Source organism: Enterobacter sp. ku-bf2 (assembly GCF_001742765.1).
GTDB lineage: Bacteria > Pseudomonadota > Gammaproteobacteria > Enterobacterales > Enterobacteriaceae > Enterobacter > Enterobacter quasiroggenkampii.
The window spans coordinates 57672-110383 of sequence record NZ_MDVW01000005.1 but is presented as its reverse complement, the minus strand read 5'-3'; the positions used below and the strand labels follow the sequence as shown (position 1 = coordinate 110383).

General features: G+C 58.7%; 45 protein-coding genes and 1 other annotated feature (1 of these 46 only partly in view). Of the genes, 15 read left to right on the top strand and 30 right to left on the bottom strand.

All coding sequences use genetic code 11. The features are described 5' to 3' along the window. The 8 genes from cdiA to BFG58_RS11065 all read right to left on the bottom strand — a co-directional run. Window positions 1–11086: contact-dependent inhibition toxin CdiA (gene cdiA, locus BFG58_RS11100; RefSeq protein WP_069719817.1), on the bottom strand; the 11086-nt coding region annotated here is incomplete at its 3' end. Window positions 11087–11100: 14 nt separating this feature from the next. Beyond that, window positions 11101–12798 (bottom strand): ShlB/FhaC/HecB family hemolysin secretion/activation protein, encoded by a 1698-nt coding sequence (locus BFG58_RS11095; RefSeq protein WP_254665198.1) that lies wholly within the window; start codon window positions 12796–12798, stop codon window positions 11101–11103. A gap of 182 nt (window positions 12799–12980) precedes the next feature. Next, window positions 12981–13934 (bottom strand): GlxA family transcriptional regulator, encoded by a 954-nt coding sequence (locus BFG58_RS11090; RefSeq protein WP_069719816.1) that lies wholly within the window; start codon window positions 13932–13934, stop codon window positions 12981–12983. A gap of 26 nt (window positions 13935–13960) precedes the next feature. Next, on the bottom strand, window positions 13961–14740 hold the full coding sequence (locus BFG58_RS11085; RefSeq protein ID WP_045907939.1) for an MBL fold metallo-hydrolase: 780 nt from the start codon (window positions 14738–14740) through the stop codon (window positions 13961–13963). Window positions 14741–14863: 123 nt separating this feature from the next. Then, a complete protein-coding gene (nlpA, locus tag BFG58_RS11080; RefSeq protein ID WP_008500128.1) occupies window positions 14864–15664 on the bottom strand; it encodes a lipoprotein NlpA in 801 nt (266 codons plus the stop codon). 139 nt (window positions 15665–15803) lie between these two features. Next, window positions 15804–16202, bottom strand: coding sequence for a type II toxin-antitoxin system VapC family toxin (locus BFG58_RS11075; protein WP_023293716.1), 399 nt, complete (start codon window positions 16200–16202; stop codon window positions 15804–15806). Next, window positions 16199–16465 carry an antitoxin gene (locus BFG58_RS11070; RefSeq protein WP_069719815.1) on the bottom strand — a complete coding sequence of 89 codons (267 nt, stop codon included), beginning with the start codon at window positions 16463–16465 and terminating at the stop codon, window positions 16199–16201. The genes BFG58_RS11075 and BFG58_RS11070 overlap by 4 nt, the downstream gene beginning before the upstream one ends. A 129-nt stretch (window positions 16466–16594) precedes the next feature. Continuing rightward, window positions 16595–17014, bottom strand: coding sequence for a GNAT family N-acetyltransferase (locus tag BFG58_RS11065; RefSeq protein WP_045907941.1), 420 nt, complete (start codon window positions 17012–17014; stop codon window positions 16595–16597). A gap of 141 nt (window positions 17015–17155) precedes the next feature. On the opposite strand from BFG58_RS11065, the gene BFG58_RS11060 reads away from it, so the two are divergent. Continuing rightward, the gene (locus BFG58_RS11060; RefSeq protein ID WP_044597403.1) at window positions 17156–17452 is read left to right on the top strand and encodes a YicS family protein; all 297 of its coding nucleotides are present in this window, start codon (window positions 17156–17158) and stop codon (window positions 17450–17452) included. A gap of 50 nt (window positions 17453–17502) precedes the next feature. Here BFG58_RS11060 and BFG58_RS11055 read toward each other — a convergent pair whose 3' ends face one another. Further along, window positions 17503–18453: a LacI family DNA-binding transcriptional regulator gene (locus BFG58_RS11055; protein ID WP_008500131.1), complete on the bottom strand. Its 951-nt coding sequence runs from the start codon at window positions 18451–18453 to the stop codon at window positions 17503–17505. A gap of 293 nt (window positions 18454–18746) precedes the next feature. On the opposite strand from BFG58_RS11055, the gene BFG58_RS11050 reads away from it, so the two are divergent. The 6 genes from BFG58_RS11050 (at window position 18747) to BFG58_RS11025 (ending at window position 24661) form a co-directional block, all read left to right on the top strand. Beyond that, window positions 18747–19061: a PTS sugar transporter subunit IIB gene (locus BFG58_RS11050; protein ID WP_008500132.1), complete on the top strand. Its 315-nt coding sequence runs from the start codon at window positions 18747–18749 to the stop codon at window positions 19059–19061. An 11-nt stretch (window positions 19062–19072) separates the two neighbouring features. After that, complete coding sequence (locus BFG58_RS11045) at window positions 19073–20401, top strand: PTS sugar transporter subunit IIC (RefSeq protein ID WP_069719814.1); 1329 nt, start codon at window positions 19073–19075, stop codon at window positions 20399–20401. Window positions 20402–20418: 17 nt separating this feature from the next. Beyond that, window positions 20419–21795 carry a glycoside hydrolase family 1 protein gene (locus tag BFG58_RS11040; RefSeq protein WP_069719813.1) on the top strand — a complete coding sequence of 459 codons (1377 nt, stop codon included), beginning with the start codon at window positions 20419–20421 and terminating at the stop codon, window positions 21793–21795. Window positions 21796–21800: 5 nt separating this feature from the next. Continuing rightward, a complete protein-coding gene (locus BFG58_RS11035) occupies window positions 21801–22103 on the top strand; it encodes a PTS lactose/cellobiose transporter subunit IIA (protein ID WP_139125305.1) in 303 nt (100 codons plus the stop codon). Window positions 22104–22241: 138 nt separating this feature from the next. Continuing rightward, on the top strand, window positions 22242–23621 hold the full coding sequence (locus BFG58_RS11030; protein WP_008500137.1) for a carbohydrate porin: 1380 nt from the start codon (window positions 22242–22244) through the stop codon (window positions 23619–23621). Between the two features lie 134 nt (window positions 23622–23755). Then, window positions 23756–24661: an EamA family transporter gene (locus tag BFG58_RS11025; RefSeq protein WP_008500138.1), complete on the top strand. Its 906-nt coding sequence runs from the start codon at window positions 23756–23758 to the stop codon at window positions 24659–24661. Between the two features lie 113 nt (window positions 24662–24774). Here BFG58_RS11025 and nepI read toward each other — a convergent pair whose 3' ends face one another. From nepI to BFG58_RS10970, 11 genes are all read right to left on the bottom strand, one after another. Beyond that, on the bottom strand, window positions 24775–25965 hold the full coding sequence (gene nepI, locus BFG58_RS11020) for a purine ribonucleoside efflux pump NepI (RefSeq protein WP_069719812.1): 1191 nt from the start codon (window positions 25963–25965) through the stop codon (window positions 24775–24777). Between the two features lie 102 nt (window positions 25966–26067). Further along, on the bottom strand, window positions 26068–26520 hold the full coding sequence (locus tag BFG58_RS11015; RefSeq protein WP_008500140.1) for a DUF1198 domain-containing protein: 453 nt from the start codon (window positions 26518–26520) through the stop codon (window positions 26068–26070). A 175-nt stretch (window positions 26521–26695) separates the two neighbouring features. Beyond that, the gene (uhpT, locus tag BFG58_RS11010) at window positions 26696–28087 is read right to left on the bottom strand and encodes a hexose-6-phosphate:phosphate antiporter (RefSeq protein WP_039024528.1); all 1392 of its coding nucleotides are present in this window, start codon (window positions 28085–28087) and stop codon (window positions 26696–26698) included. 132 nt (window positions 28088–28219) lie between these two features. Beyond that, window positions 28220–29539, bottom strand: a complete 1320-nt coding sequence (locus BFG58_RS11005) for an MFS transporter (protein ID WP_069719811.1) — start codon at window positions 29537–29539, stop codon at window positions 28220–28222. Further along, entirely contained in the window at window positions 29532–31037 is a 1506-nt protein-coding gene (uhpB, locus tag BFG58_RS11000; protein ID WP_069719810.1) for a signal transduction histidine-protein kinase/phosphatase UhpB, read from the bottom strand. Before uhpB ends, BFG58_RS11005 begins: the two co-directional genes overlap by 8 nt. Beyond that, on the bottom strand, window positions 31034–31627 hold the full coding sequence (gene uhpA / locus BFG58_RS10995; protein WP_022646555.1) for a transcriptional regulator UhpA: 594 nt from the start codon (window positions 31625–31627) through the stop codon (window positions 31034–31036). Before uhpA ends, uhpB begins: the two co-directional genes overlap by 4 nt. 81 nt (window positions 31628–31708) lie before the next feature. After that, complete coding sequence (ilvN, locus tag BFG58_RS10990; RefSeq protein ID WP_008500144.1) at window positions 31709–31996, bottom strand: acetolactate synthase small subunit; 288 nt, start codon at window positions 31994–31996, stop codon at window positions 31709–31711. Between the two features lie 3 nt (window positions 31997–31999). Continuing rightward, window positions 32000–33688, bottom strand: a complete 1689-nt coding sequence (ilvB, locus tag BFG58_RS10985) for an acetolactate synthase large subunit (protein WP_063622947.1) — start codon at window positions 33686–33688, stop codon at window positions 32000–32002. A gap of 106 nt (window positions 33689–33794) precedes the next feature. Next, complete coding sequence (gene ivbL / locus BFG58_RS23835; protein WP_057979964.1) at window positions 33795–33893, bottom strand: ilvB operon leader peptide IvbL; 99 nt, start codon at window positions 33891–33893, stop codon at window positions 33795–33797. A 107-nt stretch (window positions 33894–34000) separates the two neighbouring features. Continuing rightward, window positions 34001–34480 carry a type VI secretion system tube protein TssD gene (locus tag BFG58_RS10980; RefSeq protein ID WP_069719809.1) on the bottom strand — a complete coding sequence of 160 codons (480 nt, stop codon included), beginning with the start codon at window positions 34478–34480 and terminating at the stop codon, window positions 34001–34003. A 205-nt stretch (window positions 34481–34685) separates the two neighbouring features. Continuing rightward, window positions 34686–35390, bottom strand: a complete 705-nt coding sequence (locus tag BFG58_RS10970) for a hypothetical protein (protein ID WP_069719808.1) — start codon at window positions 35388–35390, stop codon at window positions 34686–34688. A gap of 693 nt (window positions 35391–36083) precedes the next feature. On the opposite strand from BFG58_RS10970, the gene tisB reads away from it, so the two are divergent. The 4 genes from tisB (at window position 36084) to emrD (ending at window position 38940) form a co-directional block, all read left to right on the top strand. Continuing rightward, window positions 36084–36173, top strand: a complete 90-nt coding sequence (tisB, locus tag BFG58_RS24435) for a type I toxin-antitoxin system toxin TisB (protein ID WP_008500146.1) — start codon at window positions 36084–36086, stop codon at window positions 36171–36173. Window positions 36174–36237: 64 nt separating this feature from the next. After that, complete coding sequence (locus BFG58_RS10960; protein ID WP_025910712.1) at window positions 36238–36684, top strand: GNAT family N-acetyltransferase; 447 nt, start codon at window positions 36238–36240, stop codon at window positions 36682–36684. A gap of 62 nt (window positions 36685–36746) precedes the next feature. Then, window positions 36747–37580, top strand: a complete 834-nt coding sequence (locus BFG58_RS10955; protein ID WP_069719807.1) for an EamA family transporter — start codon at window positions 36747–36749, stop codon at window positions 37578–37580. 175 nt (window positions 37581–37755) lie between these two features. Continuing rightward, window positions 37756–38940, top strand: a complete 1185-nt coding sequence (emrD, locus tag BFG58_RS10950) for a multidrug efflux MFS transporter EmrD (protein ID WP_032676063.1) — start codon at window positions 37756–37758, stop codon at window positions 38938–38940. Here the strand turns inward: emrD and BFG58_RS10945 are convergent. Together BFG58_RS10945 and dsdC are read right to left on the bottom strand one after the other, a co-directional pair. Next, entirely contained in the window at window positions 38843–39931 is a 1089-nt protein-coding gene (locus BFG58_RS10945) for a cellulase family glycosylhydrolase (RefSeq protein ID WP_045909372.1), read from the bottom strand. The genes emrD and BFG58_RS10945 overlap by 98 nt on opposite strands. A gap of 84 nt (window positions 39932–40015) precedes the next feature. Next, on the bottom strand, window positions 40016–40942 hold the full coding sequence (gene dsdC / locus BFG58_RS10940) for a DNA-binding transcriptional regulator DsdC (protein WP_048030332.1): 927 nt from the start codon (window positions 40940–40942) through the stop codon (window positions 40016–40018). 204 nt (window positions 40943–41146) lie between these two features. Between dsdC and dsdX the strand changes: the two genes are divergently transcribed. Next, window positions 41147–42484 (top strand): D-serine transporter DsdX, encoded by a 1338-nt coding sequence (gene dsdX / locus BFG58_RS10935; RefSeq protein WP_069719806.1) that lies wholly within the window; start codon window positions 41147–41149, stop codon window positions 42482–42484. A 17-nt stretch (window positions 42485–42501) separates the two neighbouring features. Continuing rightward, entirely contained in the window at window positions 42502–43788 is a 1287-nt protein-coding gene (gene dsdA, locus BFG58_RS10930; RefSeq protein WP_069719805.1) for a D-serine ammonia-lyase, read from the top strand. An 83-nt stretch (window positions 43789–43871) separates the two neighbouring features. Here dsdA and BFG58_RS10925 read toward each other — a convergent pair whose 3' ends face one another. The 4 genes from BFG58_RS10925 to BFG58_RS10910 all read right to left on the bottom strand — a co-directional run bounded on the left by BFG58_RS10925 (window position 43872) and on the right by BFG58_RS10910 (window position 47590). After that, window positions 43872–44219 carry a DUF202 domain-containing protein gene (locus tag BFG58_RS10925; RefSeq protein WP_045909368.1) on the bottom strand — a complete coding sequence of 116 codons (348 nt, stop codon included), beginning with the start codon at window positions 44217–44219 and terminating at the stop codon, window positions 43872–43874. Next, window positions 44209–44556 carry a YidH family protein gene (locus BFG58_RS10920; RefSeq protein ID WP_024907384.1) on the bottom strand — a complete coding sequence of 116 codons (348 nt, stop codon included), beginning with the start codon at window positions 44554–44556 and terminating at the stop codon, window positions 44209–44211. Before BFG58_RS10920 ends, BFG58_RS10925 begins: the two co-directional genes overlap by 11 nt. 92 nt (window positions 44557–44648) lie before the next feature. Beyond that, window positions 44649–45971, bottom strand: coding sequence for a 6-phospho-alpha-glucosidase (locus BFG58_RS10915; protein ID WP_063622957.1), 1323 nt, complete (start codon window positions 45969–45971; stop codon window positions 44649–44651). Then, window positions 45968–47590, bottom strand: a complete 1623-nt coding sequence (locus BFG58_RS10910; RefSeq protein WP_008500158.1) for an alpha-glucoside-specific PTS transporter subunit IIBC — start codon at window positions 47588–47590, stop codon at window positions 45968–45970. Before BFG58_RS10910 ends, BFG58_RS10915 begins: the two co-directional genes overlap by 4 nt. A gap of 221 nt (window positions 47591–47811) precedes the next feature. Between BFG58_RS10910 and BFG58_RS10905 the strand changes: the two genes are divergently transcribed. After that, on the top strand, window positions 47812–48558 hold the full coding sequence (locus tag BFG58_RS10905; RefSeq protein ID WP_023618235.1) for a GntR family transcriptional regulator: 747 nt from the start codon (window positions 47812–47814) through the stop codon (window positions 48556–48558). Here the strand turns inward: BFG58_RS10905 and BFG58_RS10900 are convergent. The 3 genes from BFG58_RS10900 to ibpA all read right to left on the bottom strand — a co-directional run bounded on the left by BFG58_RS10900 (window position 48526) and on the right by ibpA (window position 51335). Next, window positions 48526–50187 carry a putative transporter gene (locus BFG58_RS10900; protein ID WP_023618234.1) on the bottom strand — a complete coding sequence of 554 codons (1662 nt, stop codon included), beginning with the start codon at window positions 50185–50187 and terminating at the stop codon, window positions 48526–48528. The genes BFG58_RS10905 and BFG58_RS10900 overlap by 33 nt on opposite strands. A gap of 172 nt (window positions 50188–50359) precedes the next feature. After that, on the bottom strand, window positions 50360–50788 hold the full coding sequence (ibpB, locus tag BFG58_RS10895) for a small heat shock chaperone IbpB (RefSeq protein WP_008500161.1): 429 nt from the start codon (window positions 50786–50788) through the stop codon (window positions 50360–50362). Between the two features lie 136 nt (window positions 50789–50924). Further along, entirely contained in the window at window positions 50925–51335 is a 411-nt protein-coding gene (ibpA, locus tag BFG58_RS10890; protein WP_008500162.1) for a small heat shock chaperone IbpA, read from the bottom strand. After that, window positions 51329–51400: a sequence feature (ROSE (Repression Of Heat Shock gene Expression) occurs in the 5'-region of heat shock genes and acts as an RNA thermometer to modulate expression.), on the bottom strand. It overlaps the preceding gene by 7 nt. Before the next feature lie 249 nt (window positions 51401–51649). Between ibpA and BFG58_RS10885 the strand changes: the two genes are divergently transcribed. Further along, window positions 51650–51982 carry a YceK/YidQ family lipoprotein gene (locus BFG58_RS10885; RefSeq protein ID WP_032662055.1) on the top strand — a complete coding sequence of 111 codons (333 nt, stop codon included), beginning with the start codon at window positions 51650–51652 and terminating at the stop codon, window positions 51980–51982. Here the strand turns inward: BFG58_RS10885 and BFG58_RS10880 are convergent. Further along, window positions 51979–52712 carry the 3' portion of a DUF3748 domain-containing protein gene (locus BFG58_RS10880; RefSeq protein ID WP_069719804.1) on the bottom strand. 496 nt of this gene lie beyond the right edge of the window, so the window shows 734 of its 1230 coding nt (coding positions 497–1230); its start codon lies beyond the right edge, outside the window; it ends in the stop codon at window positions 51979–51981. The two genes, BFG58_RS10885 and BFG58_RS10880, sit on opposite strands and share 4 nt — an antisense overlap.

Here is a 52712-nt window from a genome sequence, read left to right as displayed (position 1 = left end):
CCGCATGGGCCAGCACGCGTCCCTTAAGATCCGTCTCCGGGATGGCATTCGCGATGGCATTGGCGATATACGGCGCGGCACCACCCGCAATCGCAGCTTTAATATCGCCACCTGCCAGCGCCTGAATGGCCGCCGTTGCTGCCGTGATGGCGCGCTGGGTGCTCTGCCCCGTCCCCATGCCAGACTGGTTAAACGCTTCGTTATAGAAGGTCTGGTACATCTGGTCATGAATCGCCTGATCGGTAACCTCTTTACCGTCTTTTTTCAGCTGGCTGATGGCGGCGTTACGCGCATCGCTGCCAGCGGTTTTCATCTTCTCGTTGGCCGCTTCCGTGGCCGCAATCTTGCCGTTGGTGCGCGCAATATCCGCAACCTGATTGCCGATCTCGCCAATCATTTGCGCGGTTTGCAGGCGTTTCTGCTCTTTCTCTTTGTTAAAGATCGGGTCGATACTGCCGTTGGCATGGTCAGTGTCACGGCTGAGCGTGCTGACGTCCTGCTTCTGGTTAGCCTGGTCGCGAACAATGATAGCACCGTCGGCTACCGCTGATTGCGTGGTCCCTTCAGCATGGCCGCTGCCGCCCATTCCTGCCAGCATTGTGCTGGCCATGTTGCTAACCAGATTACCCGCAACCCCGGCGCCGCTGCTGAAGCCGACACCCTGATGTTCAACCTTATACTCCGCCTTATTGTTGATGTCCGTAAAGCCCAGCGTACCGGTCTCAAGGCGGTTTTTGTCTGCATCAGCACGGCTGGCAATCACCGCACCGTCCAGCTGCGTATGGTTGCCAACGTTAATATCAAAGCCGCCTTTGCCAGCGAAGATCCCGGTCTGCTCCTGGACCGAGTCGTAGTTGCTCTTCATCTTATCGCGGCTGATGCTAAAGCTGCCGCTACCGCTGCCCGCTCCCCAGGTGTAGCTTGCACCCGCATTCATACTCTGCTGTTTGCTGTTGTATTTGTCGCTATCCTGCAGGCTGCTGAGGGTCAGGTCGCGCCCGACATCCGCCGTGATCTTATCGCCGTTGACCTGCGCGCCTTTAAGTACCGTATCGCGGCCGCTGTTCAGGCTGACGTTCTGTCCGGCATCCAGCGTCGTTTCGTTCCAGGAGGTTCCATTGCCTTTTTCGCTGCCTCTGGCGGCGTTTACGCTGGCAGAGACGGTGATGCCCGCGCCATTCGGACCGGCGGTAATACCGATCCCGATTGAGCCACCCTTGCTGGAGTTACTGCCCGTCAGTTTGTTGGTGTCGGCTGCACTCGTCAGGTTGATATCCTGAGCCGCATTGAGCGTCAGATCCTTGCCAGCCTTCAGCTGACTGCCCGCCACGGTAATATCACCGCTGTTGGCAGCGTTGCCCTGACCTGTCGCCGTGATGGCGAGGTTACCCCCGGCATTCAGCGTGCTGCCGGTCGTTTTGTCCTGCTCCGAGTGTGAGGTGGATTTAGAGGACTGTCCGCCAATGGAGGCCATCACGCCGAACGCGCCATTGTTGGTGGGATCGCTGCCGTTAGCCGCTTCAGCGAGACGGTTGGCCTGCACGGCCTGAACACCCGACAGTGCCGCTTTGGTCGCCTGAAGTGCGGCGAGACGGCCATCGCTCTGGTCTTTCACCGCCATTGCCGTGCTGGCCGCAGTGTTCACCGCGTCACCCACTGCGCCGGAGAGGGCAATCGTCAGGCCACTGCTTTTCTGCTTGAAGGTTTGATCACTGGTGAGCCTGTCGTGGCCCGGCTCGATCGTCACGCTGTCTCCGGTGAGCGCCATATTTTTGCCAGCCACCAGATCCGCGCCGCCGACATGCAGCTGATTACCGGCGGCAATATCAACGCTCCCCCCCGTCGAGCCCACCGTACTGAAACTCTGGCTCTGGGTGGTGCCCTTCTCACGGAGATCCTGGGTACTTTTGCTGCTGCCGATGGTGAAACCAATCCCGCCCGAGCCCATCAGGCCGGATTTTTTCTCTTCCTTAAAGCGCCAGGAGGTATCGCTATTCGTCGCTGCCACAATATCGACGTTGTTGCCCGCCTTAAGCTTCACGTCGCCGTCGCCCGCCACGGCGGATCCGTTCACCAGCAGGTTATTGCCCGCAACGACCTGCACGTTATCGCCGCTCAGCAATGAGCCGGATTCACGCGTCGCGCTGTTCTCCTCGATGGTGTGGGTGGTTTTCTTGCTCAGGAACCCTTTTTTGGTTTTGGTCTGCTCTTTGTAGTGATAATCGCTTTCGGTTGCGGTATTGAGATTGACGTCACGGCCTGCCGCCACGCCGATATCGCCCTTCGCCGTCACCTGCGCGGCTTCGGTGGTGACATCGCGCCCGGCGAGGATTTGGGTATTCGCCCCGCTGGCGATCTCGGTTCCCTGCTGGCGTACCGATTCGTTGATGACGGTTTTCTTGCCTGACTTATAGCTATCGCCCTGCGTGGTCTCTTCCGCCGCCAGATTCACGTCGCGACCCGCCTGCAGCCCGACGCTTTTCTCCGCCGCCAGCGCGGCGGCCTGAGCGTTGATATCCTGCCCGGCCTTCAGCACCAGGTTATCGCCTGCGGAAATCGTGGTGCGAGCGAGTCTGGTGCTGTGGGATTCGCTTTTCCCTTTACGGCTGCTTTCGCTGGTCTGTACCGCGTTCATATTGAGATCGTTGCCCGCGTTCAGCAGCATATCGCCGCCGGAGGTCAGGTTTGCCCCGGTAACGGTGATGTTTTTCCACGCCTCAAGCGACAGGCTATCCTGTGCGGTAATGGACGCCATGTTGCCCAGCAGGGTGTCTTTCAGGCCGATCTTGCCGTACTTCCCTCCGGCGTTGATATCAATCTGTTCAACCTGGGTCAGGTTGTTGATGCTGCCGTCCAGGCTCTCCAGCGCGACCGTTTTGCCGCTGATGGTAGAGCTGATGTTATTGATATCGCCGATGGCGCTCAGGTTCAGGTCGCCGCCAGCTTTCATCAGGCCGTTGTTGAGGTTGCTGATGCTGTTCTGGCTGTCGAGCGTCAGGCTGTTTTTCGCCAGCAGCGAGCTGCCGCTGTTGGTGATGTCGCCGCCCTTCAGGGTGACGTTGTTGCCCGCGATTACGCTGCCGTTATTGACGGTGACGTCCTTCGGCGACAGGTAGAGTTTCGGCACCATCACGGTTTCGCCGTTGACGGTGGCTTTCTCCCACCACAGCAGGCTGTGGTCGAGCGCGGCAATCTGATCGGCGGTCAGCGAGACGCCAAACTGCAGGCCGAGCGACTGCTGCGCCGCCGCGGCGTTGTCCATCAGATAGCGCATCTGATCCAGATCGGAACCGATGCCGTTCAGGTAGCGGTTACCGGTCTGGTTGAGCATCACGTTGGAGACATAACGGGTATCGAACGCCGCATCACCGAGGAAGCGGTAATCGTAATCCGGGTTCAGGTTGAGACGGCCGAGCATGTAAGACGAGCCGAGGAACTGCTTCTCGTCGGTAAACGCCAGCCGCGTCTCCTGCGGCGCCGTGGACGACGGTTTGACCCCGAGCATTGCGTTCAGATCGGCAAACAGGGCGGGATCAAGCTGTCCGAGACCGTTCAGTTTCGGGTTGATGCTGATCAGGTACGGGCTTTTCGGGTTATCGGAGAAGACGAAATAGCCGTTGTTGCCAGACGGCAGCGGGTAAGCGCTGGTATCGACGCGCTGGCCCTGATAATGCCCGACGGCGCCGCCCTGAGCGGTTCGGAGATCGGCCGTGGTGACCCCGGCGTTCGCCAGCGCGCCCAGCTGGCCGAGGTTCGCGTTGCCTTTCTGCCTGGTGCCAATGTTGCTGAGAGGCGTGCCGGACGCGCCGCCGTTTTCCAGCGCGCCGCCGCCGTTAAGCTGCTGCAGCGCACCCTGCAGCTGATCGTTCCACTGCGGCGAGTTCACCGCCACGGTGCCGGTCGTGTTCAGCCCCTGTTTTTGCACGCCGCTACCGACGCTCTGGTTGCTGAGGGTGTTCAGCGACGGCGTGGAGATAACGTTGCTGACGCCACCTGCATTGGCGGTGGTATTAGTGTTGCTGATGTTGCTGGTGAAGTTTGCGGTAACGTTGCCGCCCGCCTGGATCACTGCGCGGAATGGTGTTCCCTGTGATACGTCTTCGCGAACCCCCGTTGCCTTATAATGCAGTTCAACAGAGTTATAGCTGTCGTCGTATTCGTAGGTCTGGTAGCGGGTGGTCGACTGTGGAAACCATGAACGGTTGTTCAGCGTCGATCCGCTCATCACCAGTTGTCCGGAAGCCAGAAGCAGACTGGCATCGTTATCCAGCCCGTCTGCTGTGATATAACCTGAGCCCCCGGCACTGATGCGCGCTGCAGGACCGTTCGCGGTAACCGACAGCGAGGTGCGTGAAATCGCAAACTCCAGGGTCCTGAATGCATCTTTTGGGTACGGCACCATGATTGCACCATCCAGGACCTTATAATTTGGGTTACACCAGACCCCCAGACTGTTTGACGGGCAGGGAGAAAACTTGATACGCGCTTTATTTCCCATCCACTCAAGCGGAATATCAGCATCACGCGGTGTCAGCCAGGCGTACTGGGCGGGAAGATCTTCCTGAGCCCCCTGAGTCACCGCCAGCCCGTCCCGTGTGTTAAGCAGATGCTCGGTTTTAATGAATATATCCCCATTCTGCGTCTCAATATTCCCCGACGTGTTCACCACCTGGCTGTTCGCATTTCCCGCCGCATCCCGCTGCATCCACAGGTTGTTCCCCGCCATGATGTCGCCGCGCTGGTTGGTGATGCTGTCGGCAAATAGCGCCAGGTTATTCGCCGCGTACAACAGCGCGGTGTTGACGATGGCACCCGGCGCGCTCAGGGTCAGCGAGCCGCGTGTGCCGGTGAAGCCGTCCACGGTAATATTGCTCCGGCTGGCCACGGTGATGTCACCTCCGCCCTGCACCGAGCCCGCGCCTTTCAGCGCCACGCTGCTGCCGGAGAGCGTGCTCGAGCCGCCGCCAGTGGTGATTTGTCCGTTGTTGCTGAGCTGCCCGCCCGCATTCAGGTTGACCGCCTGCCCCTGCAGCACGCTGCGGTTATCGATGTCGCCGCCGCTGTTGATGGTGAGGGTTCTGCCTGCCGCCACAGCGGTTCTGCTGGTAAACGCGTTCGTCAGCTGCAGCGTTAAGTCCCCCAGGGACACCAGCTGGCCGGTAAGGTCCAGCCCACGGCTTTGCAGCCACAGGTTGCCGCCGCTCAGCAGCTTGCCGCCCGCGCTCTGGGTTACCTGGTCCGCGCCAATATTCAGCTGCGTGTTGCCGAGCAGCGTGCCGCTGTTGTTCAGCTGGCTGTAGTTAACCGTCAGCTGTCCCGCCTGGGTGGTGCCCTGGCTGGAGAAATTGGTGCCGGTCAGGGTGGCGCGATCGGCCACCCACGTGCCGCCGTTGGTGGCGTTTGCCGCATTCAGGATCAGGTCGGTGGCCTGCAGCCAGCCGGTGCCGGTGAACTGCGGCGTGCCGAGCGTCAGGCGCGCGCCGGAGAGGAGTTTGCCGTCGTTACGCGCCTGCGAGGAGGCGGTCACGCGCGTCTCGCCGCCGCCCTGGATCAGGCCGTAGTTAAACAGCGCGGGCGTGGTCAGCGTCAGCGCATCGCGGCTGACGATTTCGCCTCCGCTGTTGTTGGTCAGCGTCCCGCTGAGGGCCAGCGTCGCGCCGTTATCGCCCTGCAGACGTCCGTTGTTGGTGAGCGCCCCGGTGGTGATGCCGAGCGTGCCCCCCTGCATTTTGCCGTCGCTGGTGACGGAGGCCGCCGTGATGTTCAGCGCCCCGCCGGACAGCAGGGTGCCGCCAGACTGCTGGCTGACCGTGCCGGTCTGGCTGAGTGTCAGGCCATTCACGCCGCTGATGGCGCCGCTGTTGCTGAGCGTGCCGCCTGTCAGCGTCAGGTTTTTCGCCGCCCACTGGCCCTGGTTCGCCAGCGTCGCGGCCTGCAGCGTCGCCGCACCCAGCGCGGTGATCCTGCTGCCTGCGGTTCCGGTGAGCGTATCGGCCAGCGTCATCTGCAGCGCGTCGGCGCTCTGCACCGCGCCGCTGTTATTGAGCGACCGGGCGTTAAGCAGAATATTCTGTGCCTGCCAGCTGCCGGCGTTGGTCACCGCGCCGGACGCAATCGTCAGAGTACCCTGGGTGAGAAGCTTACCGCCTGCGCCGTTGATCAGCTCCTGCTGAGGCGCGGCCATCGCCATGCGCGCCATCAGCCGCTGCTGTCCCTGAACGGTCAGGCTCTGCAGACCGGTTAAGGTGCCTTGGTTGTTAATGCTGTTCTGATGCAGCGCGAGGGTGTTCCCCTGCACGGTGCCGCTGTTTTTAAGCGTGCTGCCGCCGAGCGTCACATCGCCCTCGCTGAGGAGCTGCCCGCGGTTATCCAGCGTCTGTGCGGTGATATCCGTCCTACCCTGGCTCATCAGCGAGCCGGTTGAGGTCAGCGTGCCGCCGGTCGTGGCCGTCAGCGTTCCCTGGCTGAGCAGAGACCCGCCGTGCGCCCAGTCGCTGGCGCGGATGTCCGCGCCGTTCCCCTGCAGCGTGCCCTGCGTGGTCAGCTGGCCTGCATCCAGCGTCAACATGCCGCCGGAGAGGGTGCGCGAGGTCGCGCCCGTGGTCAACGTGGTCCCGGTGAGCGCCAGGCCATTCGTTCCCTGCATCAGCCCGCCGTTGTTCATATCGCGGGCAGTGAGGGACAGCGTACCGCCGGTGATGCGCCCCGGGTTCGCCAGGGTATCCGCGGTGAAGGCGGTCGTGCCGCCACTCTGCAGCAGCCCGGTATTCGTTAACGCCCCGCTGAGCGTGCCGCTGAGTCCCGTCTGCCCGTTCACCGTGCCGCTGTTGGTGAGGGTGGTGCCGGTCATGCCCAGTGTGGCGCCCTGCAGCGAACCGGCGTTGGTCAGCTGTCCGCCCGTCAGCGTGAAGCCGCCGCCGGAGAGCCATTTACCGTTCAGCTCGTTGATAAAGCGGTCGGCGGTGGCGTTAACCGCGTTGCTGCCCTGCATCAGGCCGCTGTTGCGCAGCTCAGTACCGCCTGCTGTCAGCGTTTTGCCCGCCACCGTGCCGCTGCTGGTCAGCGTCGTCGCGTTAAGCACGGCATCGTCGGTGGCAACGATGTTCCCCGTGTTGGTCAGGGCATTGCTCAGGCCCAAATCCAGGCTCTGCGCCTGAATATCGCCCCGGTTCGTCAGGTCGCTGCCCCGCAGGGTGAACCCGCCCTTCACCAGCAACAGGCCAGCGTTATCGAGCGTGTCGAGGGATAAGTTCAGAGGACTGCCGCTCACCAGCTGCCCGGTGGCGCCGTTGCTCAGCGCGCGGGTGGTCAGCGTCAGCGTGTCGTTGCCCTGAAGAATCCCGGTGTTGTTCAGCTGCGCAGCCTTCACCGCGAGGGCTTTCCCGGCCAGCTGGCCGTCGTTGAACAGCTGCGCCGCCGTCAGCGTGAACAGATTCTGGCTGAGCAGGGCACCCGTGTTATCCAGCCTGCCGGTTGCGGAAAGCGTCAGGGCGTCCAGCGTCTGAACGCTGCCCTGGTTATTCAGGCTCCCGGCGTCAAGCGTCGCACTGCGCCCCTGAAGGCTGCCCGCGTTGCTGAGGGTTTGTCCGCTCAGCGTCAGGGTCTCGCCGCCCGTCACCTGGCCCTGAGGCTGGTTCGTGAAGGTGTTCCCGGACCAGGCCAGCGTGCTGCTGCCCTGAAGCAGGCCGCTGTTCTGCAGGTCGCCCCGCAGGGTCAGCACTTTCGCCAGCAACTGGCCACGGTTATCGGTCCTGTCGGCCTGGACATCCAGCACCTGCTGGCTGAGCACCTTACCGCTGTTGGTCAGCGTGCCGGTTACCGCCGCCGTCACGCCCGTTTCCCCCAGCGCGTTACCGGTGTTCATCCACTCACCGGTGGCGAGATTCAGGGTGTTGCCCTGCAGCAGCCCGGCGTTGTTCAGGGTGGTGTGGTGCAGGGCGAGCGCGCCGCCGGAGAGCAGCATGCCCGCCTGCTGGTTGCTGAGCTGTGCCCCGGTCGCCGTGAGGGAGTGTGTCCCCTGCAGCGTGCCGCCGTTGGTCACCGACGCGCTGTTAAACTGCGCGTCGGTACCGGCCATCAGCCCGCTGTTCGTCAGGCTGGCGGTGGTCAGCGTCAGGCCGTTCCGGGCAATCACCCGCCCACCGGCATCGTTGCTGGCCTGTCGGGTCAGGTTCAGCAGCAGCGCGGTAGCGCTGAGCTCGCCGCTGTTGGCCAGCGTGTCGCCGCCGAGCGTCAGCGTTCCGCTGCTGCGCAGCGCGCCACGGTTAGTGAGGTCTGCCACGCCGAGCGTCAGCGCCGAGTCCCCCTCGACGGTGCCCTGGTTTTGCAGGCTGTCCGCCGTGATGTGCAGGTCGCTGGCCGCAATATTGCCCGCGTTAGCAAACGCAGTGCCGTTCAGGGTGAGCCGGTCGTCCGCCAGCAGGCGTCCGGTATCGGTGTTGGTCAGGCTGAGGTAGTCGCTGCTCAGGCTGACGCCGTTGATTTCCCCCTGGTTTGTCAGCGTGTCGCCCCGGAGGCGCAGCGTGCCGTCGGTGGTGATAAGCCCGCTGTTAGACAGCACCGGAACGTTCAGCGTTAAATCCTGCGTGCTGTAGACCGATCCGCCCGCGAGGTTTGTGAGTGACCCTGTCTTCAGGTCGAGCAGGGTGGTCCCCTGCAGCAACCCGCTGTTCTCCACCGAGGCAGCGTCCAGCGCCAGCGTACCGGCAACCAGCGTACCGCTGCTGGTGATGCGGTCAGGAGCCGTCAGGGTCATGCGATCCGCTTTTGCGACGCCGGACTGGAGGATGTTCTGTCCGCTGAGCGCGATGGCGCTGGCGGTAAGCTCTCCGCCGCTGGTCAGGTCGCCGGTCGCGTTAAAACTCAGCGCGTTACCGGTGGATTTCCCGGCGTGCGCAATCGTGCCCGCCGTCACCGACAGAGCACCCTTCGCCGCCTGCGTGCCGTTCAGCGCGGCATTCTGCGCCTGCAGAGTGAGCCCCTGCCCGCTCTGCAGATGCGCATCCTGGCCGGTGGTCAGGTCGCCGGTACTGACGGTTAATGCCCCCGCCGCATCCGTCTGTCCGTTCAGGCTGGCGCTGCGGGTCGCGGTAATCTGTACATTGCCCTGACTGGTGGTACGGGACGCCTGACCGCTGGTCAGGGTGCCGGTCTGCGCCGTCAGCGCCGTCGCGCCGGACAGGGTGCCATTCTGTTCAAGCGCGTCTGCCGTCACGCTCATCGCCCCGTCAGCCAGCAGGCTGCCGCTGTTACGCAGAGTCTGCTGCGCTGTGACGTTTGCATTGCCCTTCGCGCTCAGCGTGCCCCGCTGCTCCAGGGTACCGGCGCTTAGCGCCAGGTTGCCGGCGCTCTGCAGGGTACCGCTGTTAGTGACCGTCTGCCCCTTCAGGGTGACGTCGTTACCCTGCACCGTGCCGCCGTTTGTCAGCTCTCCTGCATTCACGTCAAGGTGGCCTTTCGCTGCCAGCTGGCCGCTGTTGGACACCCTGTTGCCGGAGAGGGCAATGTCGCGCCCCGCATTCACCTGCCCCTGATTACTGACGGCGCTGCCCGTCAGGCGGACATCGCCCGTGGCATCGGCCCGGCTCTGGCCGTCCATCACCAGCTGTCCGCCGCTCAGGGCCAGATTATCTCCTGCCGAGACCGCACTGGCCGTGGATGACAGCGTGCCGCCGCTGCTGAGGGTCGCGCGGGTATCGCTACCGCTGCGGGTATTCGTCAGCGTGATATCTTTCCCGGCCGCCACGCTGAGCGCGCCTTTGCTGGTGACGCTGCCGCCGCGCTGCGTCAGGCTGCCGTCGGTGGACAGCGTGGTGTCGGCCTGGCCTGTCAGCGTCGCATCCGCAAGCGCTGTGCCCTGTTTGCTCGTGACGGTTAGCGCCCCGCCCTGTGCCGACACGCCGCCGCCGTTTACGGTCAGGGTATCTTTACTGTCCAGCGTCGCCGCGCCGCGGGAGACCAGGGAGGTATTGCTGAGCGTCATCCCCTGCCCGCTGCTCACCGACAGCGCGCCCGCGCTGTTTGTCCCGCCGCCCGTCGTCTGCACTTTCCCCGCAGCGGAAAGGCGCATATCGCCCTGGCTGGCGAGCGTGCTGTTATTGAGTTCCACATCCTGCGAGCTGGTCACATTCAGCGCGCCCCCGGCCTGATGGCTGCCGTTGAGGACCACTCCCGCGCCATTCGCGGTAATCGAGCCGCTGGCCAGGCTGTTCGTGACCGTCAGTTTCCCGCCCGCATCCAGCTGAATATCGCCCTGGCGCGCGGTGAGGTTGCCGAGGTTCACCCCCACGCCCGTCTCGCTGGAGACCAGGCGGATACGGTTGGCATACATCCCGCCGAGCGCGCCGGTATCCACGGCCACCACGGGCGCGGCGCCCTCACCGGCAATCGGTTTGACGCTGCCGTCTGCGCCCACGCGGTTCGCCCCTGCCGTTACCGTCAGGTCGTTCGCATGTATCGCGGCGTTCACTTCCGTCGCGCGCGCAATGATCGACAGCGCGTCGCTCTTGCTGGCATCCAGCCCCTGGCCTTCAACCGTGATGGCGCCTTTCGTCACCTCCAGCGCCTGCAGGTTACCGCTGGCGTCGAACTGCGGTTTCCCCGTGGTCAGGGTGACGTTCGGGGTGTTGATAAATCCGCACCCGTTACAGGTAATGCCGTACGGGTTGGCCACCATGACGTTTGCTGCTTTACCGGCGACTTCCGTGTAGCCCTGCAGCTGCGAGCGGCTGGCGCCCGTGACTTCGTTGATAATGCCTTTCGCTTCCCGCCCGGCCTGCAGGTTGGGGTTGTTCTGGATAAGCCCGCCCAGCTGGGTCTGGGTTAAACGGTCCGTGCCGTTATTGAGGATAAGCCCCTCTTTGCCGACGTTATACTCACCGAACTGGTTATGCGAGATACCCGCCCCGTTGGGCGTGGCGATGTTGACGACCGGCACCCCGTTCCCCGCCCGATCGACCGTGGTCTGCCCGGTCGGCGTAAGCGCCGCCGCGACGGCAGGAGCCATCGGCTGCCAGACCATTAAGCCGCAGACAATCCAGCTGATCAGACGCTGCGAGAAACGAACGGGTGGGTGACGGGTATCCATAGTCGTAGAGTCTCTTAAAGCATGAAGGCAATGCGCCAGTTAACGCTCACATGATCCGGGCCGAGCCAGTCGGGGTAGTGCAGGGGCGTGCCGACCGAAATCTGGCTGCTGTACCAGCGCCCTGCGCTGCTCAGCCCCACCGAGCCTCCCCATAACGTGCCGGAGGCAAAACGGTCCTGACGGTCTTTTTCCAGCCAGCCGCCGTCAACGGCGACCGTTGCGCTCACTGCGCCAATCACAGGAAGGGTGAAGAGGGAATACCCCAGCTCGTTACGCCAGTAGCCGCCGTTATCCCCGGACAGGTATTGCTCTTTAAAACCGCGCACGGAGCTTTCGCCGCCGAGCGTCAGGCGCTCGGAACCGTATAGCCGATCGGGCGACCACTGGCCGTAGGCGCTGGTCAGCCACCAGGCATTACGGGTAATCGGCCGCTGGAAGCTGGCGTTCAGACTCCATTTGCGGAATTCCGCACGCGGCACATCCCCGGACTTATCTTCGTCGGTTTCGGCATTGAACCACGGCATGCCGTGGCTCCAGGTCGGGTTGAAGGTCGCCACGCCGCCCAGCATTTTTTGCGTGTGCGTAATGCCCAGAATCAGGCTGGAGAGGTTGCGCGTGCTGCTCTGAAGCGGCGCGTCGTTGAGCCAGTTGCGGCTGGATCGCTGAACCACGCCAGCCGCAATGCCGGTTTTCACCTCCCCGTTGCGGAAGACCACCCAGGACGCGTTAACGCGGTGGGTTTTGGTATCGCCCGTGGAGAGCCAGTTGAATCCCTGGTTACTGATGGTGGTCCGGTAGTTACTCCAGGCGTAGCTGTAGTCCAGTAATCCGTAGCCAAACGGCACGCTGACGCCCGCCTGGAAATTCTGCGCATCGTACGCGCTGGCAAAATCGCTGCTGCGCCCGCCGCTGACAAACCATTTATCCGCCAGCCCCAGCATATTATTGGCGGTGAGCACGCCACTCAGCTGATCTTCGCCGGTACTCTTCTGTCCGCTATTATCCAGGCTTACGGATACACTTAAGGGAAATTCCGGTTTTGCCGTGAGATTAACGATGGAATATCCGGCCTGCGTTCCCGGAAGAATTTCAATCTGAACCGGGTCGGTACGCAAACGGTTAATTTGCTCCATGCCCTGTTCGATGTCGCGTAAATTAAGGATGCCGCCCACCCGTCCCGGAAACGCCATTTTCAGCATACGCGGCGTTTCGCCTTCCAGACGGATCGCTTCCAGTCTGCCTTCCAGCACAACAATATTCAGCTGGCCGCCGGAGAGATCCTGCTCGGTAAGAAAAGCGCGGCTGGTGATATATCCCCGGCTGATATACCAGTCAGAAATATGGGCGAGAAGCTCCGTTATTTTCGCCATATCCAGACAGCGGCCCTGCCACGGCGCGACAAGGGTCTGCCGGTTTTTCGGGGAGATTAAGGTCGCACCGGAAAGGGTAATGGTATGAATGGTGAAACAGGGTCCGGAGCCGGTAACAGGCAGCGGTCTGGCGGGCGCAGGGCGAGGAATACTGCGCTCCAGCTCCTCACGCTGTTGCTGGTTCTGTAATAAAAGCTGCTGCTGTTGCTGTTGAATGGAATCGCGATCGGCTGGCGATAAAGGTGCAGCACTCACCCTCGCTGAAAAAAGCGAAAACAATAAGATAGCAACAGCATAATTTACTAATGAAATTATTCTAATTTTTATTTCGGCGTTATTCATCCATGCCACAAAAATGTCCGCAATGATTATTTTTGTAATATAAGAGTTTTCTTAAAGAGAGTATATCAAATTTGAATTAGGGCTCCTAAAATTAATAGTTATTTCAGAAGAGTGAGAAGGGTATTAAGAGAAAATAAGAAAGGATTTAACTAAGCCTTAAATCTTGAGTTAGCCCCAATACACTAGCTGTGAAGACGGAAAGTTTTTCGCCACTCTGCGGGACTCACCCCAAAACGCGCTTTAAACTGCTGTCGCCAGGTGACGGCGGAATTAAATCCCACCAGCTCAGCCACGCGTTCAATCGGCATATTTCCGGCTTCCAGTAAGATCTGGCTGCGCCGCAGGCGTTCGGCGGTCAGCCAGTCGGTGACGCTCATCCCCGTCGCGTTAACAAAATGACGGGTCAGGGTGCGGCGGCTCATCGAGACCACCTCCGCCAGCGAGTCCAGACTATGCGGTTCGGTGATGTGCTGCTGCAGGTAGTCGATCAGACAGTTAATGCGTCCGTCGCGGGTATCTTTAGGCACCGGCTGGGCGATGAACTGCGCCTGCCCGCCCTCGCGGTGGGGCGGAACAATCATCCGACGGGCAATCTGGTTAGCGACCACGCTGCCAAAGCGCTGGCGAATGATATACAGGCAGCAGTCGAGGGCTGCGGCAGTACCGGCGGAGGTGATGATATTGCCGTCATCCACGTAAAGGGCATTAATATCCAGCTGAACGTTCGGGAATAGCGACTGAAACTGACGTTCGAACTCCCAGTGGGTGGCCGCACGTTTGCCGTCGAGGATCCCCGCCCAGGCCAGCACAAACGCCCCCAGACACAGCCCGACGATTTCCGCACCGTGGTCTCTCGCCTGCACCAGGCTGTCGAGCAGCGCCTGCGGCGGGCGTTCAAGAACGTGCTGCCAGTAAGGAACGACAACAATATCGGCCTGCCCAATGGCGGTAAAATCCTGCGTGGCGTTGAGAGCAAATCCGTCTTTTGAGGTGAGAAATCCTGGCGTTTCGGCGCAGATCGTCACGTTAAAGCGCTTTTCTCCGGAGACCGAGTCGCCAAACAGAATGCAGGGAACGGAGTAGTGGAACGGGCTGAACCCGTCTACCGCGACAATCGCGACGTTGATTAGCGACATCTGTCTCTCCTTTCCCTTTCAGACACTCAGAATATAACGGTTTCGCCATCCTGGGGAATGCTCACTGCGTCACTCACCTGGTTGGCTTCAACGTACTCCCGCAGCGCGCTGCGGGTTAACAGACAGTGGTTAATGGCTTCCATATGGATCGCCACAATTTTAGCCTGCGGCAGCAGGAAATGGACGTTGAGCACATCCTCCTGCCCCATAATAATGGGCCCAAAACCAATGACGTGGGCATAGCCGGCGTTCAGCACCACCACGTCCGGCTGGTGCTTTTGCAGATCGGCCGCCACCTCGTCACGCCAGACGGTATCCCCGGCAATATAGAGCGTCTTCTCATCAGGATGACGCAGCACCACGCCACAGGCCTCGCCCAGCCGCTCCGCCAGTTCGGGCACGGCGTATGCGCGATCGGTACCGTGCTGGCCGCCGTGGGTCTTCGCAATTCGAATCTCGCCAAAGGTGGTCTCGTCGGTCATGACCGTCAGGTTGCTAAACCCCTGGCTGCGCAGCAGCGCGGCGTCGCGGTCATTTTGTACGTAGATCGGTTTGTCTTTGGCGATCAGTTCCGCTGCGGCGCGATCCCAGTGATCGTCATGGGTATGGGTGACGATCACCGCGTCGGCGTCCAGCAGCGCGTTGACGTCAACGGGGAGTTCGACCGTCGGGTTGCGGCGTTCGGCATGGGCCGTGCCAGGGAAGCCCGGATAAGCGCCCTGTGGGGCCAGCATCGGGTCGACTAAAAGACGTTTTCCGGCATAGGTAATCAGTTGGGTGGCGTTGCGAATGTGGGTGATGTTCATGGGCTATCCTCCGGTTGGTGTGATAAGGAGGATAGCCAGCCGTCGCGCGGCACGCTGTGGGTTAAAGAGCGATTACCGATGAAATCGGGCCAATTTACGTCACCGTGCTTTATGCGGGTGTTTTTACCAGCCCGGCACCGCCCCGCCGTTAAAGATCGTCTCCGCTGCTTTCGCTACTTCAGGAGACTGATACGACTGGATAAATTCCTTCACGTTCTCCGCGTCTTTGTTGTCTTCGCGCGTCACCACGATGTTCACGTACGGCGAATTTTTGTCTTCGATAAAGACGCTGTCATGCACCGGCGACAGCCCGGTTTGCTGAATATAGGTGGTGCTGATGATGGCGACATCCACTTTCGGGTCGTCCAGCACGCGCGGCAGCTGCGCCCCTTCCAGCTCCATAATTTTCAGCTGTTTAGGGTTGGCGGTAATATCCAGCGCCGTCGGCAGCAACCCGGTATCTGGCTTCAGGGTGATGAGCTTCTCTTTTTGCAGCAGCAGTAGCGCGCGGCCAAGGTTGGTCGGGTCGTTTGGAATGGCAATGGTTGCGCCGTCCTTCAGGTCAGACACGGATTTGATTTTGCGGGAATAGCCAGCCATCGGGAAAACAAAGGTGTTCGCCACGGCCACCAGCTTGTAGCCATGCGCCTTGTTATCCTCTGCAAGGAACGGGCGATGCTGGAAGACGTTGGCATCCAGTTCCCCCTGGTTGGTGGCATCGTTAGGCAACAGCGAGCCGCTGAAGCCCACCAGCTCCACGTCCAGGCCATATTTCTCTTTTGCCACCTTTTTGGCGACTTCCGCCACGTCCTGTTCGGCACCGTTGATAACGCCGACTTTAATGTGTTTGGCATCGCTGCCACTTTGATCGCACCCTGCCAGCAGCAGGCCAGCCAGTACCAGAGCACCCAATCGACGTTTCACAAGACAGTTCCTTTTGCTGAATGTTGTAGTGACTATATCGACAACGAGGCGGGGAAATAAAAACCGAAAAAGAATCAATAAGAAGGATCGGTTATATGCGGGTATGGCCGGGTGACGCTGCACCACCGGGCATCAGGGATCACAACGTTGTCGTCCAGTCCTCGACGGCAAGCTCCTGCACCATTCTGAATGCACGATCGTTAGTAACAATCGTTGTTCCCCGACTGATAGCATGTGCAGCGATCAGTTGATCGAGATCCCCCATCACTTTCCCTTTCTTTTCCAGGGTTGCACGGAGTTCACCGTACGTTGCTGCGGCGTCGCTGTCCCAGTCGCAAATCGTGATGGTATTGAGAAACTCCCGGATTGTTTCTTTCAATCTACTGCTTTTCTTCTTGTCAGCACCATACAGCAATTCCGCTTCGGTAATGCTTGAGATACAAACGTCACCCGGCGCCAGACATGTCATTCTGCTTACAACCTCCGGGTGTCGTTTAAACAAGTGACTCACAATATTCGTATCCAGCATATGTCTCATGAGCATGCTCCATCCAGAGGGTCTCTTGTCGTAACACTCTGATTGCGTTCCTCCTTGCTCAAAAACGTATCTGGTACGTCCGTTTCTGCCAGCATGCGGAGAAAATTATCCCAGCTCTTTATTAGAACAGGTTTTGCCGCCAAAACGACATTCCCCCCCTCATCCCGTCGGATGTAGACGCTCTCCGCATCAAACGCGAATTCAGCAGGCAGCATAACGGCCTGATTCTGACCCTTTTTGAATAGTTTTGCTGTGCGTTCCATTGCTATCTCCATGGATGACTTGACCAGGCCAAAGCATGCGCCAGGGCCCGAAAAGAAGACAAGCAACACGTTTTAAATTAGGAAAGCGGCTCGCAATAAATAGCAGAATGCATAATGACAGAAACGGGCTTAAAGTGCTTTCGCCAGGTAATGTCGCTGCATGCCCGGATACGGATAATCCTGCAAAGACATCTGCAGCTGATACCCCTGCTTTTCATAGAACGGACGCGCCTGGAAGCTGGCGGTATCGACCAGCGCGTGCTTGCAGCCTTTGCGCCTGGCTTCTTCTTCGGCCGTTCTGATGAGCTGACTGCCCACGCCGGTTCCGCGTACGGTATCGCTCACCCAGAGATAATCAATATTCAGCCAGTCGCCTTTGCGCACGCCGATTAACCCGCCTAGCATCACGCCATTTTCGTCACGTACGTAAACGCCAACATCGCCGCTAAAATTTGTCAGATCGAGAAACTTTCCGTTAAAAGCCCTCAGCCCCGTCAGTAACTCCTCTTTCTCCTGCGTCGTAACATTATCAGTAATGCTCAGGTGCATATTTTTTCTCCTTGTTATCTGTGCCGTTTCACTATCTCACACACGCATCGTGGAGAAAATTCATACTTTCGGCTGGCGTCGCTACACTGAATGTAACGATATATTTCATGGGAAGCCTGTGACTTCTAATGGGGGTTGTTGATGAAAGCTGCGCATCTGGTCTGCCTGCTGGTTTGTCTGCTCTTCGCCGCGTTTGTCCATGCTCAGGAAAAGGAGGATCCGGCGAAAGAGGCGCAGATTAAGCAGCAGGTCATGAAAGATATAAAGAAAACCTGTACGCCACAGAAAAAGCAGAGCGATAAGGCCTGGCAGGCGATGATTTTGTCGTCAGAGGCCAATCAGCTGCTGATCAAAAATGCCGTTACCGCCGTGAAGCGCGACAACCTGGACGCCTACTGGGCGGCGATTGGCCAGGTGGATTGTATGGAAGATTATTGAATGCTGCTTGCCGGGTGGCGGCTGCGCCTTACCCGGCCTACACAATATTTTTAACGCTTACGCACGTCTGGAATAATTAAATCCCCGCGCAGCACATACGAGCCGAGCATCTGCGTTTTCTCCGTCAGCCAGCTCACGATACGCGCCGCCATGGCATCCATTGAATATTCAATCGCCGGGATCACCGGAATACCCGGCAGGTGCAGCGATCCGGCCAGGCTAAAGACCATAATGTCGTCCGGCACGGATTTATTAAACGCCTGCAGCTGCGGGATCACCCGCTGGGCTTCCTGCTCGTCCGCCACCAGCAGTGCGTTGAAGTTCAGCGTGCTGGCGTTATTCAGCAGCTCCTGTAGCGCAACGGACGAGGAGGTCGCGTCCATGAACACAAGGTTGCGATTAAAGGGCAGGAAATTTTTCTCCAGCGCGTGCTTGTAGCCGAGCAGAACCTGGTCGGCAAACCCGCTGCCGTGCGGGTGGATCAGGGCAATCTGCCGTCGCCCCTGGCTGGTCAGGTAGTTACAGGCGGTTTCGGCGGCAAAGGCGTGATCGAACTGAATGCTGTTGGAATTATCAGACTCCATGCAGTCGACCAGGATGACGTTGTCCATATCGACGTCCAGCGGGAAACGCGCGCCAATCACCAGGATGTCATCGCAAAGCCCGCGAGAGAGTTCTTCAAGGGCGTGCATCACTTCCGCTTTACTGTGCGCGAAGCGCAGCAGCAGGTGTTTTTGATGCTGGCTGAGCTGTTTTTCCAGCGCGTAGAGATAACCGGTGGTCTGGTTAATATTTTCCTGCGCGCAAATCACCCCGATACAGCCCGTCGACTGGCTCAGCAGCGACTGGGCAATCACGTTAGGCCGGTAGTTCAGCTCATCCACTGCCTTCAGAACGGCCTGACGGCTGGCTTCCTTTACGCCACGCGACCCACTCAACACTCGCGATACCGTGGCTTTAGACACCCCGGCAAGACGTGATACATCATTGATTGTCGACATCTCTTTCCCCTGGCAGGCTTACCTCGCGCCTGCAAATTCCATGACCGCTTCGGCTCACATTATAGCCAGAACGGAGTATATCCGTTTCCGTTTTCCATGGAAACCGATTTTCCGTTTCCACTCAAAATGATGTCAAAACAGCCAAATTATGTGACCTGCATCCGGTTAATTAGCCTCATAAGTATTGGATCTTGATGGTTGTCACAGTTCTGCCTTTTATGAATGGAAACCGGTTTCCGTATCATGTCCAATCATCCTCGCAATAACTTTTTACATTTAGAGGATGGTTGTCGATGTTCAAGATTATGCTGTGCTGCTCTGCCGGGATGTCCACCAGCCTGTTGGTCAGCAAAATGGTCGATGTCGCGAAAGAACGTGGTTTGCCGGTGAAGATTGATGCGTACGGTGTTTCCGAATTTGATACGCAGTTTCCGCAATACCAGGTGGTACTTCTCGGACCGCAAGTGAAATACATGTTACAGACACTCTCAGACAAGGCGGCGACGCATGGCATTCCGGTGCAGCCCATCGACATGATGGACTACGGCATGCAGCGTGGCGATAAAGTACTGGACTTTGCTCTGTCGCTCATCGAAGCGGCACACTAAAAGGTGTTCACATGAGTTCGTTATATCAATCCATGGTCGCGGTGATTGAGCAGTCAATTACCCCGCTGGCCGCGAAGCTCGGCCAGCAAAAGTACGTGATTGCCATCCGCGACGGCTTTACCGCCGCGCTGCCGTTTATGATCATCGGCTCGTTTATGCTGGTGTTCATCTTCCCGCCGTTCTCGGCGGATACCACCAACAGCTTCGCCCGCGGCTGGCTGGATTTCTCCCAGACCTACCGCGAACAGCTGATGCTGCCGTTTAACCTCAGCATGGGCGTGATGACCTTCTTCATCTCGGTAGGGATTGGGGCGAGCCTGGGGCGTCAGTTTAACCTCGACCCGGTGATGTCCGGCCTGCTGGCCTTTATGGCCTTCCTGCTGGTTGCCGCACCGTATGCCGACGGCAAAATCTCGACCCAGTATCTCTCCGGCCAGGGCATCTTCACCGCGCTGATTACCGCGATCTACGCCACCCGCGTCTACGCCTGGCTGAAGCAGAACAACGTCACCATCCGCCTGCCGAAGGAAGTGCCCACCGGCGTGGCGCGTTCGTTTGAGATCCTGATCCCAGTGATGGTGGTGATCGGCACGCTGCATCCGCTGAACCTGTTCATTGAAGCGCAGACCGGGATGATTATCCCGCAGGCGATCATGCACCTGCTGGAGCCGCTGGTGTCCGCGTCTGACTCCCTGCCCGCCATTCTGCTCTCCGTGCTGCTGTGCCAGATCTTCTGGTTTGCCGGTATCCACGGCTCGCTGATTGTTACCGGCATCATGAACCCGTTCTGGATGGCCAACCTCTCGGCAAACCAGGCGGCACTGGCCGCAGGCGCGGCGCTCCCGCACGTTTACCTGCAGGGCTTCTGGGATCACTACCTGCTGATTGGCGGCGTCGGTTCCACCCTGCCGCTGGCGTTCCTGCTGCTACGCAGCCGCGTTACTCACCTGCGCACCATCGGCAAAATGGGCGTGGTGCCGAGCTTCTTTAACATCAACGAACCGATTCTGTTCGGCGCGCCGATCATCATGAACCCGATGCTGTTTATCTCGTTCGTGTGCGTTCCGCTGATCAACGCCTGCCTGGCGTACGGTGCAACTAAGCTCGGCTGGCTGGCGCAGGTCGTCTCGTTAACCCCGTGGACTACCCCAGCACCGATTGGCGCCTCGTGGGCGGCGAACTGGGCGCTGAGCCCGGTGGTGATGTGCCTGGTCTGCATGGTGATGTCGGCGCTGATGTACCTGCCGTTCCTGCGCGCCTATGAGCGTACGCTGATTAAAAACGAAGAGCAGAAAGCCCAGGCTGCAACCGTGGGTGCCGCTGAAGCCACAAGCAATTAAGTCAAAGAGGAAGGGTCATGAAATACGCATTTCCCGATAACTTCTGGTGGGGCAGCGCAAGCTCCGCTCTCCAGACGGAAGGGGCAAGAGAGGGTGAAACCACGTGGGATTACTGGTTTGCCCGCGAGCCGAACCGTTTTCACAATGGCGTGGGGCCGCAGCAGACCTCCACGTTTTATCAGCACTGGAAAACGGACATTCAGCTGTTGAAACAGCTGAACCACAACAGCTTTCGCACCTCGATTAGCTGGGCGCGCCTGATCCCCGACGGTATCGGTGAAGTGAACCCGGACGCGGTCGATTTTTATCATCAGGTCATTGATGAGCTGAATGAACAGGGCATCACGCCGTTCATCACCCTGTTCCATTTCGACATGCCGATGGCGATGCAGGAGATAGGCGGCTGGGAAAACCGTGACGTGGTGGACGCGTACGCCCGCTATGCGCAGATTTGCTTCGAGCTGTTCGGCGACCGCGTGCTGCACTGGTTTACCTTCAACGAGCCGATCGTGCCGGTGGAAGGCGGTTATCTGTACGACTTCCACTATCCGAACGTGGTGGATTTCCGCCGGGCGGCCACCGTGGCGTATCACACGGTGCTGGCGCATGCGAAGGCGGTTCAGGCCTACCGCGCCGGGCATTACGCGGGGGAGATCGGCATCGTGCTGAACCTGACGCCGTCGTATCCGCGCTCGCAAAACCCGACTGACGTGAAGGCGGCGCACGTTGCGGACCTGATGTTTAACCGCAGCTTCCTCGACCCGGTGCTGCGCGGGGAGTATCCGGCCGACCTGGTGGCGCTGCTGAAATCTTACGACCAACTGCCCTCCTGCAAGCCGGAAGACGGTTTCCTGATTGCGGAAGGGAAAATCGACCTGCTCGGCATTAACTTCTATCAGCCGCGTCGCGTGAAGTGCCGCGACAGCGCGGTGAACCCGCAGGCGCCGTTTATGCCGGAATGGTTCTTTGATAGCTACGAGATGCCGGGCCGCAAGATGAACCCCTACCGCGGCTGGGAAATCTACGCGCCAGGTATCTACGATATTCTGATTAACCTGCGCGACAATTACGGTAACCCCCGCTGCTTTATTTCTGAAAACGGGATGGGCGTCGAAAACGAGCAGCGCTTTATTGAAAATGGCCAGATTAACGATCAATACCGCATTGAGTTTATTTCTGAGCATTTAACCTGGCTGCATAAAGGCATTAGCGAAGGGTGTAATTGCCTTGGCTACCATATGTGGACATTTATCGATAACTGGTCGTGGTGCAATGCCTATAAAAATCGCTACGGATTTATCCAGCTCGATCTGGAGACGCAGCAGCGCACCATTAAGAAAAGCGGGGAGTGGTTTGCCGCCACCGCCTTAAATAATAGTTTTGAAAAAGAGTAATGATAATGATCACACTAGAAGAAGCCGTAATGGAAATTATCGTCAACGCCGGGCAGTCCCGCAGCCTGTGCTTTGAAGCGCTGCACGCGGCGCGTCAGGGCAACATTGACGAAGCCAAAAGCCTGCTGCGCGAAGCCGACGGCTATGCGCGCCAGGCGCACAAGATGCAGACCAAACTGATCGAGCAGGACGCAGGCGAAGCCCGCCAGCCGATGACCTTAATTATGGTGCACGCGCAGGATCATTTAATGAATTCGTTATTAGCGCGTGAATTGTCTGAAGAAATTATTCATTTATATCAGAGATAGTCTATGACGAAATAAATTAATGCAATACCTCTGTACCTAAAAATAGAAATCCACTTGTTCTGATGATAGCGACATATTCTGTCAGATCGGAGCGGGATGGTTATTGTCTGAATAAAATTAAACTATATTGAGATAACCATGAATACGATTAAAAAACTTCCATTAACCATGGCGGTTATCGCCGCGCTTTGCCCAATTTCCGTGCTCGCACAAGAATTCACCCAGGAGCAAATCGACGCCATTGTGGCGAAAGCGGTGGATAAAGCCCTGGCCGAGCGCCAGGCCAAAATGGATGCCGCCGTCGCGAAAAAAGCGGACGTGGTGACCGAGCCGCAAAGCGCGGCGCAATCCCCGGACATGGCGATTCCGTTCGGGATTAAATTTACCGGCTACGCCCGCTACGGCGCGCACTTCCAGGCCGCCGATCAGAAATACGTGGCTGTCGATGGCTCCTACAACGGCGCGTCCGCGATTGGTCGTCTGGGTAACGAAGGCAACGGCGGCGAGTTCCAGCTCTCTAAAGCCTTCAAGGGCGAAAACGGCGCCATCTGGGACATCAACGTGATGATCGACCACTGGGGCGACGAAGTTAACCTGAAAAAGGCCTACGCCGGGGTGACCAATATTATGGCCTCCAACCCGAACGCCTACTTCTGGGCCGGTCGTGACTTCCACCAGCGTCCGCAGCAGGGCATCAACGATTACTTCTGGATGAACCACGACGGCCAGGGCGCCGGGGTGAAGAACTTCGACATCGGCGGCGTGCAGTTTGACGTCGCCGCCGTGGCGGCGGTGGAATCCTGTAGCCCGGAAGTGATGGAAGACGAAGCGAACCCGTCGCGCATCACCTGTACCGGCGGTTCCGGTACGGGCGACAAAGGCAACTACGCCGCGACGTCTAAAATCCACGGCATGAAGCTCGGTCCGCTGGATCTGGAGCTGTACGCCAACTACGGCTTTGACTCGAAAGCGGTAGAGAGCGACGAGCGTCTGAACGCCTGGCAGGGTGGCGTGGTGCTGAGCCACACCAACGACAGCGGCGTTAACAAAGTGATTGCCCGCTACTCCGATAACGCGGACAACAGCGTGTTCAACAAAACCGAGGATCTGACCACGGTCTACGCCAGCTTCGAAGGGCTGTATAAATTCACCCAGGCCACGCAGGTGGAGTACATCCTCGCCTTCCACGACTATGACAACAGCCGCGATAAGACCGACAACCGTAAGAACTACAACGCCATCGTGCGCCCGATGCACTGGTGGAACGACGTTCACTCCACCTGGCTGGAAGCAGGCTGGCAGCACGTTGATTATGATAACGGCGGCGACAACAAGGGCTGGAAGCTGACCCTGTCGCAGAACATGTCTATCGCCATGGGGCCAGAGTTCCGTCCGATGCTGCGCTTCTACGTGACCGGCGGCAAAGTGGATAACGCACGCACCGCGCGCGTGAACAACACCAAAGACGAGACGCTCGACGACTTCAACGTCGGCGCGATGTGGGAGGCGTGGTTCTAGTAGAGCGTCGTTTGTTTCGCCCGGCGGCGCTGCGCTTGCACGGGCCTACAAGGTTTTGTGGGCCGGGTAAGCGCAGCGCCATCCGGCAAGATCCCATGTTATGCTAGAAAAAAATCAACATAGCAGGGGAGAAAATGGGTTCCACACGTAAAGGGATGCTGAACGTCCTGATCGCCGCCGTTTTATGGGGCAGTTCCGGCGTTTGCGCGCAGTACATCATGGAGAAAAGCCACATTTCTTCGCCTTACCTGACCATGGTTCGCCTGCTGTTTACCGGCGTGATCCTCCTGACGCTCTCCTTCGTTCACGGCGACAAGATTTTCTCGGTCATCAAGCATCGCAAAGACGCCCTCAGCCTGCTGTTTTTCTCGTTGGTCGGCGCGCTCACCGTGCAGCTCACCTTCCTGCTGACGATTGAAAAATCCAACGCCGCTACCGCCACCGTGCTGCAGTTTCTGTCGCCAACGATTATCGTGGCGTGGTTCGCGCTGGCGCGGAAAACGCGCCCCGGCGTGTTTGTTCTGTCCGCAATTGTGACCTCGCTTGTCGGGACGTTCCTGCTGGTGACCCACGGCGACCCAACCTCGCTCTCCATCTCGCCAGCCGCGCTGTTCTTCGGCATCGCCTCGGCGTTTGCCGCGGCGTTTTACACCACCTATCCGTCAACGCTGATTGCCCGCTACGGCACATTGCCGATTGTCGGCTGGAGTATGTTGATTGCCGGGTTAATGCTGACGCCGTTCTACGCCGGGCGCGGGACGACCTTCGTCATTGACGGCAGCCTGCTGCTGGCGTTTTTCTATCTGGTGGTGATCGGCACCGCGCTGACGTTCAGCCTGTATCTGAAAGGCGCGCAGATGATCGGCGGGCCAAAGGCGAGCATTCTGAGCTGCGCCGAGCCGCTGAGCAGCGCGTTGCTGTCGGTGATGTTGCTGGGCGTGGCGTTTACCCTGCCGGACTGGCTGGGGACGCTGCTAATCGTGTCGTCGGTGGTGCTGATTTCGATGGATTCAAGAAGACGGGTGAGGACATCGGCGTAGCCTGATGTCCCCTCATCCCGGACTGTACACCCCAAAGGGGCGAGGGGGAAAAGACCGCCCCGAGCAGTCCCCTCTCCCCTGTGGGGAGAGGGTTAGGGTGAGGGGAAAATTGACTACTTAGCTTTAACCTTCCCCGCCACCAGCAGCGCGGTCAACAGCATCAGCGTGCCGGAAATCACCAGCGGTGACGTCAGCCCCAGGTGGTCGAGCGCCACGCCGCCAATCGCCGCGCCGCAGGTGTTTGCCAGCTGGATCACCGCCACCTGAATCGACCCGGCTTTTTCCGCCTGATCGGCGAGCGAGCGGGTGATCCACGTCGACCAGCCCACCGGCACCAGCGCAAAGGCAAAGCCCCAGATAATCGCAATGGCAGACGCGACCCACTTATCGCTGCCCCACAGCACCAGCACCGTGGCGCTCACTGCCAGCACCAGCGGCGCCCCCGCCAGCGCCACCTTCAGGGAGCGCTTCAGGAACTGGGACGACAGCGACGTGCCGACAAAGCTGGCAATACCGAAGCTCAGGAGCACCAGCGTCAGGCCGTCGACGTCAAACCCCGCCATGGTCATATACACCGGGCGGATATAGGTAAAGAAGGCAAACTGCCCGGCAAAGGACATAAAGATCGCGGTCATCCCCGCCAGCACGCCGGGGCGCTTCAGCAGGCTGAACATGTTCTGCTTGTGGTGCGCCGCTTCGCCCGGCAGGGACGGCAGCGCCTTCCACACCCAGATAACGCAGAGCAGGCCCATCACTGCCGCCGCGTTGAAGACGTTACGCCAGCCGATAATCCCGCCGAGGAAGCTGCCCAGCGGCGCGGCAATCACCAGCGCGATAGAGACCGCGCCAAATATGACGGACAGCGCTTTCGGCACGGTGCGCGCAGGCACCAGGCGCATGGTCAGCGAGGCGGACATCGCCCAGAAGCCGCCGAGCCCCAGCCCCAGACAGGCGCGCCCCAGCAGCAGCAGGGTAAAGCTTTCCGCCAAGGAGACCAGCAGGCAGGAGAGCGTCAGCAGCACGCTGAACAGAATGACCACTTTGCGGCGGTCGATGGTGCCAATCGCCTGGGTGATAAACAGGCTGGCAAACATCGCTACAAAGGCGGTGACGGTAACGGACTGCCCCGCCACGCCTTCGGAAATGCCCAGATCCTGCGCCATCGGCGTCAGCAGGCTCACCGGCAGAAACTCAACGGTAATCAGGCAGGCGACGCAGAATGCCACGGCGAAAACGGCCGACCAGTTGGGGCGTGAAACCTCGCTGGTCTGCGGTCTGGTCGAGGGCTGGATATGTTCTGTCATGGCGTCACCTGAAGATAAAAACGTGCGGAAAAGTCGCGCAGTTTATCATCAAAAGTGTGACGAATTTAACGTTTAGACAACTTTTGTGGTTTTTAGAGGAGATCAGTGCAGGTAAAACACGCCCTCTTCCGGCAGGAAGAGCTGGTTATAGCGCAGCTGGAAGGCGTTCAGCTCCTGCGGATCGGGCTCCATCTCGCGCATAAAGCCGAGCGCCAGACGAATTTGCGCATCGGTGATCGGCGCGGCCAGGCGGGCTTTACGCAGCAGGCGGTGCCACGTGTGCAGGTTCTCTTCACTGCCGTCGACAATGCAGACCTGCCAGATCAGCAGCACCTGTGCGGCGTTTTGCAGATGCGCCTCGTCGGGGCGCTCAAGGTAGCGGATAAACTCATTGCCCGGCGTTTTACCGAACTGATCGATCATCGACTCGACCGGCATCGGGGTGATGCCCAGACGCTCGCTTAAACGTTTGATGGCGCGGCGGGAATCTGAGGTCAGGACGCGAAATCCCACCACAAACACCACTGCAAGCGTTGCCAGCATTATCCAGACCATGCGTTCTCCTTTGACTAGCCGCTCATCATAGCGGGAAACGCACGGTGTCAACAGCGGGCAGAACCAGAATAGTGCACTGAAAAGACGTTGCAGAACGGGGGATAAGGTATTAATGCCGTCGGCGGAAATAAAAAAGCCCGGCATCACACACCGGGCAAAGAAGTTACCTGCACACTCAGGCTGTTTTTAATTTCTGCGCACGATTCTCACGGCGAATTTTACGTTCTTCCAGTACGGCAACCATCGCCATCAGGACGATACAGCCGATCGCAGCTGCATCCAGCGCCGCGAAGGTGCCCGCCCAGCCGGTGAGGCCGAAAATTGGCGTGCCGTCGGCGATCATTCCCAGACCCAGCTTGGCGAAGCTGTCGCCGATCAGGTAGGCGAAGGTGCCCTTGATCCCGTCGGCGGCGCCGATCGCTTTTTTCGGGACGAAGCCCACTGCAGCCACGCCGATCAGCAGCTGCGGACCAAACACCAGGAAGCCGAGCGCAAACAGGGATGCGAGGTAAACGTACTGGTTGCTGGCGTGTTGGTAGACGCCGAGGGTAGCGATAATCAGCGCCAGCGCGATGCAGGCCACCAGCGCGCGACGGCCGTTGGCAAGGTCGGAGAGCCAGCCCCACAGCAGCGTGCCGACCAGCGCGCCCACTTCGAACAGGGTGAAGCCCTGAATCGCCACCTCTTTAGAGAGCTTAAGCTCCTGGAAGGCGTACACGGTAGACCACTGGTCGATGCCGATGCGCACCACGTAGAGGAAGATGTTTGAGAAGCAGAGCAGCCAGATCACTTTGTTTTTCAGCACGTACTCAACAAAGATCTGCCATTTGGTCATCTCGTTCTCTTCGGTCTCTTTGTCCTCTTCGCTGATCTCCTCGCCGAACAGCTCTTCAGCTTTGCCGAGGCCGTAGGATTCGGGGGAGTCGCTGCCGAAGCGCAGGCCGATAAAGCCGACAATCAGGGCGATAATCGACGGGAAGATAAACATACCGATCACGTGGCCGTCGAACAGGTAGTTTGCGCCAAACAGCGCCACGCCTGCCGCACCCGCCCCGCCGAGGTTATGGGAAATGTTCCACATGCCGAGGTACGACCCTCGCTTGCGGCGCGGCGTCCATTTGGTGATGGTGGAGTAGCTGCACGATCCGCCGGTACTCTGGAAGAAACCGCTCAGGGCGTAGAAGGCGATCATCAGGAACAGGCTAACGGACCCTGCGCCCATGCTGGCGCTGAAGCCGAGCATACAGATGGCGGAGAGGATCAGCATAAACGGCAGGAACTGCTTGGTGTTTTTGCCGTCCGCATAGTAGGAAACGACGGTCTTGCCCACGCCGTAGGTGATGGAGAAGCCCAGGCCAATCATCCCCAGCTGCGTCATGCTCAGCCCGTAGGTGGAGATCATGTCGTTCTGCGCGATGTTAAAGTTTTTGCGGATCAGGTACATGGTCAGGTAGCCGATGAAGACCACCAGATAGGACTGCATGAACGGTTTGAACCACATTTTGCGCCGCACATCGAGCGGCAGATCCAGGGTCGGCTTGCGCACCTGATTTAAGAAGGCCAGCATGGTTGGTTTACTCCTGAGCTGATTTTTGCAGCATTGTAAAAATCAGCCGGGAGAGATGCCTGAGACAGCGTCCAGGTAAAACCGGGAAAATTTCTTAGTTTTGCGCCACTCGGGGTGAAAAGGTGAGGCGCATCACATCACACTGGCTTCACGCGGGGCCTGCGCATGTAAAAACGGCAGCAGCAGCAGAGCGGAAATTCCCGCCGCGATGGCGATCACCGCGAAGAAGCCGCTCCAGTGCCAGATGTCGATGACCCGCGCCAGCGGCCAGCCGGAGAGCGATGCGCCGAGGTAGGCAAACAGCCCGACAAAGCCCGTCGCCGCGCCTGCCGCCTCTTTGTGGGAGCACTCTGCCGCCGCCATGCCGATGAGCATCTGCGGGCCAAAGACGAAGAAGCCGGTGGTGAAGAAGCACGCCGCCTGCATGACGTAGCTGGCGAACGGCATCAGCCACAGCGAGCCAACAGAGAGCAAAATCCCGGCGGCAAAAATCAGGTTCATCGGGCCGCGGTTGCCGTTGAACAGCTTATCCGAGCCCCAGCCCGCCACCAGCGCGCCGATAAACCCGCCCAGTTCGAACATTGTGACCGCCGAGTTAGCAGTGACCAGGTCCACGCCGAGCGTCTCGGACATGTACAGATTGCCCCAGTCGTTGATGGCCGCGCGCACCACGTAGACCAGCACGTAGCAGAGCGAGAGGAGCCAGATGTAGGGGTTTTTCAGCACGTATTTGGTGAGGATCTCCTTGCGGGTCAATCCCGCGCCCTCCTGCTGCTGGGCAATCTCCATCTCGTCGTGCCGCCAGTCGCCCACCGCAGGCAGGCCCACGGTCTGCGGCCTGTCACGCAGGCGCCAGCAGAGGAACAGCCCGGCGACAATCGCGAGACCGCCGGCAATCATCATCCCCGCGCGCCAGCCGTAGTGCAGCGCCGCGGCACCCACCACCATCGGGATCAGCGCCCCGCCGACGTTGTGCGCGGTGTTCCAGACGGCCCACCAGCCGCCGCGCTCGTTGCGCGAGTACCACGTCGTGAGCAGGCGGGCGCAGACCGGCGCGCCCCAGCCCTGGAAGAAGGCGTTCAGCGCCCACAGCAGGGCAAAGGCCCACAGCGAGGTAGAGAAACCAAACAGGATGTTCACCACGCCGGTGGCGATCAGCCCTACGCCCATGAAATATCGCGCGTTGGAGCGATCGCTGACGATGCCGGAGAAGAACTTCGACAGGCCGTAGGTGATGTAAAACAGCGTCGCCAGCAGGCCGATGTCGGTGCGCGTCATCACGCCGCTGGCGAGAATTTCCGGCGCGGCGGCGTTGAAGCTTTTGCGGGTGAAGTAGAACAGCGCGTAGCCGAGCCAGATGGCGATCAGAATATGGCGACGCCAGTAGCGGTAGCGGGTGTCGATTTCCGCTTTGTCGCCAATCGGCGCGGCGCTGGCAGGGGTTTTAAACATGATAACTCCGTAGCGGCAGGCTGACGCTGACGCGCGTCCCGTGGGTGCAGGAGAGGTTTAGCGTGCCGCCCAGCGCCTTTACGCGCTCGCGCATGCCCGCCAGGCCAAAGCCCTGGTGGCCGGAGCCCGGCGGCAGGCCGCAGCCATCGTCTTCAATTATCAGCATCAGGCGTTCGTCCTGCTGCCAGCCCTGGATCGTGACCGCGCTGGCATTGGCGTGTTTAACAATATTGTTCAGTCCTTCCTGACAGACGCGGAAAAGGGTTACGCGCTGGCCTTCGCTCAGCGCAGATTCGTTAATTCGCCAGTCGAGATGGCTGACAATGCCGCGGCTTTCCAGCTCCATCTCGCGCATCAGGGAACGCACCGCCTGCTCCAGCGACAGGTCGTCGAGCTGGCGCGGACGCAGCCTGCCGAGCAGGCGTCGCACCGAGTCATACACGCCCAGTGAAAGCTGCTCGATATGCGCTCCGCCCTGCTTCACGCCCACGTTTTCCGCCGCCAGACGCTGGACAATGCCCGCTTGGGTGCGGATGGCGGTGATCGTCTGGCCGATATCATCGTGCAGCTCGCGGGCGACCTCCTGCCGCACACTCTCTTCGGTCTCCAGAAGGCGTTCAGCCAGACGCCGGTTGCGCGCCAGCTCGGTTTGCAGGGACTGGTTCAGCTCGCGCAGACGCTGAATGCCCGCCCCGAGCAGCAGCCCGGTCAGGCTCTGGGCCAGCAGCGAGAGCAGCAGATCCACCGGATGGTCGTGCCAGGTCTGGCTGGCAATCAGCGCGATGGCGTTCATCAGGGTCGCGATCAGCGCCCCCTGCCAGCCGTAGTGCCAGGCCAGGGCGATAATCGGCAGCGCCAGGCAAAACGGCGTAAAGCGTGAAAGCTCGGCAGGTAAACCGAGCTGAAGCCAGAGGCTCACCACGAACAGCAGCAGATACCAGATGAGATGCCTGGCGCGCCAGTTCACCGGTTGGGACACCAGCCCCGGACCAAGCGGTTGCCAGACGGTGCTGGAGAGATAGTGCCAGATAACGAGGCAGGTCGGCGCAAGCGTCAAGCCGCCGGTGAGGGTGAGCAGCAGCGCGTTGAGCATCTCCTTGTCGCCAACCCACGGCAGGGACTGCAGCAGCGCGGCGGCAATCAGCGCCGCCCCCTGGCGCAGCAGCGTGCGCCAGTCGCGCTGGTGACGGTAGCGGGAAATGAGCGCAACCGGGAGAAGCGTAAGCAGGCTTCCGGTCATCAATAATGGCAGATGCGCCAGAGCGACTTCCTGCGCCAGCCAGACCAGCAGCAGCCACTCCGCGCCCAGCAAAACGGGCCAGTAGCCGCGCGGGCACTGGAGCATTAACCCCAGTCGCAGGCCGAAGGGAAACAACAGCACCGCCAGTTCAGGACGTTCCACCAGATGCAGGCTGATGCTCCACAGGCAGAACCACGCGGCAGAGAAGATAAAAAAGCTGGCAACGACGGCGATCAGCCGCGAAAACACGGGACTCATTGCCAGCTGTCGAACATGCGGCGCGCCAGCTCGACGTCGTTGCTGACGTTGAGTTTTTCCATCAGGTTGGCGCGATGGACGTGCACGGTCTTCGGCGACAGATCCAGCTCGGCGGCAATCTCTTTTACCGACATCCCCTGCGCGAGCTTCTCAGCCACCTGACGCTCACGTCTGGTGAGCGGATCCTGTCGTCCGGCCGCCAGCTTGATGGCGATATCCGGCGTCAGGTAGCAGCCGCCGGTGGAGACGGTGCGCACGGCGGCAATCAGCTCGTCCGGGCTACAGCGTTTGGAGAGGAACCCGCGCGCGCCCGCGTTGAGCGCCTGCTCGACCAGCGCCGGGCTGTCGTGGACCGAGAGCATAATGGTCGCCATTCCTTTCGGCAGCTGGCTTAACAGCTCCAGCCCGGAGAGATCTGGCATCGAAATGTCGCAGATACAGACCTGCACCCCGCGCCCCGGCAGGCCCGCCAGCGCTTCGCGACCGGAGCCAAACTCGGCCACGACCTGGAAATCCGGTTCGAGGTTGAGAAGCTGGGCAAAGCCAGAGCGGACGATAAGGTGGTCGTCGATAAGGGCGATGGTGGTCATGTGTGTTCCTGCGGTCTGAAATGCCGGATAGCGCTGCGCTTATCCGGCCTACAAGAGCGAAAGACGCCTACCTTAAGCGATCTATTCGAAGAACACCGCAATTTTGTTAAACATGGTGGGATCGGACTGGTTGCGCGCCACGTTGGTGACGTCCTCCAGCTTGTCGATCTGCGCCATCATCTGCTCCAGACGCTGGTCATCGTTGACCAGTAGCCAGATGCGGCTGTGCTCGCTGCCCTGAATCGGCAAACAGAGAATGCCTTCCACGTTAAACGCCCGGCGGGCAAACAGCCCGCAGACGTGAGTCATGACGCCAGGATGGTTGCGGACGGTGAGTTCCAGAATGACGTTATCATGTTGTTTCTGCATGGCTTATTCTCCCACCATCTCAGTATTTGCCGCACCCGGCGGCACCATCGGATACACTTTTTGTTCAGGGTCGATACGGACGTGGATAAGCGCCGGGCCCGGACGCGAGATCGCCGCCTGCAGCGCCGCGTGGGCATCCTCTTCCGCGTTCAGATCGCAGGTGTGCAGGCCAAAGCCGGCGGCAATCTGCATAAAGTTAATCATCCCCGGATAGGTCGCAGCAAACACGCCCTGCTTGTAGAACAGGCTCTGCTGCTGGTGCACCAGCCCCAGCGCCTCGTTGTTCATCAGGATGATTTTTACGTCTAACTGGTTTTCGGCTGCGGTCGCCATCTCCTGAATGTTCATCATCAGGCTGCCGTCGCCGGAGAAGCAGATGACCTTGCGGTCCGGATTCGCCAGCGCCGCACCAACTGCTGCAGGCAGACCGAAGCCCATGGTTCCCAGACCGCCGGAGGTCAGCCACTGGCGTGGACGGTTCAGCGGGTAGGCCTGGGCGGTCCACATCTGATGCTGTCCCACGTCGGTGGTGATAATCGCGCTATCGTCCACGCAGGCGGCCACGGCGTTGATCAGGCCATAGTGGCTCAGCGGATCGCCTTCAGTTGGGATCGCGCCCGGGAACTCGCGCTGCAGATCGGCCACCAGCTGGCGCCAGTCGGCGCGGTCGGTCGCGTCGGTTTGCGGGATCAGCTGCGCCAGCACTTCGGCTACGTCGCCCTGAATCGCCACGTGCGGCTGCTTGATTTTACCGAGCTCGGCGCGATCGATATCCACGTGAATGATTTTGGCATTCGGGCAGAACTGCTCGGTTTTACCAATCGCCCGGTCATCAAAACGCGCGCCCATAACAATCAGCAAATCCGCCTCCTGCAGGATGTAGTTGGTGCTGCGCGCGCCGTGCATGCCCAACATCCCCAGGGACAGCGGGTGCGCTTTTGGCAGCATGCCGAGCGCCATCAGGGTCATGGTGGTCGGCAGGTTGGCTTTTTCCGCAAACTGGCGGATTTCATCCGCGGCGTTGATCGCCCCGCCGCCCAGATAGAGCACCGGACGTTTGGCGGCGTTAATCATGGCGGCGGCGTCGCGCACGCTCTCAGCGCTGAACTCCGGCGCAGGGGCACGTTCACCCGGCTCCGGCAGAACGTCGATCTCAATTTCTGCGGTCTGGACATCCTTAGGAATGTCTATCCACACCGGGCCCGGGCGGCCGGACTGCGCAATGCGGAACGCATCGCTGATAACCTGAGGAAGCTCGGCGATGTCGCGAACTAAATAGTTATGTTTGGTGATGGGGATAGAGATGCCGTAGGTATCCACTTCCTGGAACGCATCGGTACCGATCATCGAGGACGGCACCTGGCCGGTAATGCAGATCAGCGGAATGGAGTCGAGGCGCGCATCGGCGATGGCGGTGACCAGGTTGGTTGCGCCCGGGCCGCTGCAGGCCATACAGACCGCCGGTTTACCCTGCGTGCGCGCCATGCCCTGAGCGATAAAGCCTGCCCCCTGCTCGTGACGCGCCAGCACATGGCGGATCTGCGTGCTTTGGCTTAACGCATCGTACAGCGGCAGCACCGTGCCGCCGGGGATGCCCGCAACCGTGGTAATGCCCTGTCGCTCCAGCAGATGAACGATCAGCTGCGCGCCGGTAAAACGCGTCTTGGTGGATGTTGTGCCCGAACTTGCCATGCTCCAGTCCTTTTCTTCTGAGCCGACTTTCCGGGGAGGGTCCTAAACGAAAAACCCCGCCCGGTTTGCGCCGGCGGGGTTTTGGATTCGTGTGTTGATCCAGTCCCTACGGCGCATTGCCGACGACGACCACCACACGCACGACGACCACTGCGGCTGGTTGCGCAGTTTTTAGTAGGGTCGAAGTGAAGATGGATGAAGTCATTGGGGACCTGTGTTTGGATTCATTGATTGAATTTATACAAACACAGGTTTTCGGGCGTGACAATGGAAAAATTTTCATCTGCGCAAAAATGCGCCAGGGATCACGTTTCAGTACGTTGCCCGCTCATTCCAGGAGTCACTATAGATGACATTGCCGTCGCAATGCTTCCAGGTGATTTTCTCATAGCGTACGAGAACCGTTTCAAGGTGTGTTCCCGTGTTTGCGCCGGGATACAGGTCAGGTGTGATTGAGGTTATTTTCACATTCTCCAGGAGGATATTAAAATATTCCTGCTCTAAACCCGCCTCATTAATCTGATACATCTTAATGGTGGCTGACTGGAGTGTTCTTCCCGTACTCAGCGCGCGAAAGAGAAGCGGGGTTACACGATCAAATTCTTTCTGAAACATGATGGGCATGTGGATGCGCGTGCCCGTCAATTTCCCGGTATTCCCGTCGACTGGGATGTTGACATTATGAGTGAACGATTTAAGTTCAATTGAACCTTCACGCCCTGTCACAAGGCAGGGGCCAACCATGGGGGAACCATTTTCATCTGTAAGAAATAAATAAGCCGGATTTGACATAAAGACTACCTTTTTTAAAAATCAATCGTACTTATCAAAACGACCGAAAATTATTGGATGAACAATGATAAATACACCGATAGCAATAAATGTGAGTAATACCCAGTGGTCAGGTACCAACCACAGAAAAAAAGAGGCGCATACAAAAACATAAACAGGAAATAAAATATCCGTAAAGAGAATTGATAACAGACTCTTAAACACGCTACTTGTCCCTTAAGTCGTCATAAATCGCTTCAAAATCCCTGTAGAATCCCATTTGAACCTTCTTAATGAGTTCAGACAGGAATGGTTCAATAAAGTAATAGAGCATCTCCAGTTGTGCGGCATAGAGAGTGGCGTAATACTTTGGGTCCAACGTTTTCAGGCGACGAGCAGCAAGCGCGCACTTCTGGTCCGTGCCAATGAGTTGAAAGGCCATGACAACGTTCGGTACACGACGTGCAAGCCGTTCGACGACGATTTCTGATAGCAGGCCAGATTTGGAAAGATATATTGCCAACCCCCATGCTATTGCTAAACGCGCTGCTTTGCTTGTCGGGATATTTTTAACAAGTCCGGTTACTTGTGAACCCGTCTTGCGGGCGCGATTTTGTTCATTTCCATTTTCAGAGTCATTTAGAATACTTTTAAAATAAAGATAGAGCATCTGTGCTATTACATCGCGATAACGGTAAAGAGACACAATTGAGAGGTACATCCTCTTTTCTTCTGAGAGAAGCTCATCACATACATCGTGATAGCTGGGGATTAAGCATGATGAGTACCAGCTTACACGCTCCATTCCTGAATAGATATCAGAGCCGATTCCCTTTAATGCTTTCCATGTCCCGGCAACGCCTTGCTGTCCATAAATAGCCAACTGTCTGTCGCTCTGGAACTTCATCTTCAAATAATCCGATGCTTGCATAACATATCCATATCATGCCTGTGGTTATAAGAATATACATTGGAAAGCAGTGTAATTCAAACCGGTGAAATTGCCTCAAAAACACATTCACGAGAAAAATAATACGATTAGATATTATTTTTTACGTCTATATGCGATGCAATTTTAATATCCTGGTGAGTCTGTTGTTTATATCAAATAGCTTATTTGGTGCTGCATCTCGTAAAACTATCCTGGTTCCCCTGCATAAAATTGATTTCTTAGGAAGCCTGACCAGGCCACTGCTTATCCCGGTATTTTTTTGTGGGCAGACCAGAAAACAAAAAACCCCGCCTAAGCGAGGTTTTTATCAGGGTTTTGCGGTTGGTCGCCGCAGAACACACTGTGTTACGTCAACGCAAAAAAGTATACGCGATCGAAGACGAACGCGCAATTCCGGCACGGATTTTGACGTTTTTGAGTATGGATCGCCTTTCGATTTTTGTCCAAAAAATACTGTTCATACATACAGTATTTATCTATACTGAGGGTGTTCGCAGTGAGCGAGGGGGCCGCAGTTCTACCGGCGCAACGAAGTCCTGGCTGAAACGGGTGGTGCCGTCAGTGCCTTAACCCCTGAAGTGAGCACACTGTGTTACGTCAATCCAGGTGCTGGCAACAGGCGGCGGAAAGGTACGCCAGCATCGTGCTCCTTTTAACCAAAAGGAGACGCGTATGAGCGTAGTGGATATGGTGATACTTATCCTCAAACTCATTGTTGCTGTACTGCAACTGCTTGATGCTGTCCTGAAATTCGTTCGGTAATTCAGGTTCAAGTCGCACCTGAGAGGGGCGGGCAACCGCCCCTCTTTAATAACGAGGGAATGCTATGTCGCGTCTGTTAATTGAACCTGTTACGCCTGATGAGCCGGGCTATATCGCCCTGAAGGCGGAAAGTATTGCACTGAATTTTAACATGCTGCGCAGGCTCGAAGAGAGCTGGCAGCGGGGTGAGAACCGCTTTAACGCGCCGGGCGAAAAGCTGCTGGGGGCGTTTCTTAACGGCAAGCTGGTGGGCGTGTGCGGTCTGAATCGCGATCCGTTCAGCCAGCAGCCGCGCGCTGGACGTATTCGCCATCTCTACGTCAGCGAGAAGTGCCGCGGGCTGGGGATTGGCAAGCAGCTTTTAACCGTCGTGATGGCCGATGCCAGCATCTGGTTTGATTTCCTCAATACCCATGCGCCGGACGCTGCCTACGGGTTTTATCGCCGGGCAGGTTTTACGCTGGTCTCGGACGAACCGCGGGTGACGCACCGCCTTTTTTGTGCGGTGTAACCGGCTGGCAGCTTCAGGGCGTGAATGTTACAGTTGAGTGACAATTCATCACCCGATACGCCATGACCATCACCGTATTCTGCATTTTGCTGTTCGCCGCTCTGCTGCATGCCAGCTGGAATGCCATTGTCAAAGCCGGAACGGACAAGCTCTATTCCGCGATTAGCGTCAGCGGCTCCGCCACGCTGATTGCCCTGGTGCTGCTCCCCTTCTCTCCACAGCCCTCTGCCGCAAGCTGGCCGTTTTTGTTAGTCTCCTGCGCCTTACAGGTGGTGTACACCGTGCTGGTGGCAAAGACCTATCAGGTCTCCGATATGAGCCAGACCTATCCGCTGATGCGCGGCACCGCACCGCTGCTGGTGGCGCTGATCAGCGTGCTGGCGCTTGGCGATCGTCTCTCCTGGCTCGCCTGGTCCGGCATTGGGGTAATTTGCCTGTCGATTCTGGCGATGGCGATGAACGGGCGCATGCAGTCGCGCAAGGGGATCTGGCTGGCGCTGCTGAATGCCTGTTTTATCGCCGGGTATACCCTGGTGGACGGCACCGGCGTGCGGCTGTCAGACACCGCGCTGGGCTATACGCTGTGGACCTTCTTTATGAACGGCTTCTGCCTGCTCGGCTGGGCGATGCTCGCGCGTCGACGCGAGGCATCCGGCTACCTGCGTCTGCACTGGAAAAAGGGGCTGCTCGGCGGCGTTGGCACCATGGGCTCTTACGGTCTGGCGCTGTGGGCAATGACGCAGGCACCGCTGGCGGTGGTCGCGGCGCTGCGGGAAACTTCCATACTCTTTGGCGCGCTGATCGCATTTTTGCTTTTAAAAGAAAAGGTTGCGGGCCTGCGCATCGCGGCGGCGCTGGGCATTGCTGGCGGTGCCATTCTGCTGCGTCTGGCGTAAAGCACTGGCAACATTAGTTGCCGTTCTTGTTTACAAATCCTGCCTTTACCGGTTTTTTCATTCACCACAACAATGCTTAAATTGCCATCTCTCTGTGGTAGATTCCTCGCGCATTTATGGGAATGCGCAGTCACTTATTCTTCATTTTTCTCTTTTGGCAAAAGTATTCAGCGACATGAAAAAGCAACGGAACGTTAACTTATTGTTGATGCTGGTGTTACTGGTGGCCGTCGGTCAGATGGCGCAAACCATCTACATTCCGGCGATTGCCGACATGGCAAAGGAATTAAACGTCCGCGAGGGCGCAGTACAGAGCGTAATGGCTGCTTACCTGCTGACCTATGGCGTTTCGCAGCTCTTCTACGGCCCGCTCTCCGACCGCGTCGGGCGTCGCCCGGTGATCCTGGTGGGCATGAGCATTTTCATGGTGGCGACCGTCATTGCGATGACCACCCATAACCTGACCGTATTGATTGCCGCCAGCGCCCTGCAGGGCGTCGGGACCGGCGTCGGCGGGGTGATGGCGCGAACCTTACCGCGCGATATGTATCAGGGTACCCAGCTGCGCCATGCCAACAGCCTGTTGAATATGGGCATTCTGGTCAGCCCGCTGCTGGCCCCGCTGATCGGCGGCCTGCTGGACACGATGTGGTCCTGGCGCGCCTGTTACGCCTTCCTGCTGGTGCTCTGCATGATTGTCACCTTCAGCATGGCGCGCTGGATGCCGGAAACGCGCCCGCAGGACGCGCCGCGCACGAAGCTTATCGCCAGCTATAAAACGCTGTTCGGCAACGGCGCGTTCACCTGCTACCTGCTGATGCTGATTGGCGGCCTGGCGGGTATCGCGGTGTTTGAAGCCTGCTCCGGCGTGCTGCTGGGCGCGGGGCTTGGCCTGAGCAGTATGGTGGTGAGCATTCTGTTTATTCTGCCGATCCCGGCGGCGTTCTTCGGCGCGTGGTTTGCCGGGCGACCAAACAAACGCTTCTCCACCCTGATGTGGCAGTCGGTGATCAGCTGTCTGCTGGCGGGTCTGATGATGTGGATCCCAGGGCTGTTTGGCGTGATGACCGTCTGGACGCTGCTCATCCCGGCGGCGCTGTTCTTCTTTGGCGCGGGGATGCTGTTCCCGCTCGCCACCAGCGGCGCGATGGAGCCGTTCCCGTTCCTCGCAGGTACGGCGGGCGCGCTGGTGGGCGGTTTGCAGAACATCGGTTCCGGCGCGCTGGCCTGGCTTTCAGCGATGATGCCGCAGACCGGGCAGGCTAGTTTGGGCCTGTTGATGACGCTGATGGGGCTGCTGATTTTACTGTGCTGGCTGCCGCTGGCGTCGCGTGTCCCGCATCACGAGCAGCCGGTTTAACCGCATGATGGCCCGGCTTCTCGCCGGGCTTTTCACAGACAGGGGCGATCATCGCCTGCAATAACGGCTCTGGCGCAGGCCGCCAGGCGCCCTCTTCCCCGTCGTAAAACTGGAAATCCGCGTTAAGCGCATACGGGATTTTCGCCTTTTGCAGCTCGCAGGCCATAAAGGTAGCGAACGCTATTTGCGAGGCGGTTGGCGTAAAGCGGCTTGATTCTCCCACGCCCCAGCCCCCAACCCAGCTAACGTGCCCGGTTTTTTGCTGCCAGTGCAGCGCGGCATTGATGCGGTTACGGATTGCCGCTTTCTCCGCCGCCGTGCCGGACGTCCACGGGTATTTACCGCCATTCTTCAGCGGCCCCCACGGGAAAATATGCCACTCCGCCAGCAGATAGTTTTGGCTGTGCGCGGGCAGCTTCAGACTGGATAACTCCTCCGGCGCGGCACGCAGGCGCGGCGCAATGAAGATCATGCGCTGTGGGTCGATGTCGTGGATCGCTTTGATGGTCTTTTCATAGACGCGGTTTAACGACGCCAGATTGTGGTTGAGCTTGTCGGCCGGTTCATAGATGAGGTCAAAACCCAGCAGCGGGTAGCTCTGACCGAAATAGTGCGCCACGGCAATCCACCAGTTGACCGTCTCTTTCTCGTTATCGGCTTTCGGGTCGTTTTTATATTCATCAGCCTGATACGCGACTATCGGGATCACGCCATACTGCTCGCAGGCTTCCACCAGCTTGCGCAGGTGGATCAGCCGCGCTTCCGTCGGCTCATCGGCGACGCGGATGCGCACGTGGGTAATGCCTTTAGCCCGAAAATCGCGTACCACCAGCGGGTCGAATTCACGTATGCCGCGCTCGGTGCGCGCCCAGTCCACATCCATCCCGACGCCCAGCTGCTGCGCATAAAGGGCGGCCGTCAGCGGCGGCTCAGCGGCAATGGCCCAGCCGGAAGAGATCAGTAATGCACAGGCAATAAAAGGCTTTAACACGGTTTACCCTGGATAAATCGAAAGCATTACCTGTATTTAGCACGCTTTTTCACATTTGGTGTAGCGCGAAAGCGTAATAATTCTTCAACCTGCCAGTTCTCTCAGCCAGCTGATAAAGGCGTCAATTTTCGGCCACTGACGGCCAGAAAGCGTCGAAATATAGTAGTGCTGATGACATTTCAGGGTCTTGTCACCAAACGGAGCGATCAGTTCGCCCCGTTCAAGCCGTTTTTGCACCAGCCGCTTTCTGCCCATCGCGACGCCGACGTGGTTGATGGCCGCAATGATCGCCAAATCGGAACGATCGAAACCAATGCCCGATGATGGCGGCATATTCACCGCAAAGTGCTGCGCCCAGCTCAGCCACTCATCCGTACCAGAATCATTACTCCAGGCCTGACGGTCATGCAGCAGCGTGCAGTGGCTGAGGTTATCGGGGTTTTTCAACAGCTCATGCTCGCGGGCATACTGCGGCGAGCAGACGGGCAAAATCTCTTCGTCCATCAGGAAGTGGTGAGACAGATGGTTTGGCGGGGTATCGTCGAAGTAGAGCGCCAGATCGACACCTGTTCGCTGCATATTGACGTAATCATTACCGGTCAGGATGGTGAGCGAAATTGACGGATAGCGGCGGGTAAAGTCGCCCAGCATGGGTACCAGCCAGCACTGGGCGATCGACGGCCGGGAGTAGACCGTCAGCGTGCCGGACAGCGCCTGGTTTTTGATGTCCAGGATCTCCTGATTCAGGGTGTCGAGGGACGATTTTAGCGTCCAGTAAACGCGCTTTCCCTCCTGCGTCAGCTCAACTTTACGGTGCGAACGGACAAACAGCTGAATACCCAGCTCCTCTTCCAGCAGATTAATGCGGTGGCTCACCGCGCTGGGGCTAAGCGACAGTTCCTCCGCCGCCAGCGCGAAGGATTCATGCCGGGCCGCCACTTCAAAGGTGTACATTTTCGACAGTTGCCAGCCGTTGAGCAGCCGGTTTCTGGCTTCATTTGCATCGGTCATCACAATTCTCACGCGTGGTTTCTGCGCTCAGCATACCGTTTAAGGGTGAATTTATGTGAACCTAATGCGGATTAAGTGCGTTTTTTAGAGCGCAGTCACTCAGTTGATTCAATCTGGCTCACCTGAACGCCAATTTATATCGTTTGTCAGCCCACGCCGCTTTTTCGTCCAATACCCCCAGATGACATAAGGGTGAGGTGAGATATGGGATCTCAGGTCTGGGTTGTGGCAACGCTGCTGGTCAGCATTGTGTTGATTGTTTTAACCATCGTAAAACTGAAGTTTCACCCGTTCCTCGCGCTGCTGCTGGCGAGCTTTTTCGTCGGCGCAATGATGGGAATGAGCCCGCTGGATATGGTAAACGCCATTGAGAGCGGGATTGGCGGCACGCTGGGCTTCCTGGCGGCCGTGATTGGTCTTGGGACCATTCTCGGCAAGATGATGGAGGTTTCCGGCGCGGCAGAGCGCATCGGGATCGCCCTGCAGCGCTGCCGCTGGCTGTCAGCAGACGTGATTATGGTACTGGTCGGCCTGATCTGCGGCATTACGCTGTTCGTGGAAGTGGGCGTGGTCCTGCTGATCCCGCTGGCGTTTTCCATCGCCAAAAAGACCCACACGTCGCTGCTCAAGCTGGCCATTCCGCTCTGTACCGCGCTGATGGCGGTGCACTGCGTGGTGCCGCCGCATCCGGCTGCGCTGTTTGTGACCAATAAATTAGGGGCGGACGTCGGGACGGTGATCGTCTACGGCCTGCTGGTGGGCCTGATGGCCTCTCTGGTCGGCGGCCCGCTGTTCCTGAAACTGCTCGGCAATCGTCTGCCGTTTAAACCGGTTCCGGCGGAATTTTCAGATCTGAAGGTGCGGGAGGAGCATACCCTGCCGTCGCTGGGCGCCACGCTGTTTACGGTGCTGCTGCCGATTGCCCTGATGCTGGTGAAGACCATCGCCGAACTGAATGTGGCAAAAGACGGCACGCTGTATACGCTGCTGGAGTTTATCGGCAACCCCATCACCGCCATGTTTATCGCCGTGTTTGTCGCCTACTACCTGCTGGGGATCCGCCAGCACATGGGCATGGGCGCGATGCTGACCCATACGGAGCACGGCTTTGGCTCTATCGCCAACATTTTGCTGATTATCGGCGCGGGCGGCGCGTTCAACGCCATCCTGAAAACCAGCGGACTGGCGGACTCGCTGGCGCATATTCTCTCGAACCTGCACATGCACCCTATTCTGCTCGCCTGGCTGGTGGCGCTGGTGCTGCATGCCGCCGTTGGCTCCGCCACGGTCGCGATGATGGGCGCCACGGCCATCGTCGCGCCGATGCTGCCGCTCTACCCGAACGTCAGTCCGGAGATCATTACCATTGCCATCGGTTCCGGCGCAATTGGCTGCACGATCGTCACCGATTCCCTCTTCTGGCTGGTGAAGCAGTACTGCGGCGCGACCCTGAATGAGACCTTCAAATACTATACGACGGCGACGTTTATCGCCTCGGTGCTTGCACTTGGCGGCACATTCCTGCTTTCTTTCATTATCTGAGCGCGAAGAGACGTATTATGGAAAACGCAACTATCACCAATTTAACCGCACAGTTTCCTCTGGTTGAGGATCTGATTGCCCTTAAAGAAACCACCTGGCTTAACCCGCGCACCACCACGCTGGCGGAAGGGCTGCCCTATGTCGGGCTGACCAAAGCCGACGTGGACGACGCCCATGCGCGACTCAACCGCTTCGCGCCGTATCTGGCGAAAGCCTTCCCGGAGACGGCTGCAACGGGTGGGATTATTGAATCCGAACTGGTCGCGATCCCGGCAATGCAGGCGCGGCTGGAGAAAGAATCTGCTAAGTCTATTCCCGGCACGCTGCTGCTGAAAAAAGACAGCCATCTGCCGATTTCCGGCTCGATTAAAGCGCGCGGCGGTATCTATGAGGTGCTGACCCACGCGGAAAAGCTGGCTCTGGACGCCGGGTTGCTGAGCGTTGAGGATGACTACAGCATCCTGCTGGAGCCGCGCTTTAAGGACTTCTTCAGCCAGTACAGCATTGCGGTAGGCTCAACCGGCAACCTGGGGATGTCCATCGGTATCATGAGCGCCCGCATCGGCTTTAAGGTGACGGTGCATATGTCCGCCGACGCCCGCGAGTGGAAGAAAGCCAAACTGCGCAGCCACGGCGTCATCGTCGTGGAATATGAGCAGGATTACGGCGTGGCGGTGGAGCAGGGACGCAAAGCGGCAGAAAGCGATCCGAACTGTTTCTTCATTGACGATGAAAACTCCCGCACCCTGTTCCTGGGCTACGCGGTGGCAGGCGAGCGGCTAAAGGCGCAGTTTGCCGCACAGGGCCGCGTGGTGGATGCCGATCATCCGCTGTACGTCTATCTGCCGTGCGGCGTCGGCGGCGGCCCTGGCGGCGTGGCGTTTGGCCTGAAGCTGGCCTTTGGTGACAACGTCCACTGCTTCTTCGCGGAGCCCACGCACTCCCCGTGCATGCTGCTGGGCGTCTACACCGGCCTGCACGACGAGATTGCCGTACAGGACCTGGGCATTGATAACGTAACGGCAGCGGACGGGCTGGCGGTAGGACGCGCGTCCGGCTTCGTGGGCCGCGCCATGGAGCGCCTGCTTGACGGGTTCTATACGCTTTCCGATCAGAGCATGTACGACATGCTCGGCTGGCTGGCGCAGGAGGAAGGCATTCGGCTGGAACCGTCCGCGCTGGCGGGCATGGCCGGACCGCTGCGCGTGCCTTCAGATGCCAGCGTTACCCACCTGGTGTGGGCGACCGGCGGCGGCATGGTGCCGGAAGACGAGATGGCGAAGTATCTGGCGAAAGGGCAGTAATTCTGCCGGGTGGCGGCTACGCCTTACCCGGCCTACGGTTCGCGGCAGTTGTAGGCCCGGTAAGGCGTAGCCGCCACCGGGCTTTAAAAGCTCACAATTTGCTGAATGTGGGTCATCGCAAACAGCAGAGAGAGAGAAAGCACAGCCAGCGCAATCAGGAACTTATCCCGCACCGCCTTCGGCTGCACAACATCCTCTTTTGCCACGTCCATCAGGTTACGACTGCGGGTATAGCGCCATAAAACGATCGCCACCAGCGCCAGCACAACAAGCGAGATCCAGAACGGCACCCCGGTGCGGTGCCAGTTGTGCTTAATCGCCAGGGCAATCAGCGCACCATACCCCAGCAGCGTGCGCAGCCAGGCGAGTGACGTCCGCTCCGGCTGCAGGCCGGGGTCCGCTTCGCGTCGCGCTTTGCGGCTATCCGCCATAGAACACCAGCACCATCACCACCCCCGCCACCGCCAGCAAAATCGCGCTGATGATAAGTAATCCACGCGTATAGGGCAGATCCTGCTTCAAACGCATCGCTTTTTCATTGCGCAGCCAGCGCAGGTAGCCGTAAATCGCCAGCACGCCCGCGAACAGGCACAGCAGCAGCGCCAGCACCTCGCGAATCAGCGGGGTGGCGAAATCAGGCGCGAGCTGGTCGAGCCCCACCCCGGCGGCAAGGAATCCCAGCGCGGTGCGGATCCACGCTAAAAACGTGCGTTCATTAGCCAGCGAGAAGCGGTAGTCCGGCGCTTCGCCGAGGCGGGAAATTTTCATGAAGGTTCCTTGTCGAGCTACGGGCAGGCTTCAGCATAGCGTAAATCGACAAGGACAAGGAGACCGGCATCGGGCGATGCCGGTCAGGACGATCAGTGCAGCTCTGGCCAGTAATCCTTGTTGGCCTCGATCAGGTCATCCAGAATCGCTTTCGCAACAGACGCGCTCGGCACGGTTTTCGACAGGGTAATCGCCTGCCAGAGTTTCTGGTACGAACGCTGCTCCCAGGCATCCACCACCAGTTTTTCCACCGCCACCTGCTGGCTCATCAGCCCTTTCTGGAAGTGCGGAATATCGCCCACCGTGAGCGGCTCCGGTCCGTTATGGCCCACCAGGCAAGGAATTTCCACCATCGCATCGGCATCAAAGTTATGGATGGCCCCGTTGTTTGGCACAATCAGCAGCATCCGCTCCTGGGTGTTAAAGGCAATGGCGGTCGCCAGATCGACGATGTACGACGCGTGTTCGTCGATTTCCAGCTCACCGGCGGAGGATTTTCCCGCCTCGATAATCGCCCGGCAGGAACTGAACACGTGCTTCTCACGGTGGTCCATGACCTCATTGGCGCGGGTGCGTTCCGGGTTGGAATGCGCGACCACGTAGTCCGGGAAGAGATAATACTTCAGGTAGGTGTTCGGCATGGTATCCGGATCCAGCGCCTGCACGTCTTTGGCTTTGGCGAACGTATCGTTCCAGCTCGCCTCGGTGTGAGCATTGTCAGAAGGCGGAACATAGCCGTTTTTCGCCACGTATTCGCGCAGCTTCGGCATCAGATCGTTGCCGTTCAGGTCTTCAATTGACGTCCACCAGCCGAAATGGTTCAGGCCGTAGTAGCGCACGCGCATCTCTTTGCGGTCTTTCAGGCCAACAATCTGTGCCATGCGCCCTTCGATGCCGATCGGCATATCGCAGATATTGAGGATTTTGGCGTTCGGACGCAGGCGGCGCGTGGCTTCCGCGACAATCGCCGCCGGGTTGGAGTAGTTCAGCATCCACGCGTTCGGAGAGTACTGCTCCATGTAATCCACCAGCTCCAGCACGCCGCCGATAGAGCGCATGCCGTAGGCAATCCCGCCCGGGCCGCAGGTTTCCTGGCCCAGCACGCCGTGGCGCAGCGGGATTTTTTCATCTTTTTCGCGCATCGGGTATTTGCCCACGCGGATATGCGCCATCACGAAATCGACATCGCTAAAGGCCGCTTTCGGATCGGTGGTGTAGCTGAATTCAATCTCCGGAGCCTGTTCCTTAAGGATGATTTTGCACGCTTCGGCGATGGTCTCCTGACGCGCGCCGTCGTTGTCATAGAACTTCAGCGCGCGCAGCGGGAAACGGTCACGGTTGGCTAACAGCATCAGGACGATACCAGGCGTAAAGGTGCTGCCGCCGCCTGCAATGACAACTGAGAATTTTTTCATGATATAGCCTCTGTCAGGGTGGTTTGTTCATTCGTTAAGGGGGTTTTCATCAGCGATTCCAGCTGGTCGCGCACCTGAGGAACGTGCAGGCCGACAATCACCTGAATGCCGTTGCCGCGTCGCACCACGCCGTGGGCGCCGAGGGCTTTGAAGACGTCATCGCTTTGCGTTTTCGCCATATCGACCAGGGCGATGCGCAGGCGGGTGGCGCAGTTGTTGATGCTTTCGATGTTGGCCGCGCCGCCGAGCGCCTGCAGGAATCCGGCGGCCTGCCCGACCTGCTGGCTGGCCGCGGCCGGGGCGGTGGTTTGCCCGCGCGCCGCCTTATAGTCGGCCTTGCTGTAGAGCTTGATTTCGCTCTCCTCCCGGCCCGGGGTTTTCAGGTTCAGACGTGCAATCAGCGTTTTGAAGACCACGAAGTAAACTCCGGTGAAGCAGACGCCAATGCCGATCTGGGTAAAGACCGTCGCGGCGTGGTTATGGAACATCGGGATCCAGTTTTGCGGCAGGAACTGGTCCAGCAGGCCGCCGCCCATGTTCCCGACCACGCCGAAGGTGTACATCACCGTCGCCATGGTCGCCGCCAGCACGGCGTGAACGGCAAACAGCAGTGGCGAGATAAACAGGAAGGTGAATTCGAGCGGTTCGGTAATGCCCACCAGCACCGCGGTAAGCGTGGCCGGGACCAGCAGCCCCGCGACCTTGACGCGGTTTTCCGGCGACGCGGTGTACCAGATCGCCAGCGCAATCCCGACCGAGCCGAACACTTTTGAGTTACCGTGCAGGGCGAAGCCGCCTTCCGGGAAGAGGGTTTTCAGCGGCAGGGTGCTCTGGCTGAATTCCTGCAGATGCTGCGCCCAGTAGACCTGAATCCCCCCTTCCACCGCCGCCGGGCCGAAGATGAACGGACCGTAGACGAAGTGGTGCAATCCGGTTGGGATCAGAATGCGTTCCAGGAAGGTATAGACCCACACGCCCAGCGCCCCGGCAGAGCGCAGGAACGCCTGCAGGGACTCAATGCCCATCTGCACTTTCGGCCAGCCCAGCAGCGTCAGCCAGGCGCAGGGGATCATGACGAAGAACGCGAGGATAACGACAAACGAGCTGCCCTGGAAAATCCCCAGAAACACCGGCAGCGGCTTGTCAAAATAGCGGTTATGGATGGCGGTGACGATGCCTGAAATCACGATTGCACCGATGATGCTGGTATCGAGCGTTTTGATGCCGGCAATCATCGCCAGCCCGCTACCGGCCGTCGGTTCGGCGGAGAAGTCGACGCCAAAGAAGTGGCCCCAGGTCATCCCCATCGCGTTGATGAAGTAGTTCCAGGTCAGGAAGCTAATCAGCACCGCCAGACAGGCACGGCCCTGGGCCTGCTTCGCCAGGCCAATCGGCAGGCCGACGGCAAAAATCAGCGGCATATTGCGGAACACCGCCCAGCCGCCCTCTTCAATGATGTGAACAATCTGCGCGAAAAGATGATCGGGGGCCGTTAAGGCTTCGCCGACAAACAGCGGGTTGCGAAGCATGATGGCTATTCCCACCACGATCCCGGCGAACGGAAACAGCAACACCGGGGTAAACATGGCACCGCCAAAACGTTGTATTTGACTGAGCATTTTTAAATCCTCATGAAACAACCTGTAGGGGTAGAGGCCTTTATGGTTTTTTGCTGGCCTGAGGTGAGCATAAGAACTTACTGATGCGCGAACATGGCGTGCCGCTGCGATTCGTGATCGCATTCATGGTTTTATTTTGACCAATCAGGTCTACTTTTTGCGGTAAATATGGACATGTCAGGACGCCATCCACGCCCTGATAAGGGCAGAGAGGTCTACTGGTGATCTACAAATCCATTGCTGACAGATTGCGGCTGCGGCTGAATTCGTCGGACTACAACATCGGCAGTCCGCTGCCGGGCGAGAAAGCGCTGGCGCAGGAGTTCGGCGTGGCGCGAATGACCATCCGCAAGGCGCTGGATCTGCTGGTGAGCTGGGGGCTGGTTGAACGGCGGCACGGCAGCGGCACGTTTGTGTCACGCAAAGACGTTCACCACGAAACCACCAACCTGACAGGGCTGGTGGAGGTGTTGCGTCAGCAGGGAAAAGAAGTGCAGAGCAAGGTGCTGCAGTTCGAAGTGATGCCCGCCCCGCCCGCCATCGCCAGCCAGCTGCGAATTCAGGTGGATGAGCGGATCTACTTTTCCCGACGGGTGCGCTACGTGGACGGAAAGCCGCTGATGCTGGAGGACAGTTTTATGCCGGTGAAGCTGTTTCGCAATCTGTCGCTGGCGCATCTTGAAGGGTCAAAGTTTGATTACATAGAGAAGGAGTGCGGGATCACCATCAGCGGCAACTACGAGAGCCTGACGCCGGTGCTGGCCGATAAGCAGCTGGCGGGTTATATGAACCTGCCGGAACAGACGCCGCTGCTGCGTATCACCTCCCTTTCCTACAGCGATAGCGGCGAGTTCCTCAATTATTCCGTGATGTTCCGCAATACCAGTGATTACCAGGTGGACTACCATCTGCGGCGCATCCACCCGGACGACCTGCTAGCCCATCCCCCAGAACAGCACCGCCAGTAGCTGCGGGGTGATGATGCGCAGGAACATCACCAGCGGGTAGACGGTGGCATAGGAGAGCGCTGCCGCGCCGCTGGTGGTGTGCAGGTTGTTGGCAAAGGCCAGCGCGGGCGGATCGGTCATGGAGCCCGCCAGCATGCCGCACAGCGTCAGGTAGTTCATTTTGGCGAACATCCGCGCCAGTATGCCCACCGTCAGCAACGGAATCGCCGTGATAAAGATGCCGTAGCCGACCCAGCTCATCCCTTCGCCTTTGACCAGCGTATCGACGAAATCCCCGCCGGACTTCAGCCCGACCACCGCCAGGAACAGCACGATGCCCAGCTCGCGCAGCGCCAGGTTGGCGCTCGGCGGCATAAACCAGTAGAGCTTACCGATGCAGCCGATACGCCCGAGGATCAGCGCCATAATCAGCGGCCCGCCCGCCAGGCCCAGCTTGAGCGCAACCGGGAAGCCCGGCACGTACAGCGGAATAGAGCCGAGCAGCACGCCAAGCCCAATACCGATGAACACCGGCAGCATCTGCACCTGCTGCAGTTTCTGCTGGGCGTTACCCACCATATCCGCCACGGCGTCGATGGACGAGGGGCGACCCACCAGGTTGAGGATATCCCCGAACTGCAGGCTGGCCTCGGGGCTGGCGACAAGCTCGACACCCGCACGGTTGAGGCGGGAGATCACCACGTCATAGCGCTCTTTTACCTGCAGATCGCGTATTTTTTTACCCAGTACGTGCTCGTTAGTCACCACAACGCGCTCCACCCGCATATCGGTGCCGCGCGTGGAGAGCGAGGTATCCACTTCCTGACCAATCACCAGACGGGCATTGTTCAAATCGCCGGGCTGGCCAACCAGGTGCAACAGATCGCCTTGCTGAATGATGGTGCCGGGCGCGGGCACCATCAGCATATCGTCGCGCTTAAGGCGGGAGCAGATAATATTGGCGCTGTTCAGGATCGGCACGTCCTGAATCGCCATATTGTTCAGGTTGGGGTTATCAACCCGAATGTTGATGGTTTTGATCGGCATATGGCCGTTGGTGAGGGTGGTTTCGTGGTCCTTTGCCTCTTTATCGACGTTAATGCGAAACAGGACGCGGACCAGCCACATGGAGAGCAGAATGCCGCAAATGCCAAACGGATAGGCCATGGCGTAGCTCATCCCCATCTGGTCGACGATGCCGGGTTCGATGCCCAAATCGCGCAGGATTTGCTGCCCGGCACCGAGCGCGGGCGTGTTGGTGACCGCCCCGGAGAAAATGCCCAGCACTACGGGCAGCGGGATAGCAAAGATTTTATGCAGAATGGCGGTGACCAGCCCGCCCATCACCACAATGCCGAGGGCAAACAGGTTGAGCCGTAAGCCGGAAACACGAAGAGAGGCGAAAAAACCCGGCCCCACCTGAATCCCGATGGTATAAACGAACAGGATCAGGCCGAACTCCTGAGTAAAGTGGAGCATTTCGGCGCTCAGCACCAGCCCGAGCTGGTCGGCAAAGTGGCCGACAAAAATGCCGCCAAACAGCACCCCGCCTATCCCAAACCCGACGCCGCGGATTTTGATATTCCCTATCCACAGGCCAACAACAGCGACCAGGGCCAACACGCTGACGGTTAACGCGATATCACTCATGATCCACTTCCTTGGCATAACCTTAGTTATGCTAAGGATTCTCTCAGAGCCGTGGGCGGTTGTATGGGCGATGGCGCACAAAAAAGCCCTGCCGGGGCAGGGCCTTGTGCGGTCTGTGAGCGGTGTCGGGTGGCGGCTGCGCCTTACCCGACCTACAGGTTCGGTGGGATTGTTAACTGTTTAACGCCGGCCGGTCGCTAATGGCGATACGCTGTGGCGCGATGGCTTCCGGTACGTTACGGGTCAGGTCAATATGCAGCAGCCCGTTGGTAAACGTTGCGCCGGAGACGTCCATATGGTCTGCCAGGGTAAAGCTCAGGCTAAACGGCTGATTAACCAGCCCCTGATGCAGCCATTTGGTCTCGGTCTCTTGTTTCTCCGGCGTACCTTTCACGGTCAGACGCGTGCCTTCGAGCTGGATATCCAGATCCTCCTGACGGAAGCCGGCCAGCGCCAGGGTGATGCGATAGTGGTTATCGTCGCTTTTTTCGATGTTGTACGGCGGAAACGTCTGTTGCTCAGCGGTGTTTTGCAGGGCATTAGCCAGTTTGTCAAAACCAATCCACTGACGAAGTAAGGGGGATAAATCGTAGTTACGCATACTAAATCTCCTTCTGAGAAGCGAGTTCGGCACAGTTTAATTTTGTGCGCAGTTGTTCCTGCAAATCCGGATGGATTCGCATATGCTCCCGTTACGGCAAGCAAGTCTGGGTGGGCCGCTCGCGCGACCCGCATAATTAGTTAATTTCGATACGACGCGGTTTTTTCTCTTCCGGAATCACACGTTCCAGTTCGATAAACAGCAGGCCGTTGACCAGGTTCGCGCCTTTCACGTGAATGTTCTCGGCCAACTGAAACTTGCGTTCAAAGTTGCGCTCAGCGATGCCCTGGTAAAGGTAGGTACGTTCTTTCTGCTCGGCCGTATGGGAACCTTTCACCACCAGCAGGTTGTCCTGCGCGGTGATCTCCAGTTCGTTTTCTGCAAAACCGGCGACGGCAATGGCGATGCGGTAGTGGTTTTCGTCAACCAGCTCAACATTGTATGGAGGGTAGCCGTTGCTCTGGCTTTGGTTATTTTCTAAATGGTTAAACAGGCGGTCAAAACCAATTGCAGAACGGTATAGCGGAGAAAGATCGAAGTTACGCATAAATAAAACTCCTGAAATCAGCGAGAAAATTAAGCCTTCCACCATGGACAGGCCTTTGCGCCCCCCGAACACCCATCAGGCGAGTTCGTTATCGGGTCGTATTCTTAAAATGGGTCTGCAACCGGGCTTTTCAAGCGCGACGACTGCACTTTTTTTTGCACTTTCCTGCATCTCGCTTAGACTGGGACAACAGCACAAAGGGTTAAATTGCGATGGCTGCCACAGTGCGGGGTTATCGGGCTATCCATTTTGGTTAAGGCTCGTTATAACCCTGAGTTGCAGGTCTATGCAGTGCCATTAACGATGACTGAGTGATGATGAAAAATGTTCTGATAAAGCTGACGACGTTCAGCGGGGTTGTTTTACTTTGCGGGTGTTCGAGCGTGATGTCTCACACCGGCGGTAAAGAAGGAACATATCCGGGGACGCGCGCCAGCGCGGCGATGATCTCCGATGACGATACAAACTGGGGCACCAAATCCCTGGTTATCCTGGATATGCCGTTTACGGCTGTGGCGGATACGCTTTTGCTGCCGTGGGATATGTTTCGTAAGGACAACTCCGTGCGCTCACGGGTAGAAAAAAGCGAGCAGGAGAATCTGGCGACAAACGCCGTTATCCCGCCCGCTGACATGCCTCCACGCTAGTTCTGCGCGGTTTCCGTTAACCAAAGTTGACGGAAACCCCCTGTCTCTTCCATCCACGCGATAAAGCGCCCGTCCGGGGAAAACACGACGGCATCAGCAGACGGCGGATTGCCGTGATCGGACGTCAAAAACGTCACCTCTCCAGTCTGCGCGTCACAGCAGGCGATCCGGTTTTCGAGCACAAACCCCAGTCGGTCACCCGCCGGATGCCAGTTAAACGCAGACTGAATACCGCTCGCGGTCTGCGTCAGCTGGCGCGGCTCGCCGCCCTCAGGCGAGATCAGCCACAGCTGCACAATGCCGTTATCGTCGCGCATCAGAAACGCGATCTGCGTTCCCTGCGGGTTGCTGCGAACCCAGTGACGCGGCACGTTCACCAGACCCGGATAGGCCCTCTGATGCGTAAAGGTCAAACGACGCTGCTTAACCCCTGCAGGCGGGGCTGGCAGGGTCTCTTCGGTGCCCTGCAGCGGCGCATCGCCCGCGCGTTTCCAGCCCTGCTCGTCTTCCGGCAGGTCGACGATAAACAGTTCGGGGACTTTTTCGCCCTGCGCAGAGAGGGTATCACCGATAAACGCCAGCCTGGTGTTGCCCACCCAGCCCTCTTCATAGGCGCGGTTAATCTCGTCGCTGCCCGGCTGCGGGTTGGGCGTCGTGCGGCTGACCAGCACGCTCCAGTAAGCACCCGGGTATTCGCGGGGATGGTTCCCCTGCGGGTTCACCGGGCCGT

Bases quoted from the DNA above. Each gene is read 5' to 3' on its own strand.
- BFG58_RS11060 (WP_044597403.1), top strand. From the start codon at position 17,156: ATGAAAGCTGCGCATCTGGTCTGCCTGCTGGTTTGTCTGCTCTTCGCC.
- BFG58_RS11095 (WP_254665198.1), bottom strand. From the start codon at position 12,798: ATGAATAACGCCGAAATAAAAATTAGAATAATTTCATTAGTAAATTAT.
- dsdC (WP_048030332.1), bottom strand. From the start codon at position 40,942: ATGACCGATGCAAATGAAGCCAGAAACCGGCTGCTCAACGGCTGGCAA.
- BFG58_RS10885 (WP_032662055.1), top strand. From the start codon at position 51,650: ATGATGAAAAATGTTCTGATAAAGCTGACGACGTTCAGCGGGGTTGTT.
- ilvB (WP_063622947.1), bottom strand. From the start codon at position 33,688: ATGGCAAGTTCGGGCACAACATCCACCAAGACGCGTTTTACCGGCGCG.
- uhpT (WP_039024528.1), bottom strand. From the start codon at position 28,087: ATGCTGGCCTTCTTAAATCAGGTGCGCAAGCCGACCCTGGATCTGCCG.
- BFG58_RS10910 (WP_008500158.1), bottom strand. From the start codon at position 47,590: ATGCTCAGTCAAATACAACGTTTTGGCGGTGCCATGTTTACCCCGGTG.
- BFG58_RS11035 (WP_139125305.1), top strand. From the start codon at position 21,801: ATGATCACACTAGAAGAAGCCGTAATGGAAATTATCGTCAACGCCGGG.
- BFG58_RS11055 (WP_008500131.1), bottom strand. From the start codon at position 18,453: ATGTCGACAATCAATGATGTATCACGTCTTGCCGGGGTGTCTAAAGCC.
- BFG58_RS11090 (WP_069719816.1), bottom strand. From the start codon at position 13,934: ATGTCGCTAATCAACGTCGCGATTGTCGCGGTAGACGGGTTCAGCCCG.
- ivbL (WP_057979964.1), bottom strand. From the start codon at position 33,893: ATGACTTCATCCATCTTCACTTCGACCCTACTAAAAACTGCGCAACCA.
- dsdX (WP_069719806.1), top strand. From the start codon at position 41,147: ATGGGATCTCAGGTCTGGGTTGTGGCAACGCTGCTGGTCAGCATTGTG.
- BFG58_RS10925 (WP_045909368.1), bottom strand. From the start codon at position 44,219: ATGGCGGATAGCCGCAAAGCGCGACGCGAAGCGGACCCCGGCCTGCAG.
- BFG58_RS11025 (WP_008500138.1), top strand. From the start codon at position 23,756: ATGGGTTCCACACGTAAAGGGATGCTGAACGTCCTGATCGCCGCCGTT.
- ibpB (WP_008500161.1), bottom strand. From the start codon at position 50,788: ATGCGTAACTACGATTTATCCCCCTTACTTCGTCAGTGGATTGGTTTT.
- ibpA (WP_008500162.1), bottom strand. From the start codon at position 51,335: ATGCGTAACTTCGATCTTTCTCCGCTATACCGTTCTGCAATTGGTTTT.
- BFG58_RS10915 (WP_063622957.1), bottom strand. From the start codon at position 45,971: ATGAAAAAATTCTCAGTTGTCATTGCAGGCGGCGGCAGCACCTTTACG.
- uhpA (WP_022646555.1), bottom strand. From the start codon at position 31,627: ATGACCACCATCGCCCTTATCGACGACCACCTTATCGTCCGCTCTGGC.
- BFG58_RS11005 (WP_069719811.1), bottom strand. From the start codon at position 29,539: ATGTTTAAAACCCCTGCCAGCGCCGCGCCGATTGGCGACAAAGCGGAA.
- emrD (WP_032676063.1), top strand. From the start codon at position 37,756: ATGAAAAAGCAACGGAACGTTAACTTATTGTTGATGCTGGTGTTACTG.
- BFG58_RS11085 (WP_045907939.1), bottom strand. From the start codon at position 14,740: ATGAACATCACCCACATTCGCAACGCCACCCAACTGATTACCTATGCC.
- uhpB (WP_069719810.1), bottom strand. From the start codon at position 31,037: ATGAGTCCCGTGTTTTCGCGGCTGATCGCCGTCGTTGCCAGCTTTTTT.
- ilvN (WP_008500144.1), bottom strand. From the start codon at position 31,996: ATGCAGAAACAACATGATAACGTCATTCTGGAACTCACCGTCCGCAAC.
- dsdA (WP_069719805.1), top strand. From the start codon at position 42,502: ATGGAAAACGCAACTATCACCAATTTAACCGCACAGTTTCCTCTGGTT.
- BFG58_RS10980 (WP_069719809.1), bottom strand. From the start codon at position 34,480: ATGTCAAATCCGGCTTATTTATTTCTTACAGATGAAAATGGTTCCCCC.
- BFG58_RS11070 (WP_069719815.1), bottom strand. From the start codon at position 16,465: ATGGAACGCACAGCAAAACTATTCAAAAAGGGTCAGAATCAGGCCGTT.
- BFG58_RS11015 (WP_008500140.1), bottom strand. From the start codon at position 26,520: ATGGTCTGGATAATGCTGGCAACGCTTGCAGTGGTGTTTGTGGTGGGA.
- BFG58_RS11065 (WP_045907941.1), bottom strand. From the start codon at position 17,014: ATGCACCTGAGCATTACTGATAATGTTACGACGCAGGAGAAAGAGGAG.
- BFG58_RS11050 (WP_008500132.1), top strand. From the start codon at position 18,747: ATGTTCAAGATTATGCTGTGCTGCTCTGCCGGGATGTCCACCAGCCTG.
- BFG58_RS10920 (WP_024907384.1), bottom strand. From the start codon at position 44,556: ATGAAAATTTCCCGCCTCGGCGAAGCGCCGGACTACCGCTTCTCGCTG.
- BFG58_RS10970 (WP_069719808.1), bottom strand. From the start codon at position 35,390: ATGCAAGCATCGGATTATTTGAAGATGAAGTTCCAGAGCGACAGACAG.
- BFG58_RS11075 (WP_023293716.1), bottom strand. From the start codon at position 16,202: ATGAGACATATGCTGGATACGAATATTGTGAGTCACTTGTTTAAACGA.
- BFG58_RS10900 (WP_023618234.1), bottom strand. From the start codon at position 50,187: ATGAGTGATATCGCGTTAACCGTCAGCGTGTTGGCCCTGGTCGCTGTT.
- BFG58_RS11040 (WP_069719813.1), top strand. From the start codon at position 20,419: ATGAAATACGCATTTCCCGATAACTTCTGGTGGGGCAGCGCAAGCTCC.
- tisB (WP_008500146.1), top strand. From the start codon at position 36,084: ATGAGCGTAGTGGATATGGTGATACTTATCCTCAAACTCATTGTTGCT.
- BFG58_RS11030 (WP_008500137.1), top strand. From the start codon at position 22,242: ATGAATACGATTAAAAAACTTCCATTAACCATGGCGGTTATCGCCGCG.
- BFG58_RS11045 (WP_069719814.1), top strand. From the start codon at position 19,073: ATGAGTTCGTTATATCAATCCATGGTCGCGGTGATTGAGCAGTCAATT.
- nepI (WP_069719812.1), bottom strand. From the start codon at position 25,965: ATGACAGAACATATCCAGCCCTCGACCAGACCGCAGACCAGCGAGGTT.
- BFG58_RS10955 (WP_069719807.1), top strand. From the start codon at position 36,747: ATGACCATCACCGTATTCTGCATTTTGCTGTTCGCCGCTCTGCTGCAT.
- BFG58_RS10960 (WP_025910712.1), top strand. From the start codon at position 36,238: ATGTCGCGTCTGTTAATTGAACCTGTTACGCCTGATGAGCCGGGCTAT.